We start from the raw sequence: 57671 nt of genomic DNA, 5'->3' as shown, positions 1-57671 counted from the left end.
GGACGGACGGGCGTTAACCTTAAGGCTGAGACAACAGTGCGCCTTGCACGTGACTGCGAGAACATTGTAGCCATAAAAGAAGCAAGCGGAAGTCTGGAACAGGTGGACGAAATTATTAAGAACAAACCGGACGGCTTTGATGTCATCAGTGGTGACGACGCACTCACGTTCCCGATGATAGCATGTGGCGCAGCCGGTGTCATTTCGGTTATCGGCAACGCTCTGCCTAAAGAGTTCTCAAGGATGATACGTCTTGAGATGAAAGGCGAGATAGAGAGTGCAAGAAAGATACATCATAAGTTTACAGATTTGTTTAATCTGTTGTTCGTTGACGGCAATCCGGCAGGAGTGAAGGCCATGCTTCATGAAATGGGCATGATCGAGAATGTTCTCAGGCTTCCTCTTGTGCCAACCCGTCTTACCACGATGCAAAAGATAAGCGACTGTCTGAAGTTCAGACTGTAATCGCATTTTATAAAGAAACGAGTCTTTTTATCTTAAATAGCAGGCGAATATGTTCGCCTGCTAAATTATTAACCTTATTTAATATATTTGCTATGAAGAAAAATTTCATAATTGTAGCAGCATCAGTGATGGCACTGATGTCGTGTGGCGGTGGAGAAAAATTATATACAGAGGAACAACTGTTGGGTGAATGGCATGAAGTAATGCCGGTCAACAAGCATATTGTTCAGGGCATGTTGCTTGATAAAGCAAACAAGGCCTCTTCTGTAGGAATGGCTACATTAAAATATAATAATTGGAAGTTGGTCAAAGGAAAACACAAAAAAAACTGTATTGTGTTGTGTGGCGAAAGCATCGGGAACGGACAGACCATACAGTTTTGTGACACCCTTAATATAATAGCATTGCAGAACGACATGCTTACCTTGGGAAAGGGTGAGATGTATAGGATAGAGTATCGTCGTGCGCAAGAGAACACCACGCCTCTGATTGGTGGAAGTGATGCGGCGATGGGGTATACCTATTCTAAAGTCTTGGACAAGAAGATAAGAATATTTGAAGCCGGAACCCGTTTGTTGTCAGCCGTAGACCAGCATTCATCATCCGCAGCTTATGTCGTATTCTCTTCTGATTCAGCTAAGGTTGAAGTGTTTATGCCTGAAGAGACTGTTGTCCTGGAGAAACGTGTGCGCCCTGATGGTTCCGCTGTATGGAATGTCGAGGATGATGATTCGTATATGCTGGAGAAGAGCAACGACGAGTGGATTGTGTCACGGAGAGGTAAAGTTGTTTATTCTTCTACCGGTTTTGAGAATATAATAAAGGCTGATTTTAAAAATAATAAAGGTGAGCAACTTGCAGCTAAGTTCTTTACAAAGGCCGGAGTCGCACAGGTAACCTATTTAGGCGTTGATTATTTGCTTTACCAGTATGTTACGGCATCGGGTTATGGATATAAGAATTCTTTTATTGATATAAGAGGCAAGGGTAAGGACATGACACTGACTTTTGTCGGGAAGGATACTTCTGTTGAGTTTACCGAACAGTGACATGCTGCGCTCCTTGCGGCAGTTGTGGGTGCGTAATTTGAGTTTGACATGAATACATAAATGAATGCCGATATTATCGGCATGGATAATTAACCAGATGTATTTGCTATGTCAGACGTGTCCGAACTTGGATGTATTGTTGCGGATATTCATTCCGGTCTGAAAAACTATAAGAAAATATGCTTATATGTCTTATAGACGGCTTGAATATGTGCTTTATTTTGAGTAAACTTTAAGTAAAAGACTGCTTACAGGTTTTAAATCATTAACCTATTGTTTTCGTGTCGTAACTCAGTCACTTTAGGATCAAAAGTGGCTGAGTTACGACACGTAGATTAATGACTTTTTGTTACTCATGCAGAGACTTTGTAGATTAACCACAAGTAGGGCATTTAGATTCTGCAAGGTTGCTGTTAAATGTCTTTATTCTGAAACAGGGTTGAACCAGGACGCTTGTTGATGACATCTCTAGTTTTACTACTTGTCTGTATCAGTCTGTCGTTATCTTTACGTGAGTTTTGTTTATATAAATATAAAAAGGGGATGTGCCGAAGACACATCCCCTTTTTGTCGTATTGTTTTTGTTTATTAATAGTTTCTTGCTTCAATCTGGAAGTAAGCCTGAGCGTGGTTGCAAACCGGGCAGATGCTAGGAGCCTCTTTTCCAATTACAATGTGTCCACAGTTAGAGCATTGCCAGATGCAGTCTCCGTCCTTAGAGAATACCATCTTATCCTGAATGTTTTTCAGAAGCTTGCGGTAGCGCTCTTCGTGATGTTTCTCAATTTCAGCTACGCCTTCGAATTTAGCAGCAATCTCGTCAAATCCTTCTTCACGAGCTTCTTTTGCCATACGGGCATACATATCTGTCCATTCGAAGTTCTCACCGGCAGCAGCATCAGCAAGGTTAGCTTCTGTTCCGTTGATTTTGTTTCCGTTCAGATATTTATACCATAATTTTGCGTGCTCCTGCTCGTTTTTTGCAGTCTCCTCGAATATGGCGGCAATCTGTACATATCCGTCTTTTTTTGCTTTAGATGCAAAATATGTATACTTGTTGCGTGCCATTGATTCACCTGCAAATGCTTCCTGAAGATTCTTTTCTGTCTTTGTTCCTTTTAATTCTTTCATAATCTTTTTGTTTTTAATTGTCTGTTAAATCAGATATAAAGTATTAATTTTCAATTTATGATTTTAATGCCAATGATTATATATGTAGTACATTTTCATTTAAGACATTTATGTAGGCAAAGATATTCAATAATATTGAAACAAACAATTTTGTTATGCTTTTTTATTATTTTAAATTGTTATTTCGCCACATATTGATTTGTTCATGTAGCTTTTCACAATTTTATTGTCTGTAAATCTTGCCTGTAGGCACATGAGTTTCGTAACGGCACATTCAACGGTGCTGTCATATCCGCTTATAACTCCGGTGCTCTTGAGTCTGTAGCCGGTGTCGTATCTGGTCATTTCCACGCTTCCCGCAAGACATTGGCTTATGTTTACGATAGTCACTCCTCTTAGGCTGGCCTCTTTCAGAATTCTGGTTAGCCATGGAGCTTTTGGCGCATTGCCGCTTCCGAAGCTTCTCATTACAATAGACCTCAGTTCAGGTGCTTCGAGAACATGGTATATAATCTTTTCCTGTAATCCTGGGAACAGCGAGAATACCACGACATTCGGGTCGATTGCTGTATGCGGCACCATGGGCTTGCTGTAATCAGGCTTCAGTATATATTCTTCATGATATATAATGTTCACTCCGGCTTCTGCAAGATGCGGGAAGTTGAACGACTCGAAGGCGTTAAAGCCGTCGGCATTGGTCTTTGTCGATCTGTTTCCGCGAAGCAATTTGCCGCTGAAGTAGATGCAAACCTCTGGTACCATGGCTGTGCCGTCAGGATGAGACGCAGACGCAATCTCAATACTTGTTATCAGGTTTTCTTTGCCGTCTGTCCGCAATTGGTTAATAGGTAATTGGCTGCCTGTAAGCACAACGGGTTTTGTCAGGTTTTCGAGCATGAAAGAAAGTGCAGACGCGGTATAGGCCATTGTGTCTGTTCCGTGCAAAATAACAAATCCGTCATATTGGTCATATCGCTCAGCAATGATTCTCACCAGCTGCGACCAGAATCTAGGCGACATATCGCTTGAATCTATAGGCTGCGTAAACTGATAAGTTTCGATACCTGTTCTCAACATTGAAAACTCAGGCAGACAACTCACAAGGTGGTTGAAGTCTAAGGGTTCTAACACTCCTGTATCCGGGTTCTTTCCCATACCGATAGTTCCACCTGTGTATATAAGCAAAACTCGGTTTGATCTTGTTATTTTTGACATGGCTGATATTAAATTATTCTTATACGGACATCGTTTATGTATTTTATTTTGTGCAAATATAATTTAAAATAATCTGAAATCAAAAAAAAAGATGTATATTTGCATAAATAAAATAGTTAAATTTAAAAATTATAATTAACGCTTTTAATAAAAAACAAACATGAAAAAATTTATGGATGAAAACTTCCTGCTAGAAACATCTACTGCACAGGATCTATTTCATAATCATGCGGCAAAAATGCCGATTATTGACTATCATTGCCATTTGATTCCTGAAATGGTCGCTAACGACCACAAATTCAAGAGCATAACAGAGCTGTGGTTGGGCGGTGATCATTACAAATGGCGTGCTATGCGTACTAACGGCGTTGACGAGAAGTATTGCACAGGAACAGAAACTAGCGATTGGGAAAAATTTGAAAAATGGGCTGAGACTGTTCCTTATACATTCAGAAACCCGCTTTATCATTGGACACACCTTGAGCTGAAGACTGCTTTTGGCATAGATAAGCTCTTGAGCCCGAAGACAGCCCGTGAAATATATGATGAATGTAACGAAAAACTTCAGCAGCCTGAATATACAGCAAGAGGCTTTATGCGTCGTTACAACGTTGAATGTGTTTGTACAACAGACGACCCTATTGATGATCTGAGATATCATAAGCAGACACGCGAGAGCGGATTTGAAATCAAAATGATTCCGGCCTGGAGACCTGACAAGGCTATGGCTGTTGACAATACAAAGAATTTTGCTGAGTATGTAAATAAGCTGGGCGAAGTTGCAGGCGTTTCAATTGCTAAATTCCAGGATATGATTGACGCATTGCAGAAGCGTCACGATTTCTTCCACGAGAATGGTTGCCGTCTTTCTGACCACGGAATTGAAGAGTTCTATGATGAGCCTTACACTGACAGCCAGATAGAAATCATATTTGAAAAAGCTATGCGCGGTCAGGAGCTTTCACAGCAGGAAATTCGTCAGTTCAAGCATTGCATGCTTACAATCTTTGCTGAGATGGATCATGCAAGCGACTGGACACAGCAGTTCCATTATGGCGCAATCCGTGATAACAACAGCCTGATGTTCAAGAAACTCGGACCTGATACTGGTTTTGATTCTATCGGTGAATTCAATACAGCAAAGGCAATGAGCCATTTCCTTGATCACCTTAACGCTGAAGGTAAGCTTACACGTACTATATTGTACACACTGAATCCGTGTGCAAATGAAGTTATAGCTACAATGTTAGGAAACTTCCAGGATGGTTCTTGTCCGGGCAAGATACAGTTTGGTAGCGGCTGGTGGTTTAATGATCAGCTTGACGGTATGACAAGACAGATGAATGCATTGTCTGTGCTCGGCTTGTTGAGCCGCTTTGTCGGAATGCTTACCGACAGCCGTTCATTCCTGTCTTATCCTCGTCATGAGTATTTCCGCCGTTTGCTCTGTAACCTGCTTGGCAATGACGTAGAGAAAGGACTCCTTCCTGACGACAAGGAAAGCCTGTATCGCATGGTTGAGGATATAAGCTACTATAACGCGAAAAACTATTTCAAGTTTTAATGCTTGAAGCATGAATATGGAGCCTCTTTTGCTGAGTCTGTACAGATTATGCAAAAGAGGCTTTATGATTTTTAATTATTGAAATATTTGCCAATATCAAAAAATAGAACTATTTTTGCAAAGTTTTACGATATACGTCACATTTTGTAATATGAGAAAAAATCTTTTTTTTATAGTTTTTGCCGTTTTATGCATGACGTTAGGCAGTTGCGGAAGCAGCAAGCAAATTGCTTATTTTCAGAATGCTGATTCATTGAGCTATGCGGCGTCAAAAGGTTTGTTCGATGCAAAAATAATGCCAAAGGACTTATTGACGATAACTGTCAGCACCACGGATCCAAAGGCTGCAACGCCTTTCAACCTTTCTGTAACCAACACACTAAATGCAACTGGATATTTGTCTACAGGAGCAGGTTCACTGCAGACTTATCTTGTTGACAACGACGGCTTTATTAATTTCCCTGTTGTCGGACAGCTGAAAGTTGGCGGTATGACAAAGAGACAATGTGAAAATTATATCCGAGACAAAATACTTCCGTACATGTCAAAGACGGAAAACCCTATAGTTACTGTTAAAATGGCCAGCTTTAAAGTTACTGTAGCCGGTGAGGTTAAGGCTCCGGGTGTATTTAATGTTGACCAGGAAAAGATTAGTGTGATAGAGGCTTTGGCCAGAGCTGGAGACCTTACAATCTATGGTAAGCGTGGTAATGTCTTGCTTATACGTGAGGATGCTACTGGAGAAAAGTCTGTTCACAGACTTAATCTAAATGATGCAAATCTGATAAATTCACCATATTATTACCTTCAGCAGAATGATTATTTGTATGTTGAGCCAAACAGCGTTCAGGCAAAGAACTCTGCAATAGGTTCAAGTACGACAATATGGATTTCTGTTGTCAGTATCCTGACATCTGTAGCTTCGTTGGTGGTTAATGTGTTGAAGTAAGTAAAGTATGTGTGGAATTGTTGGTTATTTAGGTAAGAAAGACGCTTATCCGGTGCTGATTAAGGGACTGGGCCGGTTGGAATATCGTGGATACGATAGCGCAGGCTTGGCTTTGCTTAATTCAGACGGAGGACTGAATGTATATAAAACTAAAGGTAAAGTAAAAGATTTAGATACATTTTGTAAAGACAAAAATATCTCAGGAACTGTGGGCATTGCTCATACACGATGGGCAACCCATGGTGAACCTTCATCTGTAAACGCACATCCACATTATTCAGAGTCTAAGAATCTTGCAATTATCCATAATGGAATAATTGAAAATTATGCAGATTTAAAGAAAAAGTTGCAGTCAAAAGGCTTGACTTTCCGTTCTGATACTGATACTGAAGTACTTGTGCAACTGATTGAATATATTCAGAACAAGAAAAAACTCGACCTCTTGTCATCAGTTCAGGTTGCGCTCCATGAAGTTATCGGTGCATATTCAATAGCCCTGCTTGATAAGCGTGAGCCAGATCAGATCATTGCCGCTTGCAAACAAAGCCCTTTGGTTATTGGTGTAGCAGAAGATGAATTCTTCCTTGCTTCAGATGCAAGCCCGATAATTGAGTATACTGATAAGGTGGCCTACCTTGAAGACGGCAGTATTGCTGTAATGAAAAGGGGAGAGAACTTGAAGGTCGTTGATATATTAAATAGGGAACTGTTCCAGAAAATACAGACTGTTGACCTGAATTTAGGTCAGATAGAAAAAGGCGGATATCCGCATTTTATGCTGAAAGAAATCTTTGAACAGCCCGAAAGTCTTACTAACTGTATGCGTGGCCGTATAAATGTTGAGGCTACAAATGTTACGTTAAGTGCCGTCATTGATTATAAAGAACGCCTGTTGGCTGCAAAGAGAATAATAATTGTTGCATGTGGAACCTCATGGCATGCCGGACTTATCGGAAAGCAAATAATAGAAAGTTTATGCCGTATACCTGTCGAGGTTGAGTATGCAAGCGAATTCAGATACCGTAATCCTGTTGTTACAGACAATGACGTTGTCATAGCTATATCGCAGAGCGGTGAAACGGCAGACACTTTGGCCGCAGTGAAGCTTGCCAAACAACATGGAGCTTTTATCTATGGCATTTGCAATGCGATAGGATCAAGTATACCGCGTGCTACTGATACAGGTTCTTATATTCATGTCGGACCCGAGATTGGAGTCGCTTCGACGAAAGCTTTTACCGGTCAGGTGATCGTTCTTACTATGTTGGCTTTGGCTTTAGCGAAAGAAAAGCATACTATAGATGAAGATGTATATACGAAAATAGTTAAGGGGCTAAGCAATATTCCGGAAAAGATGGAAGAAACCCTGAAACTTAATGACAGAATATCACGGCTAAGCCGTATTTTTACTTATGCAAGGAATTTCTTGTATTTAGGGCGTGGCTATAGTTATCCCGTGGCGTTGGAAGGAGCATTGAAACTGAAAGAAATCAGCTATATACATGCTGAAGGATATCCTGCTGCGGAAATGAAGCATGGCCCAATTGCTCTTATTGACTCAGATATGCCGGTTGTCGTTATTGCAACGCGTAATGCAATGTATGAAAAGGTCTTAAGCAATATACAGGAAATAAAGGCACGTAAGGGAAAAGTCATTGCGTTGGTTTCAAAAGGTGATGAGACTATAAGTAAAATCGCTGATGAGGTTATTGAATTGCCTGATACAGAAGAATGTCTTGAACCTCTATTGGCTACGATACCATTGCAGTTGTTGGCTTACCATATTGCCGTTTGTAAAGGTAAAAATGTTGATCAGCCTCGAAATTTGGCAAAATCAGTAACAGTTGAATAAAAATATATTAATGAAAAAGCTAAAGAATAATATTAGAAATCCTAGAGTCTTGCAGATGATTTTTATATTATGAATTAGCTTTTTAATTTATTATAACGATGATGGAACCATTGAAGCATGAATGTGGAGTTGCAATGGTAAGGTTACTTAAACCATTGGAATACTACCAACAAAAGTATGGCACCTGGATGTTTGGGCTTAACAAGCTCTATCTGATGATGGAGAAGCAGCATAACAGAGGACAGGAGGGAGCAGGCATGGCATGTGTGAATTTAGATGCTGTGCCTGGTTCTGAATATATGTTCCGTGAGCGTGCTGAAGGCTCAAATGCTATAACAGAAATATTTGCTAATGTTCAGAAGCAGTTCAGGAATGTTACGCCTCAGCAATTGGCTGATGTTGATTATGCAAAAAGGAATTTGCCTTTCGCCGGCGAATTATATATGGGACATCTGCGATATTCAACAACAGGCAAGAGTGGCCTTTCTTATGTGCATCCGTTCTTGAGGCGCAATAACTGGCGAGCTAAAAATCTTTGCTTGTGCGGCAACTTCAATATGACCAATATTGAAGAGATTTTTGACAAGCTTGTGAAACAAGGACAATATCCCCGAATTTACAGTGACAGCTATATTACACTTGAATTTATGGGGCACAGATTGGACCGTGAGGTTGAGCGTAATTTTATAGAAGGCCAGAAAAAGGGACTTAAGGATCAAGACATAACACGTTATATAGAGGATAATATAAAGATTAGCAATGTCCTTAAATCTACAATGGCCGATTACGACGGCGGTTATGTAATGTGTGGACTTACGGGTAGCGGTGAAATGTTCTCTATGCGTGACCCGTGGGGCATACGTCCGGCTTTTTGGTACAAGAATGATGAGTTTATTGTTCTTGCGAGCGAACGTCCTGTACTTCAGACAACATTTGAACTTGAATGTGATGACATAAACGAGCTGGAACCTGGATGTGCTTTGATTGTAAAGAAGAATGGTGAAAGTTCTATAGAACGCATACTTGAACCGAGGGGTGATGCTAAGTGTTCGTTTGAGCGCATTTATTTCAGTCGCGGTTCAGACAGAGATATTTATAAGGAACGTAAGAAACTCGGTGAACAATTAACTTCATCTATCTTAAAGGCTGTCAATTACGATACCGAGCATACTGTTTTCTCGTTTATACCCAATACTGCTGAAGTCGCATTCTATGGAATGCTTGGAGGTTTCAAGCGTTATATAAACAACCAGAAGATAGAAAGAATACGTAACTTGGATCATAAGCCGTCTTATGAAGAACTCGAAGAGATTCTGCATCAGTATGTGCGTAGTGAGAAAGTCGCAATTAAGGATATAAAACTCCGTACATTTATAACAGAAGGTGCATCGCGTAATGATCTTGCCGCGCACGTATATGATGTAACCTACGGATCTCTGGTTCCGTATGTGGACAATCTTGTTATAATAGACGACAGTATTGTGCGTGGAACAACATTGAAAGAAAGTATCTTGAAGATTCTTGACCGCTTGCATCCTAAGAAAATAATTATTGTAAGCAGTTCGCCTCAGATCCGTTATCCTGATTATTACGGAATAGACATGCCTAATCTTGAGGAATTTTGTGTATTCCGGGCAACTATTGAGCTGCTGAAGGATCATGGCATGTGTCAGCTGCTTGAAGATACATACAACAAATGTAAGGAAGAAATTCTTAAGCCTAAGAGCGAGATGCGTAACTGTGTTTGTGATATATACAAACCATTTACTGTAGATGAAATAAATAAAAAGATAGTAGAAATGCTTCGCCCGGAGGGAATGAATACACCGGTTGAATTGGTTTATCAGTCTATCGAAGGATTGCATACGGCAATACCTAATCATAAAGGCGACTGGTATTTCACGGGAAATTATCCTACACCAGGCGGAGTGAGATTGGTAAATATGGCATTTATCCGTTTCTATGAAAGTGTGTATCAGTGTGAACGTTAGTTCTGAATGTGTTGGTAATACAAATTATTTAAAAATAAGAGTAGTTGAAAGAACAAAAAGATTTTGAATGTTTCCTGCTGTGCGCATGATTATTCTTTCAAAGAACAGATGTTGACGTACAGATTGATTTCGTTTAAAAATCTTTTTATAAAAGAGAGCAAATATGAAAAATGTAACTTTGGTCTTAGAGGATGGCACAAAATTTCGTGGAAAGTCATTCGGATATGACTCTCCCGTAGCAGGCGAGGTGGTGTTTAATACGGCTATGATGGGTTATCCCGAGAGTCTGACAGACCCATCTTATGCAGGTCAGCTGATGGTACTTACGTATCCGTTGGTAGGAAACTATGGTGTACCACCGTTCACAGTGGAAAACAATGGAATTGCCACTTTCATGGAAAGTGATAAGATATATGCATCGGCAATAATTGTTGCAGATTACAGCGAGATGTATTCTCATTGGAATGCTGTTGAAAGTCTTGCAGACTGGCTTAAGCGCGAGCACGTTCCGGGAATAACGGGCATCGACACGCGTGAGCTTACAAAGGTATTGCGCGAGCATGGTGTAATGATGGGCAAGATTCTTTTTGATGATGAGCCTGACAATATCCCGACAGCAGACTATGAAGGTGTTAACTTTGTAGACAAAGTAAGCTGCAAGGAGATTATACGTTACAACGAAGGAGCCGGAAAGAAGGTTGTTCTTGTTGACTGCGGTGTAAAGAATAACATTATCAGATGTCTTCTGAACAGAGGCGTAGAGGTTATACGCGTTCCGTGGAACTATGATTATACGGATATGGACTTCGACGGACTGTTCCTTGCCAATGGCCCCGGCGATCCTGATATGTGTGAGGATGCCGTAAACATTATAAGAAAGCAAATGAGCCTTTCTACAAAGCCTATTTGCGGTATCTGTATGGGTAATCAGTTGCTGGCAAAAGCTGGTGGCGCTACGATTTACAAGCTTAAATATGGTCACCGTTCTCATAACCAACCTGTGCGTATGGTGGGAACAACCAATTGTTATGTAACAAGCCAGAACCACGGATATGCCGTTGATGCTTCTACTTTAGGAAAAGACTGGGAAGAGCTATTTGTAAATATGAACGACGGCAGCAACGAAGGTATACGTCATAAGACGAATCCTTGGTTCTCAAGCCAGTTCCATCCGGAAGCATGCTCTGGTCCTGTAGATACAGAGTTTATGTTTGACAAGTTTGTTGATGCGTTGAAATAATTTGTTTAACAGGCAGTTAGTGTAATTGCAATAAAAAGAAAAGACATGAAATATAATGATATAAAGAAAGTTCTGCTTCTTGGTTCCGGCGCATTGAAGATTGGCGAGGCCGGCGAGTTTGACTATTCCGGTTCACAGGCCTTGAAGGCGTTGAGGGAAGAAGGCGTTAAAACTGTTCTCATAAATCCTAACATTGCAACCGTTCAGACATCCGAAGGTGTTGCAGACCAGATTTATTTCTTGCCTGTTCAGCCTTATTTCGTAGAGCGCGTTATAGAGAAAGAGCGTCCTGACGGCATATTGCTGTCTTTTGGTGGTCAGACGGCTCTTAACTGTGGTGTTGAATTATATAAGAGCGGTGTGCTCGAAAAATATAATGTTAAGGTACTTGGAACTCCGGTTCAGGCCATTATGGATACAGAAGACCGTGAACTGTTCGTCGACAGGCTTAACGAAATTGACGTAAAGACCATCAAGAGTGAGGCTTGCGAGACTATAGAACAGGCACGCAAGGCTGCAGCTGAGCTTGGATATCCTGTCATCATACGTGCTGCTTATGCTCTCGGCGGACTAGGCAGCGGATTCTGTGACAATGAGGAAGAACTTGACAAACTTGCAGAAAAAGCATTCTCGTTCTCTCCGCAGGTGTTGGTTGAGAAGAGTCTTAAAGGCTGGAAAGAAATAGAATATGAGGTTGTACGCGACCGTTACGACAACTGTATAACAGTCTGCAACATGGAGAACTTCGACCCGCTTGGCATCCATACAGGCGAGAGTATCGTTATTGCTCCTTCACAGACACTTACTAACAGCGAGTATCACAAGCTGCGTGCACTTTCAATAAAAATTATACGTCATATCGGTATCGTAGGTGAGTGTAACGTTCAGTATGCTTTCGATCCGAAGAGTGAGGACTATCGTGTTATCGAGGTTAACGCACGTCTTAGCCGCAGTTCGGCTCTTGCATCTAAAGCTACAGGTTATCCTTTGGCATTTGTGGCAGCAAAACTCGGCTTGGGCTATGGTCTCTTTGAACTGAAAAACTCTGTAACAAAGACAACAAGCGCATTCTTTGAGCCAGCACTCGACTATGTCGTATGTAAGATTCCACGTTGGGACTTGAGCAAATTCCGTGGCGTTGACCGTGAGCTTGGCTCGTCAATGAAGTCTGTGGGTGAGGTTATGGCTATCGGACGTAACTTTGAAGAGGCCATACAGAAAGGTCTGCGTATGATAGGACAAGGCATGCACGGCTTTGTTGAGAATAAGGAACTTGAGATTGAAAATATCGATGCAGCGCTTCGCGAACCTACTGACAAGCGTATATTCATCATATCTAAGGCTATGCACAGAGGTTATACAATCGACCAGATACATGACCTTACGAAGATAGACAAATGGTTCCTCTACAAGCTGAAGCACATTATCGACATAGATGAGACACTGAAGAAGTGCAAGAGCGTTAATGTTCTTGGAAAAGACTTGCTACGCGAGGCTAAGGTATATGGCTTTACTGACTTCCAGATAGCACGTGCCGTAGGTCTGGAGCGCGAACTCGGCAATATGGCTAAGGCCGGACTTGTTATCCGCCAGCTTCGCAAGAGTTATGGCATCCTGCCCGTTGTAAAGCAGATCGACACACTGGCGGCCGAGTATCCGGCACAGACCAACTATCTTTATGTTACATACGCAGGTGTCAAGAGCGACATTACGTTTGAGAACGACAAGCGTTCTATCATTGTTCTTGGCTCAGGTGCATATCGTATCGGAAGTTCAGTTGAGTTCGACTGGTGCGGAGTTCAGGCGCTTAACACAATACGCAAGCAGGGCTATCGCAGCATAATGATAAACTATAACCCTGAAACCGTGTCTACCGACTACGACATGTGCGACCGTCTTTACTTTGATGAGCTTACATTCGAGCGTGTCATGGATATTATCGACCTCGAGTGTCCTTATGGCGTCATTGTTTCTACGGGCGGACAGATTCCTAACAACCTTGCAATGCGTCTCGATGCACAGAATGTTCCTATCCTCGGTACATCTGCCAAGGATATCGACAATGCAGAGGACCGTGCCAAGTTCTCTTCAATGTTGGGACGCAACGGCATAGACCAGCCAGAATGGAGCGCACTGACTTCAATGGATGACATCAACAAGTTTATCGACCGTGTAGGCTTCCCTGTATTGGTTCGTCCTTCTTACGTCCTATCAGGTGCGGCAATGAACGTATGTTCAAACAATGAAGAACTTGAGCGCTTCCTCAAACTTGCAGCCAACGTTTCAGAAGATCATCCTGTTGTTGTAAGTCAGTTTATCGAACATGCGAAAGAGGTTGAGATGGATGCGGTTGCTAAGAACGGTGAAATCATTGCCTATGCAATCAGTGAACATATCGAGTTTGCCGGAGTTCACTCAGGCGACGCAACAATACAGTTCCCGCCGCAGAAACTTTATTGCGAGACAATACGCCGTATAAAGCGCGTCAGCAAGATGATTGCTCAGGAACTGCATATCAGCGGACCGTTCAACATACAGTTCCTTGCACGAGAGAATGATATAAAGGTTATTGAATGTAACCTGCGTGCTTCACGTTCGTTCCCGTTTGTCAGCAAGGTGCTTAAGATAAATCTCATTGAACTTGCCACAAAGGTTATGCTTGGTCTGCCGGTAGAAAAGCCGGAGAAGAACTTGTTCGACCTCGACTACGTTGGTATTAAGGCAAGTCAGTTCTCTTTCAACCGCTTGCAGAAGGCCGACCCTGTGCTTGGTGTAGACATGGCTTCTACTGGTGAGGTTGGATGTCTTGGTGATGATACAAACACGGCGTTGCTTAAGAGCATGCTGTCTGTCGGCCACCGCATACCTAAAAAGAACATATTGCTCTCTACAGGTGGCGCAAAGCAGAAGGCTGCCATGCTTGATGCGGCCCGTCAGCTTGTAAGCAACGGATACAAGCTGTATGCAACTGTTGGCACATCAAAGTATCTTACAGAGAACGGCATAGAGAACACGCTCGTTTACTGGCCGTCAGACAGCGATAAGAAACCTCAGGCTCTCGACATGCTTCACAATCATGAGATAGATATGGTGGTGAACATACCGAAAGACCTTACTGTCAGCGAGCTTTCAAACGGATATAAGATTCGTCGTGCAGCTATCGACCTTAACGTGCCTCTTATCACAAACGGTCGTCTGGCAAGTGCGTTTATCAATGCTTTCTGTCGTGTTAAGCTTGATGACATTGACATCAAATCATGGGAAGAATATAAATAAGAGATATTTTATCATGTTTATTATAAAGGAGGTGACGTCTTGTGGCGTCACCTCCTTTATTGTTTTAATTCAAACGGCTCATAATGTTTAACCACAAATCGGGCATTATAGCGCATATTACTTTATCAATTTTGTGCATTGATGCTTTCAGCCTGTCTTTTTGTTTCTATTGTCGTCTTTTTGTCAGATTTTTCTTGAATAGCACACTATGCCTGCGAAAAATCTAACGAAAATCCGCTGTTAAAGAGTTTATGGATATATGGGTCGGGACATCATTATCCTTGCTTAAATGTTGCCCTTTTACTGAAGATGCGTAATATATTGAAAACCAATGGCTTATGCCTCTATTACGCGTATTGCAGGCAATGTGCCGGTTAGCTTTATTTCATTGATTTGCAAAAGCATACCTTTTAGCGCACGATTTGATGTCTTTTGCATTGTAAAAGGTGCCCTTTCGCAATGTAAAAGGGCACCTTTTGTAAAACAGTAAAATATATGCTGAAATGTTATCTGAAAACCACTGATTTAACATTGCTTATTCAGTGATTTTTGGTATGAAACTCATTGAGTTTTGTATGCAGTTATTTTGGATACTCTTTGCTACTATTCATGATGCCGGATGCCTGTGCCATGATATGCCAATATGACTATTCGTTGTTTCTGCTATCTGTTTTCGTCTTTTTCAGTCTCTGTTTTTCCGTCTTCGTTTTTTATGATATTGTTGCGATACTCAGTTGGCGATATGCCCGTATGCATCTTAAAGAACTTGGAAAAGAAAGAGTTGTTAGAAAAATTAAAGTCGAATGCAATCTGCTTAATGTTCTTGTCAGAATATTTCAGTTCTGCAATGATGTGTTCAACGGCATTGTCGTTGATAAGCGTAAGAGCATTCTTGCCACATACCTTTTTGACAATGGTTGAAAGATATTTTGGCGTATAGCAAAGCATTTCGGCATAATATCCTATTGTCCGGTGCCTTCCTTTATCTGCCGTTACAGCCTCCATGAAGTTGTTGAATATGTAGTCAGATTGCCTGAGACATTCTTCTGAACTGTCGTCAGTGCAGTCTTCATAGCTGTTCTGATATGCTATGGCAATCATTTCCGTAAACATCGCCGATGCGATATGCATGAGTATGTCTTTCTGGAATTTGTCTGCGTCAACGTCTATTTTGTCAGAAATTAAGTCGATATATTTTTTCAATACAATATATTCGTTTTTGGTCATATGCCTGACAGGACAGACGTGCAGATGCTCCATCATTTTCCATGTCCCTTTTTCTGTTTGAGTCATGCGGTGTGCCAAGCGGTTTGAAAAGCATATTATTATAAGCTTATTATCGCTTTTTTCTTCAATTAGGTTTATGAGCGAGTTAGGCAGACATACCAGTATGTCGTTTTTATGGAGACAGAAAACAGTGTTGTTTAACTCTATTTTAAGTTCTCCTTTTTCGCAGTAGACAAACGTGAACTCTTCAATCTTTTCACTTTTGCTTTCATGAAAGATATAGTCGAGTCGGTCAGTTATTTTCACGTAGTCGTTGTCATAAAAATTTTTGCTTGTTTCTTGATTATAAATATTTCTTATGTCTTTGTTCATTTGTTCTGATTTTGTTTGCAAAGATACTAAATTACGGCTTACCTGTAATATTCCTTTTTCCTCAGCCTATGTTCTATTTTCTTCTTTTCTTGCAGGCAGAAGTCAAATTGAACACATCTGAAGGAAATGTTGTTACTGATTCTGCACGGCAAATTGTTACTTTCGCGGCGAAAATCAGATAATATATTAATGATATGAAGAAAAAGATTTTAAACTTGAATGTATGGCTTGTTGCCTTTACATGTTTATTCATTGCAACATCATGCAAGAACAAACTTGCTGAAGTTAACAGGCAGACTTATGCCACGAAGAAAGTGGAGGGGAAGACAGACAAAACAATAACAACTTCTTATTCTGCATCAATTGAAGGTATGCAGGATATCGATATTTATCCAAAAGTTTCAGGATACATAGTAAAACTTAATGTTTCAGAGGGACAGACTGTGCGGAAAGGACAAGTGCTTTTTGTTATAGACCAGGTTCCATATCAGACGGCACTTGCCACGGCTGTAGCCAATGTGAAGGATGCTGAGGCAAATCTTGCCACGGCTGAGCTGACATATCAGAGTGCCAAGGAGCTTCATGCACAGAAAGTGGTGTCAGACTTTAACCTGAAGACAAACCGTAATGCATATCTGACGGCCAAGGCTAAGCTGGCACAGGCGCGGGCAGAGGAGAGGGATGCACGTAACAATTTGTCTTATACAGAGGTGAAGAGTCCGAGCGACGGTGTTGTAGGAATGTTGCCGTATCGTGTAGGAACATTGGTCAGTCCGTCGATGACAAAGCCTCTTACAACAGTTTCGGATAACTCTAAAATGTATGTATATTTCTCAATGCCGGAAAATCAGCTTCTCACCATGGTGCGCCAGTATGGCACTAAGGACAATGCAATAAAGCAGATGCCGGAAATACAGCTTCAGCTTAACGACGGTTCGATATTCGATGAGAAAGGCAAGATAGAGTCGATAAGCGGAGTGATAGACAAAGAGACCGGAGCGGTAGGCCTTAGGGCTGTGTTTCCGAATAAGTCCAGGTTGCTTTACAGCGGTTCGTCTGGCAATGTCCTGATACCGAGCGAGTTTAAGAATTGTATTGTTATTCCGCAGGAAGCCACAGTGCAGCAGCAAGACAAATACATAGTGTACAAAGTGGTAAACGGCAAAGCTGTTTCAACACTCATAACGGTTGCCCCCTATAACGACGGCAAGGAGTATATCGTCACAGGCGGTTTGAGCGTAGGAGACGAATATGTTTCAAAGGGTGCCGGACTTGTGCGTGAGGGAACTATTGTGAAATGATAAAAACAAAAAGGGAAAAAGATTTTTATGAAAGGAAACATCTTTATAAAAAGGCCGGTTATGGCGCTGGCCATATCTATATTGATAGTTTTAGTTGGTCTTATCTCTCTCTTCACCCTGCCGGTTGAGCAATATCCTGACATTGCTCCTCCTACGGTGAGGGTTGAGGCTACTTATACAGGAGCTGATGCCGATGCTGTTATGAACAGCGTGATAATTCCGCTTGAGGAAAGCATCAACGGAGTAGAAGACATGATTTATATAACTTCAACGGCAACCAACTCAGGAACAGCTGAGATTATGGTCTATTTCAAGCAAGGCACTGACCCGGACATGGCTGCCGTGAATGTGCAGAACCGTGTGTCTAAAGCTGAAGGCAAACTTCCGTCGGCGGTTAAGAGCATCGGTGTCAGCACGACAAAGCGTCAGAACGGTTTCTTGCAGATAAACTCTCTTGTAAGCAAAGACAAGCGTTACGACGAGACTTTTCTTGCCAATTATCTTGACATAAATGTCATACCGCGTCTTAAGCGTATTCAGGGTGTAGGCGATGTCCTTGAGTTGGGTGATACATACAGTCTGCGTGTATGGATGAAGCCAGACGTGATGTCTCAATATGGGCTTATTCCTGCAGACGTAACTCAGGCGCTTGCAGAACAGAACATTGTTGCTCCGGCCGGTTCGCTTGGCGAGAACTCCGATCATGTTTATCAGTATACAATGAAGTATAAAGGCCGACTTAAAGAGGTGCCTGAATTTGAAAACATCGTAATCAGGTCGCAGAAAGACGGAACTGTGCTCAGACTTAAGGATATCGCAGATATTGAACTCGGAAAGCAGTCGTACAGTTATCATGGCGAAGTAGACGGTGTGCCCGGAACAACGTTTATGGTGTTTCAGGTGGCCGGAGCTAATGCTACGGCTGTGAATCAGCAGATAGCCGATGAGCTTGATGACATGTCGAAAGATCTTCCTGCGGGCTGTGAGTTTGTACAGATGATGAGTGTGAACGACTTCTTGTTCGCATCAATCGACACCGTGGTAGAGACGCTTGTTATTGCTATTCTGCTTGTAATAATGGTTGTTTATTTCTTCCTTCATGATTTCAAGAGCACCATTATTCCTTCGATATCTATTATCGTTTCACTCATCGGAACGTTCTCTTGCTTGCAGATTGCAGGTTTCAGCATTAACATCTTGACGCTGTTTGCCCTTGTGTTGGCTATCGGAACTGTTGTTGACGATGCAATTATCGTTGTTGAGGCGGTTCAGGCAAAGTTTGAAGTGGGGCATACATCGCCATATCTGGCAACGAAGGATGCCATGCACGATGTGTCAATGGCTGTTGTAACGTGTACGCTTGTGTTTATGGCCGTGTTTGTTCCTGTAACGTTCATGGGCGGAACGTCTGGTGTGTTCTACACTCAGTTTGGTGTCACCATGGCTGTCGCTGTGGGCATATCCTGCCTTAACGCCCTCACACTCTGTCCCGCATTATGCGCTATGCTGCTTAAACCAGAAAGCAATAGCGGAGTTAAGAAAGGATTTAATGCGCGGATTAAGGCTGCATACAATGCATCGTATAAGGTGATGTTGGGCAAGTATAAGCGTGCTTTGATGTTCTTCTTCCATCACAGATGGATGGGGTGGGCATCGCTTGGTGTTACGGTCGTCTTGCTTGTTTACCTTATGAATACGACAAAGACCGGTTTTGTCCCTCAGGAAGATCAGGGAACAATCATGCTGAACGTAAGTACTTCTCCGGGAAACTCTCTGACTGAAACCAATAAGGTTATGGACAAGGTGCAGGCCATTTTGCAGAAAACTCCAGAAGTAGACCATTTCTCACGCATTACGGGCTATGGCCTCATTTCAGGACAGGGCACATCATATGGTACAGCCATTATAAAGCTGAAGACATGGGATGAACGCAAGGGCAAGGAGCATAATGTTGATGCCGTGATGGAACGCCTTAACAGACAGCTCAGTGAAATAAAGGAGGCTCAGATATTCTGTTTTCAGCCGGCCATGATACCCGGTTACGGAACGGGCAACTCTACCGAGCTGTATCTGGAGGACAAAACCGGCGGCGATATAGCGAAGTTTTATGATACTACGGTAAAGTTTGTAGCCGAGTTGAACAAACGTCCTGAGGTGGCCATGGCATATTCTTCTTACTCAATGTCATTCCCTCAGATTGCCGTTGATGTTGATGCTGCAAAATGCAAGCGTGCCGGAATATCTCCTAATGATGTCCTTGATGCTTTGGGAAGCTATTGCGGAGCTTCGTATGTGTCTGACTTCAATAAGTTTGGAAAGGTTTATCGTGTACAGATTCAGGCTTCGCCAAAGTTCCGTCTTGATGAACACGCTCTTGACAACATGTTTGTACGCAATGGAGACGAGATGGCACCGCTAAGCCAGTTTGTAACAATAAAGAATGTTCTTGGTGCTGAGCTGGCACAGCGCTTCAATCTGTATAACACGATTCCGGTTAATGTCAATGCTGCAGACGGATATTCTTCGGGACAGGTTCAGACTGCAATTAAAGAGACTGCCGAAAAGATGCTGCCGTCGGGCTATGGATATGAGTATGGAGGTATGGCACGCGAGGAGGCCGGAAACAGCGGTGCGCAAACGGCGTTTGTATATTTCATGTGCGTCATTCTTATTTATCTCATTTTGTCATGTCTTTATGAGAGCTTCCTGTTGCCGCTTGCGGTCATCTTCTCAGTGCCGTTTGGACTTATGGGCTCGTTCCTCTTTGCAAGACTGTTTGGCATAGAGAACAACATTTATCTGCAGACCGGTGTGATAATGCTTATCGGATTGCTTGCCAAGACAGCCATTCTTATTACGGAGTATGCCGTTGAACGTCGCCGAAAGGGATTAGGTATAGTTGCTTCGGCCTATTCAGCAGCCCAGGCCCGTTTCCGTCCTATTGTCATGACGGTTCTGTGTATGGTCTTTGGCATGCTGCCGCTTATGTTCTCGTCGGGTGCAGGAGCCAACGGCAACAACTCTTTGGCTACTGGTGTGGTAGGAGGTATAACCATAGGTACCATAGCTTTGCTTTTTGTAGTGCCTCTGTTCTTTATAGTCTTTGAATATCTGCAGGAGAAGATCAGAACACCTCTGCAAGAGGAAGACGACTTGCAGTCGGTTGTAGAAAAAGCAAGGACAATGATAGAAAAAGGTAAGTTGAACATTGAAAACAAATGAAAATGAGGAAAGCGTTTTATATGATATTTGCGGCTGTAATGATGTGCAGTTGCGGAATATATACAAAGTATGAGCCGCAGACTTCAGTTCCTGACAACCTGTATGGTGACTCATTGTCGTATGGCACGGACACTGCAAGTCTTGGCAATGTATATTGGCGTGAATTATTTACGGATACACTGTTGCAGAATCTGATAGAAGAGGGACTGGCAAACAACACAGACTATAAGTCGGCTCAGCTTAGGATTGAGGAGGCTGAGGCTACATTGTTGGCTGCAAAGTTGGCCTATCTGCCTTCGTTTGCCTTTGCCCCGCAAGGCTCTGTAAGCAGTTTCGATAATCAGAAGGCAACGCAGACTTATCAGTTGCCTATTACAGCAAGCTGGGAACTGGATGTGTTTGGACGTATACGCAACGCCAAGCTGCAGGCAAAGGCTCTTTATGCCAAAAGCATAGATTATAAGCAGGCTGTGCGTACGCAGCTCATCGCAAGTATTGCTAATGCTTATTATACATTGCAAATGCTTGACGCTCAGCTTGATTTGACAGAACGTACCATGGCTTCATGGGAAGAGACTGTTGAAACAGCGCGCGCCTTGATGAAGGCCGGGCAATATAATGAGGCAGCAGTTGCACAGATGGAGGCATCCCTTCATAGTGTCAGGGCGTCTGTGCTTGACATAAAGGAGCAGATAAATCAGACAGAAAACAGCCTGTCTATTATATTGGGCGAGGCTCCTCAAAAGCATCAGCGTGGGAAGCTGTGCCAGATGCAGCTTGATTGTGACATAACCGTTGGTGTGCCTTTGCAGATGTTGTCTAACAGACCTGATGTAAGAAGTGCGGAACGTAGCCTTGAGGCTGCGTTCTATGCCACCAATCAGGCACGTTCGGCCTTTTATCCCCAGATTACGTTGAGCGGTTCTGTCGGTTGGACAAATGCTGTAGGTTCGGCAATCCTGAATCCGGGAAAGTTTTTGGCAGAGGCTTTAGGCTCGTTGACTCTGCCTCTGTTCAATAAAGGGCAGAATGTTGCACAGCTACGTATATCAAAGGCGCAGCAGGAAGAAGCTCGTCTGGCTTTTCAGCAGGCATTGCTGAATGCCGGCAGTGAAGTTAATGATGCTCTTACTGCTTATCAGACAAGTCATGCCAAGACATCTATTTACAGCAAGCAGGTGGAATCGTTGCAGACAGCATTACGCAGCACGAAGCTTTTGATGCAGCATGGTAATACAAATTATCTTGAGGTGCTTACGGCGCAGCAGTCGTTGCTAAATGCTGAACTTCAGCAGGTTGCCAATATGTTTACTGAAGTGCAAAGTGTGATAAGCCTGTATCAGGCTTTAGGAGGAGGACGTGATTAACTATTTGTCAGATTCTTATGTGCCAGGACTAATTTGCTGATGTGTATCCGCTTGCTAGTCCGGGTAGAAAGCAAACGTCAGCGGATAATAATGACAGACTTGACATAAATAAAAAATATTGGGATTATATGCGCAAGTTTTAATGTTAGTTTGTTTTGGTTTGTATGCCGGCAAGTATTATTGTCGTATGCTTGTTTGATATTTGGTATAGCAATGGTATCATTGCCGGCATTTTTTGATGAGCTATTATTAAATAGAAAGTGTTTGTCGTTTGATTTGATATATCCAAGATCAGCACAAAAACATGACTTTATTTCATACTATTTTCTATTAATTCTTTCCGTCAGACTTTTAGTCTGGCGGATTTTATTTCATTCAGGCTGAATATTTTGCTTATTGTTATGTGTAAGGCTGTGATGTAGTCAAGATTGATAGAGTTATGCTGATTGTTTTTGGATGTTGTTTCAAAGGCAATCTGTTAGATGTCTTGTTATGCAATAAAGCGTAAATGATTTTTTATAAAAAGTCATCACTCATCACATTCGTATGTAACTTGTTGATTTTGTGTACTATAACGTGTGATGAGTTGATTTTCCAACTCATCACATATATTATTGTCACGGCTTGACTTATTGAACTGATTTTATTGGTGATAAAGTTATAACAGACTTATTGTCAAAGTGTTATGTAATAAAACATTTAGGGTTATGATGAAAATCGTTTTGATGATTTTTCTTGTTGCAAAAGCATAGTTCTTGCATTGTAATATGTGGCATATTGAAAGCTAAAAGCATACCTTTTGCATCGTAATTTGCCGTGTTTTACATAGCCGTCATGCAGGCTTTAATATTTAGTCTTGCGTAGATGGTGATTTATTAAGTCTTTTGAAGACTTGATTATATAAAAGCAAAAACCGCAAGACTGTGTCCTGCGGTTTTTAATCTCCTTTTAACTGTTGTAGCTAAATTATTTAGCTGTGTCAGCAGCAGCTGTGTCAACAGCAGCTGTATCAACAGCAGAAACAGTGTCAACAGCAGCTGTATCTGTTGTGTCAGCACCCTCAGCCTGAGCTGTTTTGTTACCACAAGATGCGAAAGAGATAGCTGCGATAGCTACGAACATTAAAACTAACTTTTTCATTTTCTTTGCTTTTTAAATCTGTAAAACAATCATTTGTTTATTAAAACGCTGCAAAGGTAAGTATTTTTTCAATACGTTGTTCCCTTTTTTATTCTTTGCTTTTTAAATCTGTAAAACAATCATTTGTTTATTAAAACGATGCAAAGGTAAACATTTTTTTGATACGTTGTTCTGCTTTTAGTAATTTTTTTCATTCATTTTTGTAACTTTTTTGTAAGTAATTGATTGTCAATCAAATACGAAATGTTAATTTCTTTTAATTAGGGATGGCGCTTAATAAATAGTTTTTACTGTGTCTGTTAATTCCTACTTTTTATTATCTTTGCATCGAGAAAATCATAGAAATATCAGAAGAAAAGCAGATGTATGCATTATATATAATAAGGTGTGTGCATGGCAGGATATTTGAAACGGCACAAATGTGCCTGAATTTATATGTGTCAGGGAATGTGTAGCCGGATGGGCGTTGGTAAATCCAGTGACATTGCTTTCTTTTCTGATGGTTGATAATACAGGTCCGATAAAATTGCAATATTAAAATCGGACGGAAAAGTAGAAAGATTAGATTATGATAGATACATCAGCCTTTCAAGGTAAAAAGGCGGCCTTTTTCACATTAGGCTGCAAATTAAATTTTTCAGAGACATCCACCTTTGGCCGTTTGTTGTCAGAGATGGGGGTGAGTACGGCAGATGAAGGCGAGGTTGCTGACATTTGTATAATAAACACATGTTCTGTTACAGAAGTTGCCGATCATAAATGCCGACAGGCCATACACAGGATGGTGCGCAATCATCCGGGAGCCTTTGTCGTTGTAACCGGATGTTATGCTCAGCTGAAACCTGAAACAGTGAGCCAGATAGAAGGAGTTGACCTGGTGCTTGGAGCTAACGAGAAAGCCAACCTTATTCAGTTCTTGTCTGAAGCATGGGGAGGCGTAAAAAACGGTGAGGCGCTGCACAGATATCATACACAGAAGACAAAAGACATTAAGACTTTTGCACCGAGCTGCTCGCGTGGTAACCGTACACGTTATTTTCTTAAGGTGCAGGATGGCTGCAACTATTTCTGTACATATTGCACCATTCCTTACGCCCGTGGCTTTAGCCGTAATCCGAGTATTGCGTCGCTTGTTGAGCAGGCTGAGCAGGCTGCGGCAGAAGGAGGCAAGGAGATTGTTCTCACCGGCGTGAATATCGGAGATTTTGGCGAAACAACGAATGAACGTTTTGTCGACTTGGTAAAGGCTTTGGACAAGGTAGAAGGCATAAAGCGCTATCGTATAAGCAGCATTGAGCCAGACTTGCTGGATGATGAGCTTATAGAATATTGTGCTCAGAGCAGGGCTTTCATGCCTCATTTCCATATACCGCTTCAGAGCGGGTCTGATGAAGTGTTGCGCCTTATGCATCGCCGTTACGATACAGCGTTGTTTGCTCATAAGATAAATCTGATAAAGAAAGTAATGCCCGATGCCTTTATCGGTGTGGATGTGATGGTTGGAACACGCGGCGAAAAGCCTGAGTTGTTTGAAGAGACTTACAACTTCCTTCAGTCGCTCGATGTTACTCAGCTTCATGTGTTCCCTTATTCAGAGCGTCCGGGTACAATGGCTTTGAAGATTCCTTATGTAGTGTCTGATGGTGACAAAAAACTGCGCAGCAAGCGTCTTCTTGATATGTCAGACAATAAGACTCATGCTTTTTATGAGCGTTTCATTGGATATGAGGCTGAGGTGTTGTTTGAGAAGGCTGCCAGAGGAAGAGCCATGCATGGGTTTACAAAAAATTACATTCGTGTAGAACTGCCGCCGTCACCTGACAACGACAGACTTGACAATCAGCTCGTTAAGGTGAAGCTGGGTGACTTCAATCATGATAAAACAGCACTAAAAGCTTTATTGTAAAATGGAAAAAGTTGCTATCGTAATATTAAACTGGAATGGGGCAGAGATGCTGAAACGCTTTTTGCCTAATGTGCTTGAATATTCGCGTAAGGATGCAACTGTTTATGTTGCAGACAATGCATCTACTGATGATTCGCTTGAAATACTTAAACAACGCTTTCCTGAAGTTCGCCTGGTGCTTCTTGAAAAAAACTGGGGCTTTGCCGAGGGATATAATAAGGCTTTGGAACAGATTGAGGCAGAATATTATGTATTGCTGAATTCAGACGTTGAAGTTGCCCATCATTGGCTGGCACCTTTGGTGGAGTTTATGGACAACCATCCTGAGGCTGCAGCTTGTCAGCCAAAACTGTTGTCTGAGAAAGATCATGATTCTTTTGAATATGCAGGAGCCAGTGGCGGATATCTTGACCGTTATGGCTATCCTTTTTGTCGCGGCAGAATTTTTGATACTGTTGAGGCTGACAACGGACAATATGATTACGATGCTGAAGTGCTGTGGGCTACGGGAGCATGTATGATGATACGTTCTTCAGATTTTAAGTCGTCAGGAGGTTTTGATGCCAGGTTCTTTGCCCATTGCGAGGAGATTGATTTGTGCTGGCGCCTGCGTCTGATGGGACGTAAGATTTTCTGCATACCAGACAGTTTTGTCTTTCATGTCGGCGGCGGCACTTTGCCTAAGAACAATCCGATGAAGACATATCTTAATTTTCGCAACAATCTGTTGATGCTTTACAAGAATTTGCCTGAAGACAGGTTGCGTAGTGTGTTCCGTATGCGTTTGTTCCTTGATTATGTCGCTGCGTTCAAGTCATTGGCCACAGGCTGCATAGGTGATTTCAAGGCAATACTTAAAGCCAGAAGAACATTCAGAAAATGGCTTCCTGAATATCGTGAGATAAGAAAACAGGTGCAGCAGATGCGCAAGACGGATAACGTGGAAGGTATATTCGGTTTCTCTATATTATGGCAATACTATGCTAAAGGGCATAAAAAATATTCTGAACTGAACATTAGCAGAGACCGCCACTGATTCTGCTTACGTGCCGGAATGTGCTTGTTTGAGCTCAGTTTTTGGTAAAGCCTAAAGATAAGACACTGAATTTTATGTTATTATAGTGTGCTGAGATTTTCTGCGCACATGATATTATTGTCGAACCGCTTGTAACGACATCATCAATCAGCAGAATATGTTTGCCGTCAAGGTCATGTTCTTTATCTATGCTGAAAACGTCCTTAACGTTGTCCAGTCGTTGCCAGCGGTTCATTTTTGTCTGGCTTTGCTTAAATGATTTTCTTTTTACGGCATTGCCAACAATCTTTATTTTAGTTATTTCGTTTATTCCTCTGGCAATTTCCATACTTTGATTATATCCTCGTTCCCTTTGCCTCTTCTTTGTCAAAGGTATAGGAATTATCAGGTCTATGCCGTCAAAGAATCCGTCTTGTCTTATCTCTTCTGCCAGCATACGCCCCATAAGTTCGCCTGTTTCCGGGTGGTTGAAATATTTTAAAGAAAGTATTATACGGCTCATTTCTGAATGTGGCTCGTAGAAGAACAATGCGGCAGCCTTTTCTATCTTAATCTGCCCCCAGAAAAGTTTTGCCATTTTGTTTTCATAGGGATTTTTTGAGAATAACGTTCTTGGCATGTGCAGGTTGCATACAGCACAGATAACGTCTTCGCTTATAGTAAGTCTTTTTCCACATACGACACACTGTTTTGGTGCTATGAAATTAAGCAGGCGTACAATGTATTCAATAAAAATACTCATGGAAAAATATAGTTTTACGTGTTTTTAAAGTATCAGAATAAAATATGAGAATGCAAGAAGGCATAATCACCTCTGCATTCTCATATTCATATTTCTAAACAATTAATAGCTGCGTGCAATAATAACTCTGCATTTTGCAGGCTTGCCTGAAACCATGTCTGTTCCAGGTGTTTGCTCAACGCCGAAAGGCACACATCTTATCGTAGCTTGAGTTTCTTCTTTTATCTTTGCTTCTGTTTCTGCGGTACCATCCCAGTGGCACAGGAAGAAGCCTCCCTCCTTTACCTTCTCCTTGAACTCATCGTAGTTGTCACATTCATAAATGTGGGCATCACGATAAGCTTTGGCTTTCTTGAACATGTTGTCCTGAATTTCTTTCAGCAGATTTTCAACTCGTTCAACTATGCCGTCAACGGGAACTGTTTCTTTCTCAAGAGTATCGCGGCGCATAATTTCGAGAGTGTTGTTCTCGAGGTCGCGTCCGCCCATAACAAGACGTACAGGAACACCTTTGAGTTCATAGTCGGCAAACTTGAAGCCAGGGCGTTTGTTGTCGGCATCGTCATATTTAACAGATATTCCGGCATTGCGAAGAGCAGTGATAATCGGAGAAAGCTTTTCGGTGATGGCCTGCAGCTGTTCGGCGCCCTTTGTAATAGGGATAATAACAACCTGAATAGGAGCGAGTTTCGGAGGCAGAACCAGTCCGTTGTCGTCAGAGTGAGTCATTATTAATGCACCGATGAGACGTGTTGAAACACCCCATGATGTTGCCCAGACATATTCAGGCTTGTTCTCTTTATTAAGATAAGTAACGTCGAAAGCCTTTGCAAAGTTTTGACCAAGGAAGTGGCTTGTTCCGCTTTGCAGGGCCTTGCCGTCCTGCATCATTGCCTCAATAGTGTAAGTGTCAAGAGCTCCGGCAAATCTTTCTGTTTCGCTCTTTACACCCTGAACAACAGGTACGGCCATCCACTGTTCTGCAAAGTCGGCATATACATGAAGCATCTTCTGTGCCTCTGCTTCAGCCTCTTCACGTGTGGCATGTGCAGTGTGGCCTTCCTGCCACAAGAACTCTGATGTGCGGAGGAACGGGCGTGTACGCATTTCCCAGCGCATCACGTTGCACCACTGGTTACACATCAGTGGCAGATCGCGCCATGAATGAATCCAGTTTTTGTATGTATTCCATATAATGGTTTCAGATGTTGGGCGTATAATCAGTTCTTCCTCAAGACGTGCTGCGGGATCAACTTCAACGCCGCTTTTGTCTTCTTTTGCGCGTAAGCGGTAATGTGTAACAACGGCACATTCTTTTGCGAATCCTTCAACATGCTCGGCTTCTCTTGAAAGGAATGATTTTGGGATAAGCAACGGGAAGTATGCATTCTGTGCTCCTGTTTCTTTAAACATCAGGTCAAGCTGGTGCTGCATCTTTTCCCAAATTGCATAGCCGTAAGGTTTGATTACCATGCATCCACGCACGGCAGACTGCTCGGCCAGGTCAGCCTTTACTACAAGGTCGTTATACCACTGACTGTAGTTGTCAGCTCTTTTTGTCAGTTCTTTTAGTTCTTTAGCCATGATAAAAATTGCTTTCTTATTCTAATTTGACTGCAAACTTACTAAAAATAGCTGAATTATGCTAATAAAATAGTGTAAGAAAGATATTTTATGATAATTAAATCATGCTCAGGTTGACAACATAAATGTCTTTGGTGATTATTTTAAATAAAATAATTTATATTTGTCATAGACAGATGCATACTTTGTTTTATATTCCGGTGCATTGTATAGGTTTTTGTGTGATATTGCAGCTTTATGTTCTTTTAAAAAATGTTGTAATTAAATCAACATGTTAGGTTAAAAAATGTTCAATTTAATACATTATTAATATCATTATGTGGTTTTAATTATAAAAACATGTTTTTAATATTGTTTGGTATAAAAAAAAATTGTACTTTTGTCTATGTGAATTTTTAAATATTTTAGATTATGAAGAAAATTAAAGTTGTAATATTTGCCCTTTGCGCGGCTGTTGTAGTAAGTTGTAGTACAAAGGCAGGAACCGGTGCGTTAATCGGAACTGGTGGTGGAGCATTGGTCGGAGGTATTATTGGTAAAATAGCCGGCAACACAGCAGTTGGTGCTGCAGTTGGTGCTGCAGTTGGTGCCGGTACCGGTGCTTTGATCGGCAACCACATGGATAAAGTAAAGAAAGAGGCTGAGGCACAGCTCGATAATGCCAAAGTAGAAGAAGTTACTGACGCAAATGGTCTGAAGGCTGTAAAGGTTACATTTGATTCTGGTATTCTTTTCGCTCTGAATAAGGCAGACCTTAACACAGCATCAAAGAATGAGCTAGCAAAGTTCTCTAGCGTATTGAAGAATAACAGCACATGTTCGGTTGACATTCAGGGATATACTGATTCAACTGGTAATGATGCAATAAACGTTCCTCTGAGTCAGAAACGTGCTGAGGCTGTTTCTTCTTATCTGAAGTCATGTGGCGTTAGCTCAAATCAGATTCAGAAAGTTCAGGGCTATGGCTCTGCTAATCCTGTAGCTGATAACTCAACATCAGCAGGACAGGCTCAGAACCGTCGTGTTGAGGTATATCTGTATGCAAGCCAGGAAATGATTGACGCTGCAAATAACGGAACATTGAACTAATTTTTGATACTTATTAGATGAGCAAGTTCAGATTTCTGAGCCGCATAATACGTTGGATGGTGGTAGCTTTCTTTGGCTCCACCATTCTTGCTGTTGTATTGTTGCGTTTTATTCCCGTATATTTCACGCCGCTGATGTTTATCCGTTGTGCAGAGCAGATAAAGGACGGTGAAAGTATCAAGATGCATCATCATTGGGTGCCTTTGGATAAAATATCACCTCATCTGCCGGTTGCTGTTATGGCAAGTGAAGACCAGCGCTTCTTGCTTCATCACGGATTTGATTATAAGGCGATAGAAAAAGCCGTGGAACATAATATGTCGAGCAAGAAAAAGCGTGGCGCAAGCACCATATCGCAGCAGACAGCAAAGAACGTGTTCCTGTGGCCGGGCCGTTCATGGATACGCAAAGGTTTCGAAGTTTATTTTACAACGCTGATAGAACTGATGTGGAGCAAGCAGCGGATAATGGAAGTTTATCTTAATTCGATAGAGATGGGCCCCGGCATTTATGGCGCCCAGGCTGTTGCTGAGGACAATTTTGGCAAGGATGCCGTTGACTTGTTTAGAGGCGAATGTGCTCTAATAGCTGCCACTTTGCCCAATCCGCTTAAATTCAGTTCAAAAGATCCTAGCGGATATATGCTTAAGCGTAAGCGTCAGATAGAGCAGCAAATGAAGTTTATACCATCTTTTCCAAAAGAAGGAGAAGATATCGACCCTTCGACATCTGCGGGCGGCGTATATCGCAATATGAGATAATACACAGCAGCAACAATTGTATGATGACGGTTCTGACTAATAATTTAGCCTAATATTTATATTGCCGGCAGCGCATGCGTCTTGCGTTTTGATTTGTTTGTGCGGCATGAAAATTAAATGTAATTGTAAATAATGGATTGTACCTTTCTTGATGAGCTGAACGACAGCCAGCGTGCAGCGGTGGAGTTTTGTGACGGACCGTCGCTTGTTATTGCCGGAGCCGGTTCAGGCAAAACCCGTGTGCTGACATACAAAATAGCATATTTATTGAGCCTTGGCATGAAGCCATGGAATATACTTGCACTTACTTTTACCAATAAGGCTGCAAACGAAATGAAGCAGCGAATAGGAGGGCTTGTTGGCGAAGAGGTGGCAAGGTATCTGTATATGGGAACTTTTCATAGCATATTTTCGCGTATTTTGCGTGTTGAGGCAGAAAGACTTGGCTACGCAGGCAACTTTACAATATATGACGAGAGTGATTCGAGGAGTCTGATTAAAGCCATTATCAAGGAGATGCAACTCGATGACAAGGTGTATAAGCCGGCGTCTGTTCATGCGCGAATAAGTATGGCTAAGAATAATCTTATGTTTCCTGATGAATATGCCAGGACCCGAAGCCTGATAGAACGTGATGCTGAACAGAAAGTGCCGGCTGTGTCGGCTATATATTCGGCGTATTGCGAGCGCTGCAAGAAGGCGAATGCAATGGATTTTGACGACTTGCTAATAAATACATATCGTCTGCTTGTTTCTGATGCTGATATACGCAAGAAATATTCTGAACGCTTTAAGTATGTCCTTGTTGATGAGTATCAGGATACAAACTCCGTACAGCAGAAGATTGTATGGCTGCTGGCTGAAGATCACATGCATGTTTGTGCCGTAGGTGACGATGCACAGAGTATTTATGCCTTCAGAGGTGCAAACATAGACAACATCCTTGATTTTCAGAAGCAGTTTGCAGGAACGCGTCTGTTCAAGCTGGAGCGTAACTATCGCAGTACCAAACGTATTGTTCAGGCGGCAAACAGCCTGATACGTCACAATGAACGGCAGATACCGAAAGATATTTATAGCTGCAATGCCGATGGTGATAAACTTTCAGTTAAACCGGCATACAGCGACCGTGAAGAGGCTATTATCGTTTGCAATGAGATTAAGCGGATAAAGCGGGCTGACAGATGCGGATATAATGACTTTGCCGTGCTATATAGAACAAACTCACAGAGCAGAAGTTTTGAGGAAGCCATGCGAAAGGTGAGCATTCCTTATAAAATTTATGGCGGACTCAGCTTCTACCAGCGTAAGGAGATAAAAGATGTCATAGCGTATTTTCGCCTTGTTGTAAATCCTGACGACGAGGAGGCTTTTAAGAGAATTATAAATTATCCTAAGCGTGGAATAGGCGACAGCACTGTGGCAAAGATTGCCGCTGTGGCCTCCGCAAATGGAGTGAGCTTGTGGCGTGTGATATGTGAACCTGCTTTGTACGGATTTAATCCAAGCAAAGCCACGCTTACAAAGCTGGATGCCTTCAGGTGTCTGATAAGTAGTTTTATTGAGAAGTTTGTAACGGTTGATGCCTATGCTTTGGGTGTAGAAGTGGTCAAGGCCAGCGGTATTTCTGCAGATATATATCAGGATAAGACTCCCGAAAACATAGCCCGTCAGGAGAATGTCGAGGAATTGCTTGGCAGTATACAGGAGTTTGTTGAAGGCAGGAAAGAAGAAGGCCGTGCTGATGAGGTTCATCTTACAGACTTCTTGCAGGAAGTGTCATTGCAGACAGACCTGGAGAGCGACGACGGAGCTGATGGTGAACGTGTGTCGCTGATGACTGTGCATAGCGCCAAGGGACTTGAATTCCCTGTGGTATTTGTCGTTGGACTGGAGGAGAATATCTTTCCGAGTTCTCTGTCAATGGGCAGCAGGCGTGAACTGGAGGAGGAGAGACGACTGCTTTATGTGGCGATAACGCGTGCAGAACGCCATTGTATATTGACATACGCAAAGAACCGTTACAGATATGGAAAGGTTGAGATGGAGTCGCCGAGCCGTTTTCTGACAGACATCTCGCCTGAGTTTGTTGACGTTGAAGATGCCAAGGATATATTTATGAGGGCAACATCTTCTTATTCTTCCAGAGGGTCGTTGTTTTCTTCTGACAACAGGTGGCAGAACAGCCGGCCTGTGGCTAGTCAGTTTAAGGCTGATCCTAAGCCGCGTGAAGCAGTTCATCGTGACGTTCCTCCTGTGTCTGATACATTTTCGCCTCGTTTCAGGCGTCTTCAGGCTGCAGCGTCAAGCGCTGTTTCTGCTAAAAAGTCGATGGCAAATTCAAGCCAGGTGAAGGAGAACAGTGTGATTGAGCATGAGCGATTTGGTATTGGAACTGTTATAAGACTTGAAGGTGTGGGTGAAAATACAAAAGCTACTGTGCAGTTTAAGAATGCCGGCATAAAGCAACTGCTGCTAAAATTTGCACGTTTTAAAGTAATTGGATAAGCAATTTGTTTCATATAGAGGTATCAGACAATAGATTAATTTGTCTGATACCTCTTTTATTTTATATACTTTTCTGAGAATGCATTTCTGTGAATATGCGTTTTGACAGAATGTTCTGAAAATCGATAATTCTGTGTCTTTCTGTGTTTTAATAACAGACCATTTCTTGAGCGAATAATTTATTCCGGCTTCTGACAGGTATTTTTGCAATAAAATGCTGTGCATATGTAAGTCGTTGACTGCTAATATTTTGTATGAAGATGGACGAGAGTGTGCATTAATGACTGTAGTTCTATATTGCAAAACATACCCTTTTACAGTCTAAAAGACGGCTTTTTGTGATTTCAAATATACTTGTTTGCATGATGAAACTTACTTATTTGTGATGGATAACATACTGTATTTGGTCTGAATACTCACAGACTTGGCTGTTTGATGGTCTTATTTTTACTTATTTCGGCAGAAATAGGGCTTGTTTTATCAAGTTTTCAGCTTTCTGTTTCTAGTTTGGTGATTTTTATGGACAATCCTGATTTTACATTATGTTATTATATATTTGAATTTTACAGCCAAAATGTCATCTGCTTCTTGCACGCTGTAATATTGTAATGTTATGGTTAAGGTTGCTTGTTTATTGTATGTCATATAAAACAATAACCGGACTGTTCTTTAATTAGAGCAGTCCGGTTATACTTATTTAATATGAATTGTTTACAGATGTTTTCTTTATCTTAGGCAGATGTTTCTTTTTTCTTAGCCATTCAGCTTTTCTCTTCTCATATTCAAGCTGATGCTTTTCCAGATAATTGTCGGCCATTACTCGTGATTAAATTTACTGTAAATAACATTTATCTTTATCGGCTCGTATGGGTTCTCACTGCCGCCAACAAGTTTTGTGCTTGTCAGACTCATGTCATGCACAATCTTTACAATTTGGCTCGACGAGTTTGTCGTTACCGATACAGGTATTACCACAACTCTGTTCCAGTCGGGATGTTCGTTCAGCCAGTTTGAATTCTCAGCCAGTCCTTTTTTCTTTATGTCAGCCATATATGTTATCATGCCTGATATATTATTAAATGTATACTGGTTTGTCGACGAGCTGTATGTCGCAATGAATGATTTCTTATAATCAACATTATCGCCGTTCTCAAAGAACGTATACAGGCTGTCCTTCGGTATCATCAGCAGTGTGGAAGGCGCGCTGAGAGAATACTCGTCGTGAGTATTGTTGTTGATTCGTGTAAGCGATATCTTTGCCGTATTTATTGTGTCATTGCTGTGGTTTTCTGTTATTTCGTCCACAGGCAATGTGATTTCTGTGAATATTCCTGCCGGAGTTTTCAGATATGTACAAGTGTTGTCGTTTGCAAGGTCAGCAATGTTCTGCTTGTCATTTGATATATTTGTTGTCTGAAGAACCTCCTCGGTTGCAGAGAACGAAGTTGTACCTACGTATGTAGAGTCGTTGAGGTATCTGAAATAGATGTTCAGCTGACTGACTGTTATGTAAGCCATTGAGCCGATGCCGTCGTTGGTCTTGAAATAGAAGCCTGGGCATACCTCATGAATGAAGTTATATGAATTTTTAAACCTGTCGGGATCCTCATAATACATACGCATAATATATGTACCATAATTATTATAGGTTACACCATTCTTGTCTGTGTAAGGCTTGTTCAGGTTTATTTTTATATTAGGTGTATAGCTGCTTTCGTCAGCTCTGTCTTCGTCGCTTATGCTCAGGTCGGTCAGAGTGTACGTCTTGTTTACCTTCATGCCGTCGTTGCGGATAAGTCCTTCCGCGATAGGGTCGAAGTTTGAATAATATTTCACACCCTCTTTCATCGGCTCGTTCATCTCGTAAGCAGTAATATTCATTGTTGCCAATGAGTCGCCGTAATAGTCGTTATAGAAGAGTCTTATGCTACATGAATCGGCTATGACTTCTCCGTCCTGCAGACTTATAATGCTGTCTTTCTCTGGAAGCTTGTAGTTTTCCAGTGTGCTGAACTGTGCCATAAAGTCACCGGTGATATAATTTCCTGTCTCTATATCACGTATTTTACCTAGATATCCAGTTGTGCTTCGTGACAAGACTGAGTCTGCTACAATAGACCTTGTTGCAACGTTGAAAGTGTCAGTTGTTACTTTCAACATATCCATATTGTCTGTTAAAGAGTTGCCGATAGAATCGGTAGTGTCATCGCATGATGCAATCGTTATGCAGGATATTATTGCAATGACAGTATAGATAATAGTTTTCATTGAAAGTTTAATCTAATGAAACAATAGTATGTTATTCTGAAATGCTGTCGAATATTTTATCGTAAAATTCTTGATATGTCTGGCAGATGTCTTCCTCTTTTTCCGGATGGCTGATTACTGGCAGACCCTTTTCAGTTGCATATTTTATTATTTCAGGATTTACGTCAGCACCGGCTTTGACTATTCCGTCTGAATAGTCAATCGCAAGTTTCTCTAAATCCATGAAACTGAAGTCTTTATTGTAGTTATCCAGAATGTCAGACTTCACGTCGCGGAAGGCAATGCTGTCTTTGAATTTTTCGCCGAGTCCGCCTTTCAGCTCTTCAGAGAAAAGGGATGTAACAACTTTTGTGTTAGCAAACGACGGTTCCTCCCTGTATGCTGTTTTTACATAAAGCGGAATTGCTGAGCACATCCAGCCTTGACAATGTATTACGTCGGGTGTCCAGCGCAGCTTCTTTACGGTTTCAAGCACGCCACGTGCAAAGAATATTGCACGCTCGCCGTTGTCGTCGTATTCAACTCCGTTCTCGTCTTTTGCCATAAGCCTCTTTGTAAAGTAATCCTCGTTGTCGATAAAATAAACTTGGATTCTTGTTGCAGGTATTGAGGCAACCTTGATAATAAGCGGATGGTCTGTCTCGTCGATAATCAACATCATTCTTGACAGACGGATTACCTCGTGAAGCTGTCCTCTTCTTTCGTTGATATTTCCCCATTTAGGCATGAACGTCCGTATCTCATATCCTTTCTCTTGTATGATCTGAGGTATCTGACGGCCTAAATTTGACATTTCGCTTTCAGGAACATAAGGAGTAATCTCTTGATTTATAAATAATACCTTTTTTGCCTTCATGATGTTAATTTTTATCCTTGCAAAGGTACAAAAAAAACTTCGTATACGGGTAACTTTTTTTATAAACTTAGAGAAATGCCTACTCTTATTGGCATATTTTTTTAATTATTCTTTTTTATTTAAGAAATTTGTTGTTATTTTGCACCTCAATTTCGAGGTGTTAAACATTTATACAATGATTGTATTTCATAAAATAGTAGAACTTCAAAACGCTTTGTTTGCCGACCGTAAAGCCGGGAAAACTGTGGGACTGGTGCCCACGATGGGCGCCCTGCATGAGGGACATGCGTCTTTGGTTAAGAAAAGTGTAGAGGATAATGATATTACGGTAGTTTCTGTTTTCGTTAATCCAACACAGTTTAATGACCCTAAAGATTTAAAATCATATCCTCGGACTGTTGAGGACGACTGTAAACTGTTGGAGAAGGTTCATGCCGATTATGTGTTTGTGCCTTCTGTAGAGGAGATGTATCCTGTTCCTGATACACGTCACTTTGAATATCCTCCGGTTTCTACCGTAATGGAGGGCGCACATCGCCCAGGACATTTTAATGGCGTATGTCAGGTTGTAAGCAGATTATTCTATATCGTAAATCCGGACAGAGCTTATTTCGGAGAGAAAGACTGGCAGCAGATAGCTGTAATTAAAGCTATGGTTAAGGCTTTGTCTTTGAAGGTGAACATTGTTGAATGTCCTATAGTCCGCGATGCAGACGGACTGGCTCGTTCTTCACGCAATGCGCTCCTGTCAAAAGATGAACGTGCAATTGCTCCTGTTATATTCAAGGCGCTGAGCGAAGGTGTTGAATATAGCGCAAATCACAGTGTAAAAGAAACTCACGATTTTGTTGTTGGTGCAATAAATGCTGTCGACGGACTTGACGTTGAGTATTTCGAGATTGTAGACGGTGATACTCTTTTGCCTGTAAACGAATGGTCTGACTCTGACTATGTCGTAGGTTGTATAACTGTTTACTGCGGCTCACGTCCTGTGCGTCTTATTGACCATATTAAATTTAAGGAGCCGAAGTTGTAGGATACTTTCGTGCTTGAACATTATAACGATATATAAAATTATGATGATAGAAGTTTTAAAGAGTAAGTTGCATTGTGTTCAGGTTACTGAGGCCAACCTTAATTATATGGGCAGCATAACCATTGATGAGGATCTTATGGATGCAGCTAATCTTATTGCAGGTGAGAAGGTTCAGATTGTTAATAATAATAATGGTGAGCGCCTCGAGACATATATAATAAAAGGTGAACGTGGCAGCGGTTGTATCTGTCTCAATGGTGCGGCTGCAAGAAAATGCCAGGTAGGTGATACCGTTATAATCATTGCTTATGCATTGATGGATTTTGAAGAGGCTAAGCATTTTAAGCCAACGGTGGTCTTTCCTGAGAACAACAGACTGGTCAAGTAAGTGTGATAAATCAGTAGACAGATTTTTTGTTTAAGACTAAGATACAATAAAAGCGGAAACATGAATTATCTTTTTCATTGTTTCCGCTTTAATTTTTCTACCAAAGCCCGAAGGCCTTGGTAGTTTAAGACTGATTATTCAATAACTACAAGCGGGGTGTCTTCCATAACGCTTTCACCCTCTTTTACAAGGACAGCTGTAACCTTGCCGCTCTTTTCTGCGTCAAGATTGTTAGCCATCTTCATAGCTTCAAGAACAACAACGGTGTCTCCGGCTTTTACTTCGTCGCCAACTTTCACCTTTATTTCTGTTATTACACCTGGTAACGGTGACTTTACAGCATTGTTCAGGTCTACTTTGTTGGTTGATGTTGGAGCAGAAGCTGTTTCTGCCTCGGGCTGTGCTACAGGGCGAACAACAACTTTCTTCTTTACGGGTTCCGGTTCCTTCTCCATCTGAACCTCGTACTCTTCACCGTTGACAACAACGTTGGCAATATTGTCGTTTATACTGTTTATTGCAACTTCATATTTGTTGCCGTTGATTGTATATTTATATTCTTTCATATTGTTTTGTTCTTAAGGATGTTGCGTCATTGTGAGTATATGAGACTCCCATTCGGAGTGCTTGCTCTTTATTGTAATGACACCAGCTTCTTTGTCGTGCACGTTATTTCCGTTGTATTCGTGCAAGGCTAGTGCTATGGCGGCATATACTTCGTTATTCTTCATTGTCACTGACATTTAAGTTTTGAAACAATTACATAGGAATGTTTCCGTGCTTCTTAGCAGGAAGACCATCTCTCTTTGTAGCAAGCTGAGCAAGGGCGCGACAGATGCGGAAACGAGTGTTGCGCGGTTCTATAACATCATCAATGTAGCCATATTTAGCTGCCTGATATGGGTTAGCGAACATCTCTGTGTATTCCTCTTCTTTTTCTGCCAGGAATGCCTTCGGATCTTCGTGCTCTTTTGCTTCTTTAGCGCAAAGAACTGCAACGGCACCGCTTGCACCCATAACTGCGATTTCTGCAGATGGCCATGCATAGTTGATGTCTGTACGCAACTGCTTGCAGCCCATAACGATGTGGCTTCCGCCATAGCTCTTACGCAAAGTAACTGTTACCTTTGGAACAGTGGCTTCGCCGTAAGCATAAAGCAGCTGTGCTCCGTGGAGGATAACTGCATTGTACTCCTGACCTGTACCCGGGAGGAATCCAGGAACGTCAACAAGGCTTACGATAGGAATGTTGAATGCGTCGCAGAAACGAACGAAACGTGCACCTTTGCGGCTGGCGTTAACGTCGAGTACACCTGCGTAGCATGAAGGCTGGTTAGCAACGATACCTACGCTCTGACCATTGAAGCGAGCGAAACCAACGATGATGTTCTTTGCGAATTTAGGCTGAACCTCAAAGAATTCGTTGTCGTCGGTAATTGCTGAAATAACCTTATACATGTCGTATGCCATGTTCGGATCTTCAGGAATGATCTCATTCAGAGAATCTTCCATTCTGTTGATTGGGTCGTTGCATTCCTTGCGGGGAGCTTCTTCCATGTTGTTAGACGGAATATAGCTCAGCAATGTCTTGATCATTTCCATTGCCTCTTCCTCTGTAGAAGCTGTGAAGTGTGTAACACCGCTCTTTGTAGAGTGTACACTTGCGCCTCCGAGGTGCTCCTGGTCGATGTCTTCACCTGTTACAGTCTTAACAACTTTAGGACCTGTCAAGAACATGTATGATGTATTTTCCATCATCAGAGTGAAGTCTGTCAATGCCGGTGAATAAACTGCACCTCCGGCACACGGTCCGAAGATACCGCTAATCTGAGGTATAACACCTGATGCAAGAATGTTTCTTTCAAATATTTCAGCGTAACCGGCAAGTGCGCAGATACCTTCCTGAATACGTGCACCGCCAGAGTCGTTAATACCAATTACAGGAGCGCCCATCTTCATTGCCATGTCCATAACTTTGCATATCTTCTGGGCCATGGTCTCAGAGAGTGAACCGCCGTTTACGGTGAAATCCTGTGCAAAAATATATACCAGTCTGCCGTCAATTGTTCCGCTTCCGGCAACAACGCCATCTCCAAGATACTGTTTCTTTTCCATGCCGAAGTTTGTGCAACGGTGAAGCTTGAACATGTCAACTTCTTCAAAACTGCCTTCATCAAGCAACATATCTATACGTTCGCGGGCTGTGTATTTTCCACGTGCATGCTGTTTCTCAATAGCTTTTTCGCCGCCACCGAGACGAGCCTGCTCGCGTTTAGCGATAAGCTCCTTGATTTTTTCTACTTGTTTACTCATGATTTCTGAATGTATTTTTTATGTTTTTAGCGTTTTTATTCATATTAAGATTTAAAGCGGTGCTATAATAGCACAAGGAATTAAAGGCAAAATTCAATATTAATTGAAATTCACATTGTCTTTAATTCCCTGTCGTCCCTCTTTAATTTTTAATAAAAGAATTATTATTTCTCACAGAGTTCTGTAAGTATTCCGCATGTTGATTTCGGATGCAGGAACGCGATGTTCAGTTTTTCTGCACCTGGTCTTGGAGCCTTGTCAATGAGACGTACGCCTTTGCTTTCGCATTCAGCCAAAGCATTGCTTACACCGTCTTCAATGCAGAATGCTACATGATGTACTCCGTGATTGCCTTTGTCGAGCCATTTCTGTATTGTACTGTCGGGTGATGTTGGCTCGAGAAGCTCGAGTTTTACTTCTCCGCATTTCAAGAAAGCTGTTTTAACCTTCTGGTCTGCAACTTCTTCGACTGCATAACATTTCAGTCCTAATACATTTTCAAAATAAGGTAAAGCCTCTTCAATGCTTTGTACGGCTATTCCTAAATGCTCTATACGTGAAATTTTCATATTTTATAGGTTTTATAAGATGTGCAAATATACATATAATTATTTAATGAAACAATAATTTATAGCTTTTTAATTTTTTGTATGATTTAATGTTATTGCTACATTTTGACATTGCCAATGTGTCGGAATTGCACTTTAGCTTCTGAAATGATGACACTTTGCCGTCTATTCGGCTTTTTGCTGTTTATTGCTGTCGCTATTTCTTGTCTGTCTCTTGAATTCTGCACATGTGAGCGCTGTTGCCATTGCGACATTCAGGCTATCAGCTTTCTTGTTCTTTTGGTAACAAGGTATGAATAGCGATCTGTCAACCTTTGACAATATCTGTTGGGATATTCCGTTGCCCTCATTTCCCATGATTATAATTCCTGTTGGAGTCAGCTCCTGTGCGTATATGTCGGTCCCGTTTAATGCTGTTCCGTATACCAATGCATTAGCCGGTTTATTTTCTATAATTTCGTTCAGGTCTGTATAGATTATGTTTACATGAGCGATACTTCCCATTGTTGCCTGTACTACTTTAGGATTATAAGCGTCGGCAGTGTCGTTGCTGCAAAATATTGTTGAAATGCCAAACCAGTCGGCTATTCTTATGATAGTTCCGAGGTTGCCCGGATCTTGCACTCTGTCAAGTGCAAGGCAGAGTTCGCGTTCACATATACTGATGTCCAGAGTATGGGTAGGTATCTTGAATATTCCCATCACTTGCTGTGGATGCTGTAAGAAGCTTATTTTCTTTAGCTCATCGTCTGTCACCGTCACGTCTTGTGGCCTTGCGCTTTTGTTGTTAGCTTTATACCATTCTTCTGTAGCAATAAGATGTTCCGGATTATATATCTCCGATAAGTCTCCTACAACTTTAGGGCCTTCTGCCACAAAGACACCTTCTTTCTGTCTGTTTTTCTTAAGTTCGAGTGAACGTATATATTTAATGAGATTTTTTGAAATCATGGTGTTGACGGATTTATTGTTATATGGTGTTTGTGTCTGACATTATATTAAATATAAATAATCTTTTACGCAAATCTTTTCAGACCGGTTGGCCTAAACTTATTGCCGTTATACCAATTTCATTGTAATAACGTTGGCAAAAGTACTAAAATTTTATTATTTTTGCAACTTGAAATTTGCATTAAATGATAAAACAGGTATCTAAATATATTTCTTTATTTGTTTCGCTCTTGATTGTCGTGCTGGTGCTGTCAGGGTGTTCTGCATCGAAGTTCATACCGGAAGGAAAGTTCCTTTTGGATGATGCAGAGATAAAGTCTGATGTTAAGGACGTCAATCCTGACAGACTTAAGGCATATATAAGGCAGAAAGGCAATTCAAAGTGGTTCTCCCTGTTTAAGATACCTCTCGGCACTTATGCGTTGTCCGGCAAGGATTCCACTAAATGGATAAACAAAAAACTTCGTGATTTAGGAGAAGACCCTGTTCTGTTTGACTCTCTTCAGACAGCCATGACATGCTCTGATTTAGAAAATGTGCTGCATGGTCTTGGATACCTTAGGGCTACCGTAGATTATAACCTCGACTTTAAAAAGAAAAAGAAAGTTTTTGTTGTGTATAACCTTCATCCGGGTCCTTTGTATCACATAAGTTCTGTCAGTTATGATATTCAAGATGATAAAATTGCGGAATTCTTGAATACGGGTGAAGAGGGAGGCTTTAAGCCTGGATTACGTGTAGGTATGCCTTTCCTGACAAACGAACTTGACAATGAGCGAAAGGCACTGACAAAATATTTAAATAACAACGGATATTATAAGTTTCATAAGGATTTTATTACATATTCAGCCGATTCGGTGCGGGGAAGCACCGATGTTGACCTTACGTTGCATTTGCATAAATATACCGCCAACAGCAAAAGTCCTGAAGAGGCACACACACGTTATAAAATAAATGATGTTACATATTACAGCAATGACGAACGTAATTATGTGCCTCTGCGCCAGTCAGTGCTTGAAGAGAATACTCTTATAGAACCGGGAGAATATTTTAATTCGGAAGCACTTCAGAAAACATATAACAGATTCAGCCGTCTCCAGATTGTAAAATATACAAATATACGATTCAACGAACTTCCTGACAGTGATAAGCTTAACTGTGATATCGGTATCAGCACAAATAAGATAAACAGTGTAATCTTTCAGCCTGAAGGAACAAACACTGCCGGAGACTTTGGAGCTGCAGCATCGCTTACTTATGAGAATAAGAACCTTTTCAAAGGTGCTGAAACGTTTAGTGTAAAATTGCGCGGGGCTTTTGAGGCCATTACAGGTCTTGAGGGTTATCAGAATCAGGACTATGAAGAATATAGTCTGGAGACGAAACTTGTCTTTCCGCGTCTGTTGGTTCCGTTCCTTTCAAAGAATTTTAAGAGACAGTCGGCTGCCGTAACTGAGTTGACGGCCAGTTATAATATGCAGAACCGTCCTGAATTTCATCGCCGTGTTTTTTCTGCCGGTGTGAGATATCGTTGGGATGACGTTAAGCGCAGGCGTAGATATAATGTAGATCTTATAGACCTGAACTATATTTATATGCCATGGATTTCGAAAACATTTAAAGAAGAATATCTTGACGATGTGGACAGCAGAAATTCTATTTTGAGGTATAATTACGAAGACCTGTTCATAATGAAGCTAGGCTTTGGCATGTCGTACAATAATGGCGACGAAGCCTATAAGTTTAATATTGAGACAGCAGGAAATCTTCTTAACGGTGTTTCACGTCTGATTGGCAGCAGTGTAAACAGCGACAATCAATACACCTTATTTAATATTGCTTTCGCTCAGTATGTGAAAGGAGATTTCGACTATACCCGCATGTTCCGTTTTGATTCACGTAACAATCTTGCCTTTCATGTTGGTTTTGGCATTGCCTATCCTTATGGCAACAGCCGTGTATTGCCTTTTGAAAAGAGATATTTCTCAGGAGGTGCCAACTCTGTGAGAGGATGGAGCGTCCGTGGACTTGGACCGGGAAAGTTTAAGGGGACAAACGGCTCTATCGACTTCATAAATCAGACGGGTGATATAAAGCTGGATATTAATCTTGAGTTCCGTTCTTTCCTGTTCTGGAAGATTTATGGAGCTGTTTTTGTTGATGCCGGTAATATATGGACATTGAGGTATTACGAGGAACAGCCCGGAGGACAGTTTGACATTAAAGATTTCTATAAGCAGATAGCCGTTGCTTACGGAGTGGGCTTAAGACTCAATTTCGATTTCTTTATTCTTCGTTTTGATATGGGTATGAAGGCCATAAATCCGGCTTATGACACACAGCAGGAACATTACGCCATCTTCCATCCTGATTTTAGTCGCGATTTTGCTTTTCACTTTGCAGTGGGCCTTCCATTTTAATCAGCCACCTGCCGTCTCTTTTTACCACGTTGATGTTATATACTTCGTGTTCTGATATTCTTCCGGGACGTCCTATAGTGTCTATCTTAAAGACATTATATGCGTCGCATTTCACTGTTGCCAGTGTGTCGTTCACATAGTTTACCTCGTCGGTTTCATGCGTGGTGCTTTCAGTGTTATTGTTAATCACATCGATATCTTCCTGAAATATATTGCTTGCCATGAACCTTATCCATTTTTCTGATTCCGGAGTGCATAAGGGTATGGCTTCTTTCAGTTTAAGGTTAAAATAATTTGAGGCAAACTGGTCAGTCACTGATATTATATTTTCCTCGTCTTCCGACTGATAATGTTTTGTACAGGAACCGAAAATTAATAGACAAATGATAGTCAGGAAAGATATTTTCATATTGATTAATTTTCTACAAAGATACCATTTTTTTTTGTACCATGGTCAATTCTTTATAAATTTGCAGACAAAAAATATCAAGATGCTTAATTTTATATCTTTCGGTAGTGGAAGTTGTGGAAACTGCTATTATATATATACCGAGACATACGGCATACTTATTGATATCGGTATAGGAATAAGAAAGCTAAAAAAATATTTTCATGATTATGGCCTTAGTGTAAAAAACGTAAGGTATGTGCTGATAACTCATGACCATGCAGACCATGTTAAGTCTGTAGGAAGTTTCAGCAACAGTCTTGGTGTGCCTGTGTATGCCACGAAAGAAGTTCATGAGGGTATAAGAAGTAACTATTGTGTAAGGAAAAAGATAGATGCGGCAAACGTCCGTATAATAGAGAAAGGTAAGGACATCGTTCTGGACGATTTCACGGTGTCGGCATTTCATGTGCCTCATGACAGTCGCGACAATATAGGCTTTAAAATTAAGTACGAGAATACCAATTTCTGCCTGATGACAGATGTCGGGCATGTTACCGACGAAATGACAAAGGTTATTAATGACGCCGACTATTTGGTCATTGAGGCTAATCATGACGAAGAAATGTTGCGGACTGGCCCATATCCCGAATACCTTAAGAAGAGAGTTGCCGGCGGCAACGGCCATCTGTCAAACAGACTGTGTGCGCAAAGTCTTGCTGCCAATGCCACGGGCAGGCTCAATCATGTGTGGCTGTGCCATTTAAGCGAGGAGAACAATCATCCGGAACTAGCCCGCAAGACCGTTGAAATGGGATTGGCAGGCTCAGGTAATCCTGATTTGGCACAGCTAAAGGTAGATGTATTGAAAAGAAACAGCCCAAGTGGGGCATATATACTTAAATGATTAAATTGGATTGAAATGAAAAAGTTGTTTATTAAGGGTGCATTGTTATGCACCGCATTGTTTTTCACGGTTCAGGCCGACGCTCAGATCAGTTTGGGTAATATCCTGAAAAATGTAGTGTCTGGTGGCTCATCAGAAAAGACAACCACTGAGACAACATCTTCAGACAATTCAGGCGTTGGCGGCTTGTTATCGTCGCTTACGAGTATTTTCTCATCAAACAAGGTGGCTACAGAGGATAAAATCATAGGCACATGGGTTTATGAAGAGCCGGCAGTTGTGCTGTCGAGCGATGACATGCTGAAGAACATAGGCGGAAAGGTGGCTTCTTCAGCGGTAGAAACTCAGCTGAAGAGCAAGCTGGAAGGCTATGGCTTCAAGAAAGGCAGCGTGACCATGACTTTTGACAAGTCGGGAAACTTCACCCAGACGCTTATGGGAAAGAAAGTTACCGGTACATACACCATTGAGGATAAGAACATTGTGCTGAAGTACGGCGGCAAGATTTCACAGATAGTAGGAACAACACAGCTTGACGGCGACAATCTTCTTATCGTTATGAATGCGTCAAAGCTTCTTGAGTATGTAAACGTACTTGGTTCTGTGTCACAGAATTCAACACTTAAAACAGCTGCTTCGCTTATAGGCGGAATGGATGGTCTTGAGTGCGGACTGAAGCTGGTTAAGCAGTAAATTTCAGCTCTAAGAGGTGATGCCGGCATGGATATTGAATAAAAATAGTTAAATGTTTAGTTAATACGAGGCAAAATAACACTTATATCAGCTAAAAGCATTACCTTTGCGCCGCTATTACGAGTTGATAGCATAAATTCAAACCTAATTACAAATAAAAAATGGCAACAAAAATCAGATTACAGCGAGGTGGCCGTAAAGGTTATGCCTTCTACAGCATTGTCATCGCAGATGTAAGAGCACCACGTGATGGTAAGTTTACAGAGAAGATTGGTACATACAATCCTAACACCAATCCTGCTACGGTAGATTTGAATTTCGACCGTGCTCTCTATTGGGTTGAGACAGGCGCTCAGCCAACAGACACAGTACGCAATATCCTTAAAGGTGAGGGTGTTTATATGATGAAGCATCTTCGCGGTGGAGTAAAGAAAGGCGCTTTCGACGAGGCTGCAGCTCAGAGCAAGTTTGACGCTTGGAAAGCTAACAAGGTTAAGGGTCTTGACCAGATTCGTGAAAACGAGGCTAAGAGCAAGAAAGACGCTGCTGCTAAAGCTCTTGACGCTGAGAAGAAAGTAAATGAGGAGATAGCTAAGAAGGTAGCTGAGAAGAAGGCTGCTGCAGCTGCTGCTAAGGCTGAGGCCGAGGCTGCTGCAAATGCAGAGGCTTCTGCTGAAGAGGCACCTGCTGAGGCTTAATTTTCTTAAAAAGAGATTTTAGAATAGGGCCGGCTCATCATTTGAGCCGGCTTTTTTGTTTTCTTTCTTCTGTTATGTCTTAGGGTTGTTTTGCTTTTTTCTTTCTGCTGTGCCTCCTTTTGTGGGATATGATGCTCGTGGCGTTTCTTTATCTTTGTTTTGGTATAATGGTTCTTTCTGTTTAATTATGATGTTTGCTGTTTGAGTTGTTTCTGTTTTTTTTATATTGTCTCGTCTATTGTCGTTCTTTTTGTATGGAAATTTCATTGTTACGTTGTCGCTGTTTTGTAAATATAATTCTCTATTCAGACAGAAAACTTTTTATTTTTAACGCTCTCAGAGTGGCCATGCTCTCTGCAAAACAATGATTTTGAGCGAAAAATATCAAAAATAGTATATATTTGACAATATGCTGATATACAATGACTTACATTGTTTCTTGGTAAAGACAAGAAGAGTTAAAAAATATTACTATGCCGTTTGGCGGTCAGAAACGGCTCATTTAGCAAGGCAAACTCATGCTTTTATGTCTTGAATATGCATGAGTTTTAATTAAAAATGTGCCTCTTTATTGACTTTTGTGTATGCTAAATGTAAATATATCTTAATGTTTAACCTCTATGTAGATAGAAAATAAATGTATATTAACATTATGATTTCTAGATTAAAGAAAACTCATGTCCTGATTTTTTACCGTTTTCTTCATTTTGTCAGTAGTTGCTTTCTATTGAGTTTTTCTCTCTTTATATGAAATATTATCAATGTTATGCAAGTAAAATTCTTTTACTTCTTTCCGTCTTATGTAATTAGCATTGTTAATGAGTTTAATATGTCTTTAATCCGTATTGAGACATGTATAATTTGTATATTCATTTATTCCGTCTGTTTATTGTTTCCAGTAGACATCTTGCTGTATGCCTTTATGGGCATTGCCAGCAGAGTCTGTAAAAATATCGACAGCAATTTGCCAATATAAAAAACAGCAGTTTGTCATAATCCTTATAACTCCTTGAGGCATATACGGCGGCTTCTGTATTTTTGTCAAAATATGATGTTTCATGTTTATGCCGATGGCACGATTTTTGGTGATGAAATTATACGTGTGTTCTGGCCATAAAAGATATTGTTGGGCTTATTCGGCTTGTGCCAATATTCTGACATAATGCCGCGATGTGCTTTTAAGTGCTACAAAATATATTGGGCGGATTGTGCCGTATGGACATTCCGTCATGCTGTGGCTAAGTAAAAAATTACAGATTAATCAGTAGAATATGTTTAAGCAAAGTGTCAATAAGATATTGTTTTTTGTAGTATCGTTTCTAGCGTGTTTGTCATCAGTAAGTGCAGAGGCTGCATCATCAGATCCTTTGTGGCTGTCGTCATGGCGTGCAGGCACGGTCGTGTCTGATTCAGATGTCAAGTCGGTAGGCATATCCCGATGCTTTGTAAGCGAAGATATTAGTGACAAGGTGTTCAAACGCATGTGGCTCAAGTCGTGGAAACGCAACTGCACGATGAAGCGCAGCCAGCTTTGCTATCTGAAGATGCTGCACCGTAATGCCAAGGGGCAGACACAGCTTGGCGAGATGGTTGTAAACAGGGCTATAGCCGGTAAGGTGTTGAGACTTTTCAGAAAACTTTATGATTCAGGTTACCGTATTGAACGTATGGTGCTCATCGACGATTATGACGCAGACGATCAGGCCTCGATGCGTGCCAACAACACTTCGTGCTTTAATTTCAGATTTATGACAGGATCAAAGACACGAGTTTCAAAGCATGGTCAGGGACTGGCAATAGACATTAATGCGCTTTATAATCCTTATGTCCGCAAGAACAGCAACGGCACATGGACTATTGAGCCGAAAGAAGGGCGCCCTTATGCCTTCAACCGAGATAAGCGTAAGGATATTCCTTATAAGATTGACCGCAATGATCTGGCATATAAGCTGTTTATTGAGGCTGGGTTTACATGGGGTGGGGCATGGCGCCGTTCAAAGGACTATCAGCATTTCGAGATAAGCCTTTAGAGTTTTGGCATCTTTAGCAATTGCTGAAATTGCATATGGTTTCAGCTTTTATGTCTTGTCTTTTTTGCAGGCATTTTATAATGTTTGCATAGATATGGCTTTTTGAATGAGTTTGTCAATGTAATTCTCAAAGAAAAATATTTTATCTATTCATTGTGTGGTGTTCGTTTTCTTTGTATTTTTGCTGCCTGATGATCGAATGTCATTAGAATGATGCCTCGGTGATTTGTCGTATGTTTGCAAGTGAACAGGACGTTTTCTAAGTGGGGGCTTGTCAGTTTGTTTGTGCATGGCAGTATTTGTTGCTGTTTGTTGAAACATTTAAAGTAGTTTTTTATTGAATATTTTGCGTATAGCGTGTGATGATTAATGTATTAAAATCGTTGTTTGTCTGGTTGTGCTTTATTCCGGCAGCCATTCTCAATGGCGGGTTTCGTCAACACGTACTTTCTGAATATATGGGCAATGCTTGTGCAATGGCGTTAAGCGGTGTATTGCTGAGTCTGTTTATATTGCTCATATCATGTTTTCTGTTGCCGCGTGTGGTAAAATTAAGCAGAAAAGGATGTTTGATAATAGGTGGATTATGGATGATTCTGACTGTAGTATTTGAAGTTGTCTTCAGCATGTCTGCAGGTCTTTCGTTCAGCGATATGCTTGTTGCATACAATCCTATGACTGGCAATCTGTGGCTGTTGGTGGTTCTGACAACATTTTTTGCTCCGTTATTTGCATATAAAATAAGACGTATCCAACAATATGGTGTTTATTAATAACTGAAGATACATTAAAATCTATTGATTGGAAGTATACAATATGTGCCTGGCTTGAAATACAGCATTGGAGATTTCTAGTCAATTGTGTTTGGTGAATAGAGTATTTACATTTTGCATAAATGATTTAGTATTATATGATTGATAAGTGTTTTGAGACCGAACGTCTGATTCTCCGTCCTTGGAATGTGGATGATGACGAGGCACTTTACAAATATGCGAGCAGTCCGATGGTTGGGCCTATTGCAGGGTGGCCGCCTCATACGTCTGTAGAAAACAGTTGTGATATTATACGCAATGTTCTTTCTGCTCCAGAAACGTATGCTGTTGTATTGAAAGCTACGGCGGAGCCAGTTGGAAGTGTCGGCATAATGTTTGGCAATGGAGTACATAGTGTGGATATGAATGAGGATGATGCCGAAATAGGCTATTGGATTGGTGTCCCATATTGGGGGCAGGGCCTGATACCTGAGGCTGTTAAACGTCTGCTTTGCCATAGTTTTGATGACTTAGGCGTAAAGCGGGTTTGGTGTGGATATTACGATGGAAATGTGAAGTCGCGTCGTGTTATGGAGAAGTGTGGGTTTACTTTTCATCATACAGAATGCGGAAAGATTTCACCATTGGGCGATATACGTACAGAACATTTTATGCTTATGACGTTAAGCGAGTGGAAAAATACAAGTAATAAAGAAAATGTCGCAGGATTTTGATATTAATGTATGGCTGGAGTGTTTCAGAGGTAAGCTTGTTTCACTCTTCGGCAGGCGTCTGCGCTTCTTCGGATTGCAGGGGAGTTATGGGCGTGGAGAGCAGACTGCCGGCAGTGATATAGATGTTGTTGTTGTCATTGACGGCATGAGCCGTCGTGACATATTTGCTTATCGCAATATGCTTGATACGATGGACCGCAGCAGCATGATTTGTGGATTTGTTGCCGGTTCGGAGGAATTGCGTGGATGGGAGAAGTCTGATTTGCTTCAGCTCTTTCTTGACACGCAGCCTATCATTGGTTCGCTTGACAGCTTTGGTGTCTTTTTCACCAAAGAAGATATACGCCGTGCAGTAAAGATAGGGGCATGTAATATTTATCACGCTTGTCTGCACAATTTTCTTCATGCGCGGAACAAGGGCGTTCTTGCGGAACTTTTTAAGTCGGCCAGGTTTACAGTTCGCATGAAACATTATTATGATACAGGCGACTATGTCGCTTCATTCAGCAGGTTGAAAGATGTTGTTCCTGATGAAGACAGGCAGATTTTGCTCTGTGCTGCTTCTGTGGCTGACGGGTGCAACAGTGATTGCTTTGACGGGTATAGTCTGATGCTTGCAGACTGGGCCGGCGATATAATCCGGACAATGCATTAGATGTATAGAGTATTTAGATAAAAAGAAGCATTCGGAAAAAGGCGGTAGACATCATGGTATGGCATTAAGCATTTACCAGCGACTGATGTTGACACCTTTTCCCGAATGCTTCTTTTGTCGTTTTGGGGGCCTATTTGTCAGGCTCTCTTCATCTTAGCTCTACAGTTCGTTTTTGTATATTTCAGTCAAGGCGTCCTGATATTGGCGCTCAATGTCCATATACGTAATCATGTTTTTGTAGATGTTGTCGGCTTCCACGTAATACTCTGTTACGGAAATTTCTCCGTTTTCAACCGCAGTGCGCAGCAATTTCAGTGTCTGTCGCATCAAAGGCACGTCGTATGCATCGGCCGAAGCTTTCAGCTGCTTCATCTGGTTTATCATAGTGCGTGCCGAGTTCTCGGCGTTAATACGTGCATTTGCATGTTGCATTACGGCTTCAGTCTGTCTTGCCTTTGCGATTTTTACCTTGTTCTTGCTTGAGAACAAAGGTATCGAACCTCCAATCAGGAAACCGTTGCTTGCATTGTCGCCCTCAGTATTTCGGCGGTAACCTATCTCAAACTTAGGAATCCAACTCTGTTTGTTCACCTTCACATCCTGTTCTGCGGCAAGCACAGAAGCCTGTGCTGTGCGGACAGTCCAGTCTGTGGCAACGGCTTTTTCATACATCGTAACTTCGTCGTCAGCCGGGGCTTGTGGATATTCTGTCATGTTTACCTCTATTGGCTGTCCTCCGTTAAGAGCCTGCAACTGTTGCATGGCATTGGCATGTTTGGTGTCAGCCTGAACAAGTTCTGTCTCAAGGTTCATCCTGTCGAGCTTTATTTTGTTAAGTTCAAGTGATGTGGCGTCACCGTTCTTGAATTTAAGTTCGAACATGGCCAACAGTTCATCGGCGTTCTTGCGCCTTTCCTGCAGCAGTTGTTTCTGTTTGTTGTAGTTGATGATGTCAAGGCAGAGCTTCTTGGCATTGACCAGAATGTCGCGCCGTGCCGTCTGATATTGCATGTCGAGCACATTACGCTGCAGTTGTCCGGCTTTCTTGCGCGCTCCGTAAAGGGTAGGGAAGTCGAAACCCTGGGTAATGACTAGCTCTGAACTTGCGATACCGCTTGTTTCGCTCTGAAAGAATGGGCTGTATTCTATCGAGAGGTCCTCGAGTGTGTTTTGCGATTTGTTCTCTATGTCTGCAGCCTCATTGCCTTTGAGCAGCGCTTTCAGTTCCATGTTGTTCTGCTCAACGCTTTTCAGTACGGCGTTTATGTCTTGAGCTTTTGCGCTGACAACTGCGGCAAAGGCCATGGCGGCCAATATTATTTTTTTCATTGTTCCTTATTTTGGTTGTCTGTTTTGATAATATTCTTTCGGTTCATCCACTCATATACAATAGGAATGATGAATGCGTTGAGGAAAGTAGACGTGAGAAGTCCGCCAAGTATGACTTTCGCCATAGGGCTTTGTATTTCATTACCGGGCAGGCTTCCGCGCAGAGCCAGCGGTATGAGGGCGAGAGCCGAGCATAATGCTGTCATAAGTATAGGATTAAGACGGTCGAGTGAGCCTCTCATTATGCATTCTCTCAGCGGAAGATGTTCCTCTTCGCGGAGGGTGTTGTATCGGTTGATGAGCAACATACCATTGCGCGTGGCAATACCAAACAGCGAGATAAAGCCGATTATGGCAGGGATGCTGACTTCTCCTGTGGTGAGTATGGCAGGAATGCTGACTTCTCCTGTGGTAAGTACCAGCGCGAATACGCCTCCGATAAGCGCAAGAGGAAGGTTGAGCAGGATTACTCCGCTCTCGAGGGCGTTTCTGAACTGCATGTAGAGCAGCAGGAATATTACGACGATGCTGAGCAATGATGCCAGCAGAAGTACACGGCTTGCGTTTTGCTCGCTCTCAAACTGACCTCCGTATTCAACATGATAGCCTTCCGGCAACTTTATCTCTGAGTTTATGCGTTTCTGAATGTCGTTCACTACGCTGCGCAAGTCGCGTCCGCTCGCGTTGGCAGAGATGACAATTTTACGTTTTACGTTCTCGCGGTTGATGGTGTTTGGCCCCATGGCAGATCTTACTTCTGCAACATTCGCCAACGGAATCTTGCGGCCGTCGGGCGTGTCTATCATCAGGTCGCGTATGCGTTCCATGTCGCAACGGTCGTGTTCGGCAGCACGTACCACAAGATTAAAGCTGCTGCCGTTGTCGTATACCTGTGATACTGTCTCGCCTGCCATATTGACACGGACAAATGTGTTAAAGTCGGCGATTGAGATGCCGTAGAGTTTCAGCATGTCGCGCTTAGGCTTTATTTCGAGTTCCGGACGCTCAATCTGCTGTTCAACGTTGAGATCGGCAATGCCGTCTACAGTACCTATGGCATCTTTTATCTGGTTGCCAATTTCAAACATCTTGTTAAGGTCGTCACCGAACAGCTTGATGGCAATGCTGGCCTGTGTACCGCTGAGCATGGCGTCAATACGGTGGCTGATAGGCTGGCCAATCTCGATATTGGCACCTGTTATTACGGAAAGTTTCTTTCTCACGTCGTTGAGCATCTCTTCGTGCGAGCGGTCTTTCAGCTCAAATGGTGCCTCGATTTCTGACACATTTACGCCAAGTGCATGCTCGTCAAGTTCTGCTCGTCCTGTTTTTCTTGCTACAGTCTGTATCTCAGGTATTGACAGCAGGATATTTTCGGCACGACGTCCTATTCTGTCAGACTCTTCGAGTGATATTCCTGGTAAAGAACTGATGTTTATTGTAAGCGAGCCTTCGTTGAACTTCGGAAGGAAGCTATGGCCGAGAGTAAAGAACAATCCAAGAGCAGCAACAAAAAGTATTGCAGTTGAGGCTACTACCGGACGCTTGTGGGCAAGTGCCCATGTGAGCCAGTGTTCATAGTGCTTCTTGAGCCATACTGTTACGAATGCTTCTTTTGGCATGCCCTCTTTGGTGTCGCGGCCTAGCAGATAGCTGCACAGTACAGGCGTGAGCGTGAGTGCAACGATTGTTGATGCCACTAGTGCCACGATAAATGCCACGCCGAGAGGTATGAGCATGCGTCCTTCCATTCCGCTTAGATAGAACAGCGGGATAAAGCTTACGATGATTATTGCTGTTGAGTTGAGGATAGGCATTCGCACTTCGCGTGATGCGTTGTATACAACTTTCAGCACCGGAAGCCGTTGTTCCTTTGGCAATGCTCTGTTTTCGCGCAGATGTTTCCATACATTTTCAACGTCCACTATGGCATCGTCGACAAGTGAACCTATGGCTATTGCGAGTCCGCCGAGACTCATCGTGTTGACGCTCATGTGGAAATAATGAAGAACAATGAGCGATATGAGCAACGATACCGGCAGTGTTATCAGTGAAATGACAGTGGTGCGGACGTTGGCAAGGAAGAGGAACAGCACTATAACAACAAATATAGCACCTTCGTAAAGTGACTGCTTAACATTGTTTATAGAGCTTTCGATGAAGCGTGACTGACGGAATATGTCGGTAGATACATGTACGTCAGCCGGCATATTCTTTTTAAGGTCTTTTAGTGCAGCCTCAAGTCTTTCCGTAAGTTCTATGGTGCCGGTGTCGGGCTGCTTGGTTACGGTGAGTAATACTGCTGGTTTTCCTTTCTCAGAAGCTGTTCCGAGTTTCGGAACCTGCGGTCCGGTCTGTACGTCTGCCACGTCAGCAAGGGTTATTGCATCGCCGTTGACTGTCTTTACGACGGTATTGCCCATTTCTTTTACGTCTTCTGTCGACACAACGCCACGAACGATATATTCGTTACCATATTCATATATCACGCCTCCATTGGTGTTGCGGTTCATCTGGTCAGTTGCGGCCATAACTTCAGCCAGTGTCACTCCGTAATGGTTCATTCTGCCGGGATGAAGTAAAATCTGATATTCCTTTATGTCGCCTCCTAATACAGCTACTTGCGACACACCTCCCGTAGACATCAGTCGGGGGCGCACCGTCCAGTCTGCCAATGTGCGCAAGTCGGTCATTGATGTGCTGTCTGCTGTAAGGCCAACGATGAGAACCTCTCCTAAAATAGACGATTGCGGACCTAAGGTTGGCTGCCCTACGTTGTCGGGTAGAGTCTCGTTTACGGCAGCAAGCTTCTCTGAAACAATCTGGCGTGCCAGATAAATATCAGTACTCCAGTCGAACTCAACCCATACAACAGAGAATCCCGTCGTTGAAGAAGACCTCACACGGCGTACATGCGTGGCTCCGTTCACAGCTGTTTCGATAGGGAATGTTACAAGTTGTTCCACCTCTTCTGCCGCCATGCCGTTGGCTTCGGTCATGACAACTACAGTAGGGGCGTTAAGGTCAGGGAATACATCTACCTCGGTTTGCCCTGTTGTGTAGATGCCTCCAATAATCAACAGTACCGCTGCAACAAGTATAAGCAGGCGGTTTTGCAGTGAGAATTTTATTATTTTGTTCAGCATTGCTTATCCTTGGTTTAGTGTTGATGCGAATGTGCGGGCAGACTAGTGCTGGCTGATGCCAGTCTTACTTGAGTGGCGCCCTTGGTAACTACTTTCTCGCCGCCTTTCAGGCCGCTTTTTATTTCAACTCTCTCACCGTCGGTTTCGCCTATTTCCACCTCACGGCGCTCATAGCAAGTGGCGTCTGTCTGTATATAAACAAAGTTTACTCCGTTCTCGTCGGTAAGTGCAGACACTGGAACACTTATTACTCCGGGGCGTTCTGACGTCAAAAGATAAGTCTCAACGAATGCTCCCGGCATGACGTCGGCCTGATTGTTGAACTCGAATGTTACGGGAATATAGGGTGATCCGTCGCCTGTTGACTTGCCGGTGGCAACAAGACGGCCGTTCATTGCTCCTATGTTGTATATTCTGTCGCTGTATGCTGTCTTAAACTTAGCCGACTTGACTGTACCCAGTATCGAGTAATATCGCTCTGGGACATTGGCTTTTAGATATAGCTTGCGTGTCTGGGTGACGTTCATCATAGGCTGTCCGACGCTTACATAGTCGCCCTCTTTTACAAGACATGTCTTTACATATCCGCTTATTGGCGATGTTACGGCCACTCCGCTTCCGCCTTTGCTTCCAGAGAATGCCTCGTAGGCAATCTTTGCAGATTCGTAGTTGGCTCTTATGCTGTTGAATTCTTTCTGTGTTACGATATTGTCTTTCACTAACTTTGCTGCGCGTTCATACTCCTTCTTTGCTGTCTGATATGCGATTGCAGCCTGTTTTGCCGGATTATCCTGAAGTTTGTCTGCTGAGATGGTGAACACTGTTCCTCCTTTGCTTACGGCTGTTCCTTCTGTTATGCCGCGTTGAAATCTTACTATACCTGGCACGGTTGCCACTATTGTGGCTTCATTGCCGGATGCTGCAAGAATCTTGCCTCCGGCCGGGATAACTCCGCTGAAGTTGCCCGGCTTGATAATCTCGGCAACTATGCCTGCCTGGTGAGCCTGCTCCGGACTGATAACAATTTCGGTAGAGTGGCCTTTTTCTTCACCTTCGTGTGCGTCTGCCTCTTCGCTGTGTGTGTGTTTGTGCTGACATGAAACCATGACCAGCATGCTTAGTACAGATGTAATTAAGATGTTTTTCTTCATGTTTATTTTATGTAGCTTTATTAATAATGTTTTGTCATATTTATTATTTATGCAAAAATAACGTAAAACGGATGCAACTTAGTTGCAATTGCGCATTTTGGAATATGTATGTTGCAATATGTCCTAAATTTATTGTCTTTATGCAGATGTCAGAGTCATTGAAGTTATGAATGATATGGAGAAAACTTTTGATGGAAGAGACGATGTAACAGTTTACAGATGTTATGAAAACTTATGGAAGACCAATATGTCTGTATGGGATATCTGTCAGTGAATACATTTGTCCGTAAACAACAATTTTCTTTTGTTCTTGTTGTGTCATTAAAAAATATGCTATAACTAAATAAAATATATTTGTTGATTTTGTCCTTTAATGCCGGAATAACGAATAAGTTTTATACCTTTGTTTTTAGATGTATTTCTGTAATAAAAAATAGAAACATCTGTTTGTGTTAAGTTGTGGAATGAAAAATAATGATAATGCAATGAAAATAGAATGTAAATTTCGTACAGCTACGATGAAAGACATACAGGAGCTTAAAAAACTTTTTTGTAATACTGTTATGACTGTTAATCGTCGTGACTATACGGCAGAAGAAGTGGCAGACTGGGCGTCGTGCTGTGAAAGCGACGGACGTTGGGAACAGTTGCTTTCTACTTTGTATTTTATTGTTGCTACTGATGTTGAAGGTCAGATGCTTGGTTTTACAGCCCTTAGAGGGGATGGCTATCTTCATTCAATGTTTGTTCATAAAGATTACCAGCGTCAGGGCATCGCAACGGCTCTGTTGCAGAAAATAGAAGCTTATGCATCGGAGCATGGAATAAAAGAAATGACATCAGAGGTGAGTATTACTGCCCGTCCGTTTTTTGAACACCATGGTTATAAGGTTGAGCGTGAGCAGCGTGTTCAGGCCAATCGTATGATTATGACAAATTTTATGATGCGAAAAATAATATAAGATGGATGTTTCTATTGTAGTATCGTTATTGCCATTATTCTTTTTGCTGCATGAGTTGGAGGAAATAATAATGGTGCGTTCATGGTTGGATAAAAATCAGGCTGCTTTACGTGAGCGTTTTTCAAATCTGGGACATATTATTGTGTGGATGGAACAAATGACCACCAGAAGGTTTATAGTTGTTGCTGCTGAAGAATTTATTATTGTTTCATTATGTACATTAATGTGTCTTTATTTCGGCAAGATTGTTGTATGGTATTGTTGTCTGGCGGCATTTGCGATTCATCTTGTAGTACATTTTATACAGTTCGTTGTGTGGAAAGGATATATTCCTGCCATCTTTACAACAGCGTTTTGTTTGCCATATTGTTTTTGGGCAATGATTAAAACATATTCATTTTTTTGGCTCACCCGATAAATAGTGGGGAAAGAAAATAT

Annotated in this window: 47 protein-coding genes (1 of these 47 running past the window's edge); 28 read left to right on the top strand and 19 right to left on the bottom strand. The window is 41.9% G+C overall.

Annotated elements, in window-relative coordinates:
• On the top strand, positions 1 to 465 hold the 3' portion of the coding sequence (dapA, locus tag QVO66_RS04175; protein WP_021854157.1) for a 4-hydroxy-tetrahydrodipicolinate synthase. 420 nt of this gene lie to the left of the window's left edge; the window shows 465 of its 885 coding nt (coding positions 421-885); the start codon falls outside the window, past its left edge; it ends in the stop codon at positions 463 to 465.
• 92 nt (positions 466 to 557) lie between these two features.
• Positions 558 to 1514 (top strand): lipocalin family protein, encoded by a 957-nt coding sequence (locus QVO66_RS04170; protein ID WP_021854156.1) that lies wholly within the window; start codon positions 558 to 560, stop codon positions 1512 to 1514.
• Between the two features lie 588 nt (positions 1515 to 2102).
• Here QVO66_RS04170 and rbr read toward each other — a convergent pair.
• Entirely contained in the window at positions 2103 to 2645 is a 543-nt protein-coding gene (rbr, locus tag QVO66_RS04165; protein ID WP_021854154.1) for a rubrerythrin, read from the bottom strand.
• A 171-nt stretch (positions 2646 to 2816) separates the two neighbouring features.
• Positions 2817 to 3851, bottom strand: a complete 1035-nt coding sequence (locus QVO66_RS04160; protein WP_370799987.1) for an asparaginase — start codon at positions 3849 to 3851, stop codon at positions 2817 to 2819.
• A gap of 169 nt (positions 3852 to 4020) precedes the next feature.
• Between QVO66_RS04160 and uxaC the strand changes: the two genes are divergently transcribed.
• The 6 genes from uxaC (at position 4021) to carB (ending at position 14732) form a co-directional block, all read left to right on the top strand.
• Positions 4021 to 5424 carry a glucuronate isomerase gene (gene uxaC, locus QVO66_RS04155; RefSeq protein WP_021854152.1) on the top strand — a complete coding sequence of 468 codons (1404 nt, stop codon included), beginning with the start codon at positions 4021 to 4023 and terminating at the stop codon, positions 5422 to 5424.
• A gap of 151 nt (positions 5425 to 5575) precedes the next feature.
• Positions 5576 to 6373, top strand: a complete 798-nt coding sequence (locus QVO66_RS04150) for a polysaccharide biosynthesis/export family protein (RefSeq protein ID WP_053398457.1) — start codon at positions 5576 to 5578, stop codon at positions 6371 to 6373.
• A gap of 7 nt (positions 6374 to 6380) precedes the next feature.
• The gene (gene glmS, locus QVO66_RS04145) at positions 6381 to 8225 is read left to right on the top strand and encodes a glutamine--fructose-6-phosphate transaminase (isomerizing) (protein ID WP_021854150.1); all 1845 of its coding nucleotides are present in this window, start codon (positions 6381 to 6383) and stop codon (positions 8223 to 8225) included.
• Between the two features lie 101 nt (positions 8226 to 8326).
• On the top strand, positions 8327 to 10216 hold the full coding sequence (locus QVO66_RS04140) for an amidophosphoribosyltransferase (RefSeq protein ID WP_053398486.1): 1890 nt from the start codon (positions 8327 to 8329) through the stop codon (positions 10214 to 10216).
• 163 nt (positions 10217 to 10379) lie between these two features.
• Positions 10380 to 11456 carry a glutamine-hydrolyzing carbamoyl-phosphate synthase small subunit gene (carA, locus tag QVO66_RS04135; protein ID WP_021854148.1) on the top strand — a complete coding sequence of 359 codons (1077 nt, stop codon included), beginning with the start codon at positions 10380 to 10382 and terminating at the stop codon, positions 11454 to 11456.
• 45 nt (positions 11457 to 11501) lie between these two features.
• Positions 11502 to 14732 carry a carbamoyl-phosphate synthase (glutamine-hydrolyzing) large subunit gene (gene carB, locus QVO66_RS04130; protein WP_021854147.1) on the top strand — a complete coding sequence of 1077 codons (3231 nt, stop codon included), beginning with the start codon at positions 11502 to 11504 and terminating at the stop codon, positions 14730 to 14732.
• A gap of 663 nt (positions 14733 to 15395) precedes the next feature.
• On the opposite strand, the gene QVO66_RS04125 is transcribed toward carB, so the two are convergent.
• Positions 15396 to 16331 carry a helix-turn-helix domain-containing protein gene (locus QVO66_RS04125; protein WP_021854145.1) on the bottom strand — a complete coding sequence of 312 codons (936 nt, stop codon included), beginning with the start codon at positions 16329 to 16331 and terminating at the stop codon, positions 15396 to 15398.
• Positions 16332 to 16525: 194 nt separating this feature from the next.
• Here QVO66_RS04125 and QVO66_RS04120 point away from each other — a divergent pair, with 194 nt between their 5' ends.
• From QVO66_RS04120 to QVO66_RS04110, 3 genes are read left to right on the top strand one after another with little or no spacing between them, the layout of a single operon-like run.
• Complete coding sequence (locus tag QVO66_RS04120) at positions 16526 to 17632, top strand: efflux RND transporter periplasmic adaptor subunit (protein ID WP_021854144.1); 1107 nt, start codon at positions 16526 to 16528, stop codon at positions 17630 to 17632.
• Between the two features lie 27 nt (positions 17633 to 17659).
• Positions 17660 to 20854 carry an efflux RND transporter permease subunit gene (locus QVO66_RS04115; RefSeq protein WP_287602522.1) on the top strand — a complete coding sequence of 1065 codons (3195 nt, stop codon included), beginning with the start codon at positions 17660 to 17662 and terminating at the stop codon, positions 20852 to 20854.
• A gap of 2 nt (positions 20855 to 20856) precedes the next feature.
• Positions 20857 to 22221, top strand: a complete 1365-nt coding sequence (locus tag QVO66_RS04110; RefSeq protein ID WP_288172573.1) for a TolC family protein — start codon at positions 20857 to 20859, stop codon at positions 22219 to 22221.
• Between the two features lie 966 nt (positions 22222 to 23187).
• On the opposite strand, the gene QVO66_RS04105 is transcribed toward QVO66_RS04110, so the two are convergent.
• The gene (locus QVO66_RS04105) at positions 23188 to 23361 is read right to left on the bottom strand and encodes a PG1828 family lipoprotein (protein ID WP_021854141.1); all 174 of its coding nucleotides are present in this window, start codon (positions 23359 to 23361) and stop codon (positions 23188 to 23190) included.
• A 568-nt stretch (positions 23362 to 23929) separates the two neighbouring features.
• Between QVO66_RS04105 and mtaB the strand changes: the two genes are divergently transcribed.
• Positions 23930 to 25267, top strand: a complete 1338-nt coding sequence (gene mtaB, locus QVO66_RS04100) for a tRNA (N(6)-L-threonylcarbamoyladenosine(37)-C(2))-methylthiotransferase MtaB (protein WP_021854140.1) — start codon at positions 23930 to 23932, stop codon at positions 25265 to 25267.
• A 1-nt stretch (position 25268) separates the two neighbouring features.
• Complete coding sequence (locus QVO66_RS04095) at positions 25269 to 26303, top strand: glycosyltransferase family 2 protein (protein ID WP_021854139.1); 1035 nt, start codon at positions 25269 to 25271, stop codon at positions 26301 to 26303.
• Between the two features lie 34 nt (positions 26304 to 26337).
• On the opposite strand, the gene QVO66_RS04090 is transcribed toward QVO66_RS04095, so the two are convergent.
• Together QVO66_RS04090 and proS are read right to left on the bottom strand one after the other, a co-directional pair.
• Positions 26338 to 26880 (bottom strand): ComF family protein, encoded by a 543-nt coding sequence (locus QVO66_RS04090; RefSeq protein ID WP_369678042.1) that lies wholly within the window; start codon positions 26878 to 26880, stop codon positions 26338 to 26340.
• Positions 26881 to 27147: 267 nt separating this feature from the next.
• On the bottom strand, positions 27148 to 28629 hold the full coding sequence (proS, locus tag QVO66_RS04085; RefSeq protein ID WP_021854137.1) for a proline--tRNA ligase: 1482 nt from the start codon (positions 28627 to 28629) through the stop codon (positions 27148 to 27150).
• 411 nt (positions 28630 to 29040) lie between these two features.
• Between proS and QVO66_RS04080 the strand changes: the two genes are divergently transcribed.
• The 3 genes from QVO66_RS04080 (at position 29041) to QVO66_RS04070 (ending at position 32987) form a co-directional block, all read left to right on the top strand.
• Complete coding sequence (locus QVO66_RS04080; RefSeq protein ID WP_021854136.1) at positions 29041 to 29718, top strand: OmpA family protein; 678 nt, start codon at positions 29041 to 29043, stop codon at positions 29716 to 29718.
• Between the two features lie 17 nt (positions 29719 to 29735).
• Positions 29736 to 30479, top strand: a complete 744-nt coding sequence (mtgA, locus tag QVO66_RS04075) for a monofunctional biosynthetic peptidoglycan transglycosylase (RefSeq protein ID WP_021854135.1) — start codon at positions 29736 to 29738, stop codon at positions 30477 to 30479.
• A 132-nt stretch (positions 30480 to 30611) separates the two neighbouring features.
• Complete coding sequence (locus tag QVO66_RS04070) at positions 30612 to 32987, top strand: ATP-dependent helicase (RefSeq protein ID WP_021854134.1); 2376 nt, start codon at positions 30612 to 30614, stop codon at positions 32985 to 32987.
• Between the two features lie 697 nt (positions 32988 to 33684).
• On the opposite strand, the gene QVO66_RS04065 is transcribed toward QVO66_RS04070, so the two are convergent.
• The 3 genes from QVO66_RS04065 to QVO66_RS04055 are packed head-to-tail and all read right to left on the bottom strand — an operon-like array spanning position 33685 to position 36111.
• Positions 33685 to 33804 (bottom strand): hypothetical protein, encoded by a 120-nt coding sequence (locus QVO66_RS04065; protein WP_021854133.1) that lies wholly within the window; start codon positions 33802 to 33804, stop codon positions 33685 to 33687.
• Positions 33804 to 35255: a DUF4270 domain-containing protein gene (locus QVO66_RS04060; protein ID WP_021854132.1), complete on the bottom strand. Its 1452-nt coding sequence runs from the start codon at positions 35253 to 35255 to the stop codon at positions 33804 to 33806. Before QVO66_RS04060 ends, QVO66_RS04065 begins: the two co-directional genes overlap by 1 nt.
• A 31-nt stretch (positions 35256 to 35286) precedes the next feature.
• Positions 35287 to 36111 (bottom strand): glycogen/starch synthase, encoded by an 825-nt coding sequence (locus QVO66_RS04055; RefSeq protein ID WP_021854131.1) that lies wholly within the window; start codon positions 36109 to 36111, stop codon positions 35287 to 35289.
• A 175-nt stretch (positions 36112 to 36286) separates the two neighbouring features.
• On the opposite strand from QVO66_RS04055, the gene panC reads away from it, so the two are divergent.
• Positions 36287 to 37147, top strand: coding sequence for a pantoate--beta-alanine ligase (panC, locus tag QVO66_RS04050; RefSeq protein ID WP_053398483.1), 861 nt, complete (start codon positions 36287 to 36289; stop codon positions 37145 to 37147).
• Between the two features lie 40 nt (positions 37148 to 37187).
• Positions 37188 to 37535 carry an aspartate 1-decarboxylase gene (gene panD, locus QVO66_RS04045; protein ID WP_053398445.1) on the top strand — a complete coding sequence of 116 codons (348 nt, stop codon included), beginning with the start codon at positions 37188 to 37190 and terminating at the stop codon, positions 37533 to 37535.
• A gap of 134 nt (positions 37536 to 37669) precedes the next feature.
• On the opposite strand, the gene QVO66_RS04040 is transcribed toward panD, so the two are convergent.
• From QVO66_RS04040 to QVO66_RS04020, 5 genes are all read right to left on the bottom strand, one after another.
• Positions 37670 to 38101 (bottom strand): biotin/lipoyl-containing protein, encoded by a 432-nt coding sequence (locus tag QVO66_RS04040; RefSeq protein WP_021854128.1) that lies wholly within the window; start codon positions 38099 to 38101, stop codon positions 37670 to 37672.
• 12 nt (positions 38102 to 38113) lie between these two features.
• A complete protein-coding gene (locus QVO66_RS04035) occupies positions 38114 to 38266 on the bottom strand; it encodes a hypothetical protein (RefSeq protein ID WP_021854127.1) in 153 nt (50 codons plus the stop codon).
• A 28-nt stretch (positions 38267 to 38294) separates the two neighbouring features.
• Positions 38295 to 39848: an acyl-CoA carboxylase subunit beta gene (locus tag QVO66_RS04030; protein WP_021854126.1), complete on the bottom strand. Its 1554-nt coding sequence runs from the start codon at positions 39846 to 39848 to the stop codon at positions 38295 to 38297.
• 164 nt (positions 39849 to 40012) lie between these two features.
• A complete protein-coding gene (gene mce, locus QVO66_RS04025) occupies positions 40013 to 40417 on the bottom strand; it encodes a methylmalonyl-CoA epimerase (protein ID WP_021854125.1) in 405 nt (134 codons plus the stop codon).
• A gap of 165 nt (positions 40418 to 40582) precedes the next feature.
• Entirely contained in the window at positions 40583 to 41368 is a 786-nt protein-coding gene (locus QVO66_RS04020; protein ID WP_021854124.1) for a TrmH family RNA methyltransferase, read from the bottom strand.
• Positions 41369 to 41553: 185 nt separating this feature from the next.
• Here QVO66_RS04020 and tamL point away from each other — a divergent pair, with 185 nt between their 5' ends.
• Positions 41554 to 43788, top strand: a complete 2235-nt coding sequence (tamL, locus tag QVO66_RS04015; RefSeq protein WP_021854123.1) for a translocation and assembly module lipoprotein TamL — start codon at positions 41554 to 41556, stop codon at positions 43786 to 43788.
• On the opposite strand, the gene QVO66_RS04010 is transcribed toward tamL, so the two are convergent.
• Complete coding sequence (locus QVO66_RS04010; protein ID WP_021854122.1) at positions 43742 to 44197, bottom strand: hypothetical protein; 456 nt, start codon at positions 44195 to 44197, stop codon at positions 43742 to 43744. The two genes, tamL and QVO66_RS04010, sit on opposite strands and share 47 nt — an antisense overlap.
• Positions 44198 to 44279: 82 nt before the next feature.
• Between QVO66_RS04010 and QVO66_RS04005 the strand changes: the two genes are divergently transcribed.
• From QVO66_RS04005 to QVO66_RS03995, 3 genes are all read left to right on the top strand, one after another.
• Positions 44280 to 45083: an MBL fold metallo-hydrolase gene (locus QVO66_RS04005; protein WP_288172568.1), complete on the top strand. Its 804-nt coding sequence runs from the start codon at positions 44280 to 44282 to the stop codon at positions 45081 to 45083.
• Positions 45084 to 45098: 15 nt separating this feature from the next.
• Positions 45099 to 45776, top strand: a complete 678-nt coding sequence (locus QVO66_RS04000) for a lipocalin-like domain-containing protein (RefSeq protein WP_021854120.1) — start codon at positions 45099 to 45101, stop codon at positions 45774 to 45776.
• A 161-nt stretch (positions 45777 to 45937) separates the two neighbouring features.
• Positions 45938 to 46474: a 30S ribosomal protein S16 gene (locus QVO66_RS03995; RefSeq protein WP_021854119.1), complete on the top strand. Its 537-nt coding sequence runs from the start codon at positions 45938 to 45940 to the stop codon at positions 46472 to 46474.
• A gap of 72 nt (positions 46475 to 46546) precedes the next feature.
• On the opposite strand, the gene QVO66_RS03990 is transcribed toward QVO66_RS03995, so the two are convergent.
• Positions 46547 to 46741 carry a hypothetical protein gene (locus QVO66_RS03990; protein WP_288172566.1) on the bottom strand — a complete coding sequence of 65 codons (195 nt, stop codon included), beginning with the start codon at positions 46739 to 46741 and terminating at the stop codon, positions 46547 to 46549.
• A 1061-nt stretch (positions 46742 to 47802) separates the two neighbouring features.
• Between QVO66_RS03990 and QVO66_RS03985 the strand changes: the two genes are divergently transcribed.
• The 4 genes from QVO66_RS03985 (at position 47803) to QVO66_RS03970 (ending at position 50645) form a co-directional block, all read left to right on the top strand.
• Complete coding sequence (locus QVO66_RS03985) at positions 47803 to 48504, top strand: M15 family metallopeptidase (protein ID WP_288172565.1); 702 nt, start codon at positions 47803 to 47805, stop codon at positions 48502 to 48504.
• Between the two features lie 362 nt (positions 48505 to 48866).
• On the top strand, positions 48867 to 49277 hold the full coding sequence (locus QVO66_RS03980) for a hypothetical protein (protein WP_288172586.1): 411 nt from the start codon (positions 48867 to 48869) through the stop codon (positions 49275 to 49277).
• A gap of 137 nt (positions 49278 to 49414) precedes the next feature.
• On the top strand, positions 49415 to 49990 hold the full coding sequence (locus QVO66_RS03975; RefSeq protein WP_021854115.1) for a GNAT family N-acetyltransferase: 576 nt from the start codon (positions 49415 to 49417) through the stop codon (positions 49988 to 49990).
• Positions 49974 to 50645, top strand: a complete 672-nt coding sequence (locus QVO66_RS03970) for a nucleotidyltransferase domain-containing protein (protein ID WP_021854114.1) — start codon at positions 49974 to 49976, stop codon at positions 50643 to 50645. Before QVO66_RS03975 ends, QVO66_RS03970 begins: the two co-directional genes overlap by 17 nt.
• 159 nt (positions 50646 to 50804) lie before the next feature.
• On the opposite strand, the gene QVO66_RS03965 is transcribed toward QVO66_RS03970, so the two are convergent.
• The 3 genes from QVO66_RS03965 to QVO66_RS03955 are packed head-to-tail and all read right to left on the bottom strand — an operon-like array spanning position 50805 to position 56271.
• A complete protein-coding gene (locus QVO66_RS03965) occupies positions 50805 to 51974 on the bottom strand; it encodes a TolC family protein (RefSeq protein WP_021854113.1) in 1170 nt (389 codons plus the stop codon).
• The gene (locus tag QVO66_RS03960; RefSeq protein WP_021854112.1) at positions 51971 to 55120 is read right to left on the bottom strand and encodes an efflux RND transporter permease subunit; all 3150 of its coding nucleotides are present in this window, start codon (positions 55118 to 55120) and stop codon (positions 51971 to 51973) included. The genes QVO66_RS03965 and QVO66_RS03960 overlap by 4 nt, the downstream gene beginning before the upstream one ends.
• Positions 55121 to 55134: 14 nt before the next feature.
• Complete coding sequence (locus QVO66_RS03955) at positions 55135 to 56271, bottom strand: efflux RND transporter periplasmic adaptor subunit (protein ID WP_021854111.1); 1137 nt, start codon at positions 56269 to 56271, stop codon at positions 55135 to 55137.
• A gap of 464 nt (positions 56272 to 56735) precedes the next feature.
• On the opposite strand from QVO66_RS03955, the gene QVO66_RS03950 reads away from it, so the two are divergent.
• Positions 56736 to 57233: a GNAT family N-acetyltransferase gene (locus QVO66_RS03950; protein ID WP_288172563.1), complete on the top strand. Its 498-nt coding sequence runs from the start codon at positions 56736 to 56738 to the stop codon at positions 57231 to 57233.
• Position 57234: 1 nt separating this feature from the next.
• Entirely contained in the window at positions 57235 to 57651 is a 417-nt protein-coding gene (locus tag QVO66_RS03945) for an HXXEE domain-containing protein (RefSeq protein ID WP_021854109.1), read from the top strand.
• The last annotated feature ends 20 nt before the right edge of the window (positions 57652 to 57671 follow it).

It is taken from the genome of Prevotella sp. CAG:255, assembly GCF_000431195.1.
GTDB classification, from domain to species: Bacteria; Bacteroidota; Bacteroidia; order Bacteroidales; family Bacteroidaceae; genus Prevotella; species Prevotella rara.
Note: the sequence above shows the minus strand (reverse complement) of the source record. Positions and strands in the feature narration are given on the sequence as shown.

Coding starts and splice junctions, on each gene's coding strand:
- QVO66_RS04065 (WP_021854133.1), bottom strand. CDS start 33,804: ATGGCCGACAATTATCTGGAAAAGCATCAGCTTGAATATGAGAAGAGA.
- QVO66_RS04070 (WP_021854134.1), top strand. CDS start 30,612: ATGGATTGTACCTTTCTTGATGAGCTGAACGACAGCCAGCGTGCAGCG.
- uxaC (WP_021854152.1), top strand. CDS start 4,021: ATGAAAAAATTTATGGATGAAAACTTCCTGCTAGAAACATCTACTGCA.
- QVO66_RS03950 (WP_288172563.1), top strand. CDS start 56,736: ATGAAAAATAATGATAATGCAATGAAAATAGAATGTAAATTTCGTACA.
- QVO66_RS04000 (WP_021854120.1), top strand. CDS start 45,099: ATGAAAAAGTTGTTTATTAAGGGTGCATTGTTATGCACCGCATTGTTT.
- QVO66_RS03955 (WP_021854111.1), bottom strand. CDS start 56,271: ATGAAGAAAAACATCTTAATTACATCTGTACTAAGCATGCTGGTCATG.
- tamL (WP_021854123.1), top strand. CDS start 41,554: ATGATAAAACAGGTATCTAAATATATTTCTTTATTTGTTTCGCTCTTG.
- panD (WP_053398445.1), top strand. CDS start 37,188: ATGATGATAGAAGTTTTAAAGAGTAAGTTGCATTGTGTTCAGGTTACT.
- QVO66_RS04095 (WP_021854139.1), top strand. CDS start 25,269: ATGGAAAAAGTTGCTATCGTAATATTAAACTGGAATGGGGCAGAGATG.
- QVO66_RS04150 (WP_053398457.1), top strand. CDS start 5,576: ATGAGAAAAAATCTTTTTTTTATAGTTTTTGCCGTTTTATGCATGACG.
- rbr (WP_021854154.1), bottom strand. CDS start 2,645: ATGAAAGAATTAAAAGGAACAAAGACAGAAAAGAATCTTCAGGAAGCA.
- QVO66_RS04125 (WP_021854145.1), bottom strand. CDS start 16,331: ATGAACAAAGACATAAGAAATATTTATAATCAAGAAACAAGCAAAAAT.
- QVO66_RS04040 (WP_021854128.1), bottom strand. CDS start 38,101: ATGAAAGAATATAAATATACAATCAACGGCAACAAATATGAAGTTGCA.
- mtgA (WP_021854135.1), top strand. CDS start 29,736: ATGAGCAAGTTCAGATTTCTGAGCCGCATAATACGTTGGATGGTGGTA.
- QVO66_RS03995 (WP_021854119.1), top strand. CDS start 45,938: ATGGCAACAAAAATCAGATTACAGCGAGGTGGCCGTAAAGGTTATGCC.
- QVO66_RS03965 (WP_021854113.1), bottom strand. CDS start 51,974: ATGAAAAAAATAATATTGGCCGCCATGGCCTTTGCCGCAGTTGTCAGC.
- QVO66_RS03990 (WP_288172566.1), bottom strand. CDS start 46,741: ATGAAATTTCCATACAAAAAGAACGACAATAGACGAGACAATATAAAA.
- QVO66_RS04115 (WP_287602522.1), top strand. CDS start 17,660: ATGAAAGGAAACATCTTTATAAAAAGGCCGGTTATGGCGCTGGCCATA.
- QVO66_RS04110 (WP_288172573.1), top strand. CDS start 20,857: ATGAGGAAAGCGTTTTATATGATATTTGCGGCTGTAATGATGTGCAGT.
- QVO66_RS04020 (WP_021854124.1), bottom strand. CDS start 41,368: ATGATTTCAAAAAATCTCATTAAATATATACGTTCACTCGAACTTAAG.
- QVO66_RS04090 (WP_369678042.1), bottom strand. CDS start 26,880: ATGGCAAAACTTTTCTGGGGGCAGATTAAGATAGAAAAGGCTGCCGCA.
- panC (WP_053398483.1), top strand. CDS start 36,287: ATGATTGTATTTCATAAAATAGTAGAACTTCAAAACGCTTTGTTTGCC.
- proS (WP_021854137.1), bottom strand. CDS start 28,629: ATGGCTAAAGAACTAAAAGAACTGACAAAAAGAGCTGACAACTACAGT.
- QVO66_RS04010 (WP_021854122.1), bottom strand. CDS start 44,197: ATGAAAATATCTTTCCTGACTATCATTTGTCTATTAATTTTCGGTTCC.
- mtaB (WP_021854140.1), top strand. CDS start 23,930: ATGATAGATACATCAGCCTTTCAAGGTAAAAAGGCGGCCTTTTTCACA.
- carB (WP_021854147.1), top strand. CDS start 11,502: ATGAAATATAATGATATAAAGAAAGTTCTGCTTCTTGGTTCCGGCGCA.
- QVO66_RS03970 (WP_021854114.1), top strand. CDS start 49,974: ATGTCGCAGGATTTTGATATTAATGTATGGCTGGAGTGTTTCAGAGGT.
- QVO66_RS03975 (WP_021854115.1), top strand. CDS start 49,415: ATGATTGATAAGTGTTTTGAGACCGAACGTCTGATTCTCCGTCCTTGG.
- QVO66_RS04120 (WP_021854144.1), top strand. CDS start 16,526: ATGAAGAAAAAGATTTTAAACTTGAATGTATGGCTTGTTGCCTTTACA.
- carA (WP_021854148.1), top strand. CDS start 10,380: ATGAAAAATGTAACTTTGGTCTTAGAGGATGGCACAAAATTTCGTGGA.
- QVO66_RS03945 (WP_021854109.1), top strand. CDS start 57,235: ATGGATGTTTCTATTGTAGTATCGTTATTGCCATTATTCTTTTTGCTG.
- QVO66_RS04060 (WP_021854132.1), bottom strand. CDS start 35,255: ATGAAAACTATTATCTATACTGTCATTGCAATAATATCCTGCATAACG.
- QVO66_RS03960 (WP_021854112.1), bottom strand. CDS start 55,120: ATGCTGAACAAAATAATAAAATTCTCACTGCAAAACCGCCTGCTTATA.
- QVO66_RS04170 (WP_021854156.1), top strand. CDS start 558: ATGAAGAAAAATTTCATAATTGTAGCAGCATCAGTGATGGCACTGATG.
- QVO66_RS04080 (WP_021854136.1), top strand. CDS start 29,041: ATGAAGAAAATTAAAGTTGTAATATTTGCCCTTTGCGCGGCTGTTGTA.
- mce (WP_021854125.1), bottom strand. CDS start 40,417: ATGAAAATTTCACGTATAGAGCATTTAGGAATAGCCGTACAAAGCATT.
- QVO66_RS04140 (WP_053398486.1), top strand. CDS start 8,327: ATGGAACCATTGAAGCATGAATGTGGAGTTGCAATGGTAAGGTTACTT.
- QVO66_RS04105 (WP_021854141.1), bottom strand. CDS start 23,361: ATGAAAAAGTTAGTTTTAATGTTCGTAGCTATCGCAGCTATCTCTTTC.
- QVO66_RS04055 (WP_021854131.1), bottom strand. CDS start 36,111: ATGAAGGCAAAAAAGGTATTATTTATAAATCAAGAGATTACTCCTTAT.
- QVO66_RS04035 (WP_021854127.1), bottom strand. CDS start 38,266: ATGAAGAATAACGAAGTATATGCCGCCATAGCACTAGCCTTGCACGAA.
- QVO66_RS04030 (WP_021854126.1), bottom strand. CDS start 39,848: ATGAGTAAACAAGTAGAAAAAATCAAGGAGCTTATCGCTAAACGCGAG.
- QVO66_RS04005 (WP_288172568.1), top strand. CDS start 44,280: ATGCTTAATTTTATATCTTTCGGTAGTGGAAGTTGTGGAAACTGCTAT.
- QVO66_RS03980 (WP_288172586.1), top strand. CDS start 48,867: ATGATTAATGTATTAAAATCGTTGTTTGTCTGGTTGTGCTTTATTCCG.
- glmS (WP_021854150.1), top strand. CDS start 6,381: ATGTGTGGAATTGTTGGTTATTTAGGTAAGAAAGACGCTTATCCGGTG.